The 57,671-nt window shown below is 40.0% G+C and carries 48 protein-coding genes (1 of these 48 only partly in view); 17 read left to right on the top strand and 31 right to left on the bottom strand.

Annotation, left to right across the window (positions count from 1 at the left end):
- The 6 genes from EWM59_RS07445 to EWM59_RS07420 form a co-directional block, all read left to right on the top strand.
- Positions 1-114, top strand: partial view of a DUF1553 domain-containing protein gene (locus tag EWM59_RS07445; RefSeq protein WP_130020320.1) — the end only. It extends 2,628 nt beyond the left edge of the window; 114 of the gene's 2,742 nt are visible here — the last part of the coding sequence; the start codon falls outside the window, past its left edge; the stop codon is at positions 112-114.
- Between the two features lie 215 nt (positions 115-329).
- The gene (locus tag EWM59_RS07440) at positions 330-3,065 is read left to right on the top strand and encodes a DUF1553 domain-containing protein (protein WP_130020319.1); all 2,736 of its coding nucleotides are present in this window, start codon (positions 330-332) and stop codon (positions 3,063-3,065) included.
- Between the two features lie 126 nt (positions 3,066-3,191).
- Positions 3,192-3,890 carry a TapB family protein gene (locus EWM59_RS07435; protein ID WP_130020318.1) on the top strand — a complete coding sequence of 233 codons (699 nt, stop codon included), beginning with the start codon at positions 3,192-3,194 and terminating at the stop codon, positions 3,888-3,890.
- Between the two features lie 322 nt (positions 3,891-4,212).
- Complete coding sequence (locus tag EWM59_RS07430) at positions 4,213-4,746, top strand: gluconate 2-dehydrogenase subunit 3 family protein (RefSeq protein WP_130020317.1); 534 nt, start codon at positions 4,213-4,215, stop codon at positions 4,744-4,746.
- Positions 4,747-4,772: 26 nt separating this feature from the next.
- Positions 4,773-6,488 carry a GMC oxidoreductase gene (locus EWM59_RS07425; RefSeq protein ID WP_130020316.1) on the top strand — a complete coding sequence of 572 codons (1,716 nt, stop codon included), beginning with the start codon at positions 4,773-4,775 and terminating at the stop codon, positions 6,486-6,488.
- 529 nt (positions 6,489-7,017) lie between these two features.
- Positions 7,018-7,497, top strand: a complete 480-nt coding sequence (locus EWM59_RS07420) for a hypothetical protein (RefSeq protein ID WP_130020315.1) — start codon at positions 7,018-7,020, stop codon at positions 7,495-7,497.
- A gap of 249 nt (positions 7,498-7,746) precedes the next feature.
- Here EWM59_RS07420 and EWM59_RS07415 read toward each other — a convergent pair whose 3' ends face one another.
- Complete coding sequence (locus EWM59_RS07415; protein WP_130020314.1) at positions 7,747-9,009, bottom strand: replication-associated recombination protein A; 1,263 nt, start codon at positions 9,007-9,009, stop codon at positions 7,747-7,749.
- Between the two features lie 155 nt (positions 9,010-9,164).
- On the opposite strand from EWM59_RS07415, the gene glgB reads away from it, so the two are divergent.
- On the top strand, positions 9,165-11,135 hold the full coding sequence (glgB, locus tag EWM59_RS07410; RefSeq protein WP_130020313.1) for a 1,4-alpha-glucan branching protein GlgB: 1,971 nt from the start codon (positions 9,165-9,167) through the stop codon (positions 11,133-11,135).
- 236 nt (positions 11,136-11,371) lie between these two features.
- Here the strand turns inward: glgB and EWM59_RS07405 are convergent, their stop codons facing one another.
- The 10 genes from EWM59_RS07405 to cmk form a co-directional block, all read right to left on the bottom strand.
- On the bottom strand, positions 11,372-12,037 hold the full coding sequence (locus EWM59_RS07405; protein ID WP_130020312.1) for an MCP four helix bundle domain-containing protein: 666 nt from the start codon (positions 12,035-12,037) through the stop codon (positions 11,372-11,374).
- Positions 12,038-12,182: 145 nt separating this feature from the next.
- Positions 12,183-12,917: a BlaB/IND/MUS family subclass B1 metallo-beta-lactamase gene (bla, locus tag EWM59_RS07400; protein WP_130020311.1), complete on the bottom strand. Its 735-nt coding sequence runs from the start codon at positions 12,915-12,917 to the stop codon at positions 12,183-12,185.
- Between the two features lie 78 nt (positions 12,918-12,995).
- The gene (locus EWM59_RS07395; RefSeq protein ID WP_130020310.1) at positions 12,996-13,559 is read right to left on the bottom strand and encodes a transposase; all 564 of its coding nucleotides are present in this window, start codon (positions 13,557-13,559) and stop codon (positions 12,996-12,998) included.
- Between the two features lie 183 nt (positions 13,560-13,742).
- Complete coding sequence (locus EWM59_RS07390) at positions 13,743-14,507, bottom strand: response regulator transcription factor (RefSeq protein ID WP_130020309.1); 765 nt, start codon at positions 14,505-14,507, stop codon at positions 13,743-13,745.
- A gap of 10 nt (positions 14,508-14,517) precedes the next feature.
- Positions 14,518-15,603, bottom strand: a complete 1,086-nt coding sequence (locus EWM59_RS07385) for a winged helix DNA-binding domain-containing protein (protein ID WP_130020308.1) — start codon at positions 15,601-15,603, stop codon at positions 14,518-14,520.
- Entirely contained in the window at positions 15,600-16,589 is a 990-nt protein-coding gene (locus EWM59_RS07380; RefSeq protein ID WP_130020307.1) for a phosphotransferase enzyme family protein, read from the bottom strand. The genes EWM59_RS07385 and EWM59_RS07380 overlap by 4 nt, the downstream gene beginning before the upstream one ends.
- A gap of 43 nt (positions 16,590-16,632) precedes the next feature.
- Positions 16,633-17,187: a glycosyl-4,4'-diaponeurosporenoate acyltransferase CrtO family protein gene (locus EWM59_RS07375; RefSeq protein ID WP_130020306.1), complete on the bottom strand. Its 555-nt coding sequence runs from the start codon at positions 17,185-17,187 to the stop codon at positions 16,633-16,635.
- 91 nt (positions 17,188-17,278) lie between these two features.
- Positions 17,279-19,600 carry a BamA/TamA family outer membrane protein gene (locus EWM59_RS07370; RefSeq protein ID WP_229239307.1) on the bottom strand — a complete coding sequence of 774 codons (2,322 nt, stop codon included), beginning with the start codon at positions 19,598-19,600 and terminating at the stop codon, positions 17,279-17,281.
- Between the two features lie 76 nt (positions 19,601-19,676).
- Positions 19,677-20,735, bottom strand: a complete 1,059-nt coding sequence (locus EWM59_RS07365; protein WP_130020305.1) for an NAD(P)/FAD-dependent oxidoreductase — start codon at positions 20,733-20,735, stop codon at positions 19,677-19,679.
- 6 nt (positions 20,736-20,741) lie between these two features.
- The gene (gene cmk / locus EWM59_RS07360) at positions 20,742-21,443 is read right to left on the bottom strand and encodes a (d)CMP kinase (RefSeq protein WP_130020304.1); all 702 of its coding nucleotides are present in this window, start codon (positions 21,441-21,443) and stop codon (positions 20,742-20,744) included.
- Between the two features lie 129 nt (positions 21,444-21,572).
- Here cmk and EWM59_RS07355 point away from each other — a divergent pair, with 129 nt between their 5' ends.
- Both EWM59_RS07355 and EWM59_RS07350 read left to right on the top strand, forming a co-directional pair.
- Complete coding sequence (locus tag EWM59_RS07355; protein WP_130020303.1) at positions 21,573-22,184, top strand: DJ-1/PfpI family protein; 612 nt, start codon at positions 21,573-21,575, stop codon at positions 22,182-22,184.
- A 54-nt stretch (positions 22,185-22,238) separates the two neighbouring features.
- Positions 22,239-22,739 (top strand): GNAT family N-acetyltransferase, encoded by a 501-nt coding sequence (locus EWM59_RS07350; RefSeq protein ID WP_130020302.1) that lies wholly within the window; start codon positions 22,239-22,241, stop codon positions 22,737-22,739.
- Between the two features lie 20 nt (positions 22,740-22,759).
- Here EWM59_RS07350 and miaA read toward each other — a convergent pair whose 3' ends face one another.
- Entirely contained in the window at positions 22,760-23,683 is a 924-nt protein-coding gene (gene miaA, locus EWM59_RS07345) for a tRNA (adenosine(37)-N6)-dimethylallyltransferase MiaA (protein WP_229239306.1), read from the bottom strand.
- A gap of 773 nt (positions 23,684-24,456) precedes the next feature.
- On the opposite strand from miaA, the gene EWM59_RS07340 reads away from it, so the two are divergent.
- A complete protein-coding gene (locus tag EWM59_RS07340; protein ID WP_130020300.1) occupies positions 24,457-25,089 on the top strand; it encodes a DUF4230 domain-containing protein in 633 nt (210 codons plus the stop codon).
- A gap of 119 nt (positions 25,090-25,208) precedes the next feature.
- On the opposite strand, the gene EWM59_RS07335 is transcribed toward EWM59_RS07340, so the two are convergent.
- Positions 25,209-26,420 (bottom strand): acyl-CoA dehydrogenase family protein, encoded by a 1,212-nt coding sequence (locus tag EWM59_RS07335; protein WP_130020299.1) that lies wholly within the window; start codon positions 26,418-26,420, stop codon positions 25,209-25,211.
- Between the two features lie 246 nt (positions 26,421-26,666).
- Between EWM59_RS07335 and EWM59_RS07330 the strand changes: the two genes are divergently transcribed.
- On the top strand, positions 26,667-28,583 hold the full coding sequence (locus EWM59_RS07330) for a sialate O-acetylesterase (RefSeq protein ID WP_130020298.1): 1,917 nt from the start codon (positions 26,667-26,669) through the stop codon (positions 28,581-28,583).
- Positions 28,584-28,585: 2 nt separating this feature from the next.
- Here the strand turns inward: EWM59_RS07330 and lysA are convergent, their stop codons facing one another.
- The 7 genes from lysA to EWM59_RS07295 form a co-directional block, all read right to left on the bottom strand.
- A complete protein-coding gene (lysA, locus tag EWM59_RS07325; protein WP_130020297.1) occupies positions 28,586-29,806 on the bottom strand; it encodes a diaminopimelate decarboxylase in 1,221 nt (406 codons plus the stop codon).
- A gap of 326 nt (positions 29,807-30,132) precedes the next feature.
- On the bottom strand, positions 30,133-30,525 hold the full coding sequence (locus EWM59_RS07320; protein WP_130020296.1) for a DUF3127 domain-containing protein: 393 nt from the start codon (positions 30,523-30,525) through the stop codon (positions 30,133-30,135).
- A gap of 89 nt (positions 30,526-30,614) precedes the next feature.
- The gene (locus EWM59_RS07315) at positions 30,615-31,613 is read right to left on the bottom strand and encodes a DUF4249 domain-containing protein (RefSeq protein WP_130020295.1); all 999 of its coding nucleotides are present in this window, start codon (positions 31,611-31,613) and stop codon (positions 30,615-30,617) included.
- Positions 31,614-31,620: 7 nt separating this feature from the next.
- A complete protein-coding gene (locus EWM59_RS07310; protein WP_130020294.1) occupies positions 31,621-34,008 on the bottom strand; it encodes a TonB-dependent receptor in 2,388 nt (795 codons plus the stop codon).
- A gap of 155 nt (positions 34,009-34,163) precedes the next feature.
- On the bottom strand, positions 34,164-36,311 hold the full coding sequence (locus EWM59_RS07305; protein WP_130020293.1) for a molybdopterin cofactor-binding domain-containing protein: 2,148 nt from the start codon (positions 36,309-36,311) through the stop codon (positions 34,164-34,166).
- Positions 36,312-36,334: 23 nt separating this feature from the next.
- Positions 36,335-36,991 (bottom strand): hypothetical protein, encoded by a 657-nt coding sequence (locus EWM59_RS07300; protein ID WP_130020292.1) that lies wholly within the window; start codon positions 36,989-36,991, stop codon positions 36,335-36,337.
- Between the two features lie 13 nt (positions 36,992-37,004).
- Positions 37,005-37,481 carry a (2Fe-2S)-binding protein gene (locus tag EWM59_RS07295; protein ID WP_130020291.1) on the bottom strand — a complete coding sequence of 159 codons (477 nt, stop codon included), beginning with the start codon at positions 37,479-37,481 and terminating at the stop codon, positions 37,005-37,007.
- Positions 37,482-37,673: 192 nt separating this feature from the next.
- Between EWM59_RS07295 and EWM59_RS07290 the strand changes: the two genes are divergently transcribed.
- Positions 37,674-38,051, top strand: a complete 378-nt coding sequence (locus EWM59_RS07290; protein WP_130020290.1) for a DUF6841 family protein — start codon at positions 37,674-37,676, stop codon at positions 38,049-38,051.
- A 224-nt stretch (positions 38,052-38,275) separates the two neighbouring features.
- Here EWM59_RS07290 and EWM59_RS07285 read toward each other — a convergent pair whose 3' ends face one another.
- Positions 38,276-39,166 carry a diacylglycerol/lipid kinase family protein gene (locus EWM59_RS07285; protein WP_130020289.1) on the bottom strand — a complete coding sequence of 297 codons (891 nt, stop codon included), beginning with the start codon at positions 39,164-39,166 and terminating at the stop codon, positions 38,276-38,278.
- A 78-nt stretch (positions 39,167-39,244) separates the two neighbouring features.
- On the opposite strand from EWM59_RS07285, the gene EWM59_RS07280 reads away from it, so the two are divergent.
- Together EWM59_RS07280 and EWM59_RS07275 are read left to right on the top strand one after the other, a co-directional pair.
- The gene (locus tag EWM59_RS07280) at positions 39,245-40,564 is read left to right on the top strand and encodes an alkaline phosphatase D family protein (RefSeq protein WP_130020288.1); all 1,320 of its coding nucleotides are present in this window, start codon (positions 39,245-39,247) and stop codon (positions 40,562-40,564) included.
- A 178-nt stretch (positions 40,565-40,742) separates the two neighbouring features.
- The gene (locus EWM59_RS07275; RefSeq protein ID WP_130020287.1) at positions 40,743-41,333 is read left to right on the top strand and encodes a redoxin domain-containing protein; all 591 of its coding nucleotides are present in this window, start codon (positions 40,743-40,745) and stop codon (positions 41,331-41,333) included.
- On the opposite strand, the gene EWM59_RS28370 is transcribed toward EWM59_RS07275, so the two are convergent.
- The 5 genes from EWM59_RS28370 to EWM59_RS07255 form a co-directional block, all read right to left on the bottom strand.
- Entirely contained in the window at positions 41,334-41,633 is a 300-nt protein-coding gene (locus EWM59_RS28370) for a monooxygenase (RefSeq protein WP_229239305.1), read from the bottom strand.
- A 35-nt stretch (positions 41,634-41,668) separates the two neighbouring features.
- Complete coding sequence (locus tag EWM59_RS07270) at positions 41,669-42,586, bottom strand: hypothetical protein (RefSeq protein WP_229239304.1); 918 nt, start codon at positions 42,584-42,586, stop codon at positions 41,669-41,671.
- A gap of 106 nt (positions 42,587-42,692) precedes the next feature.
- Positions 42,693-43,409 carry a hypothetical protein gene (locus tag EWM59_RS07265; RefSeq protein ID WP_130020286.1) on the bottom strand — a complete coding sequence of 239 codons (717 nt, stop codon included), beginning with the start codon at positions 43,407-43,409 and terminating at the stop codon, positions 42,693-42,695.
- Positions 43,410-43,494: 85 nt separating this feature from the next.
- Entirely contained in the window at positions 43,495-45,174 is a 1,680-nt protein-coding gene (locus EWM59_RS07260; protein ID WP_130020285.1) for a SusD/RagB family nutrient-binding outer membrane lipoprotein, read from the bottom strand.
- Between the two features lie 29 nt (positions 45,175-45,203).
- A complete protein-coding gene (locus tag EWM59_RS07255) occupies positions 45,204-48,485 on the bottom strand; it encodes a SusC/RagA family TonB-linked outer membrane protein (RefSeq protein ID WP_130020284.1) in 3,282 nt (1,093 codons plus the stop codon).
- Between the two features lie 429 nt (positions 48,486-48,914).
- On the opposite strand from EWM59_RS07255, the gene EWM59_RS07250 reads away from it, so the two are divergent.
- A complete protein-coding gene (locus tag EWM59_RS07250) occupies positions 48,915-50,429 on the top strand; it encodes an McrB family protein (RefSeq protein WP_130020283.1) in 1,515 nt (504 codons plus the stop codon).
- 160 nt (positions 50,430-50,589) lie between these two features.
- Here the strand turns inward: EWM59_RS07250 and EWM59_RS07245 are convergent, their stop codons facing one another.
- Positions 50,590-51,672 (bottom strand): o-succinylbenzoate synthase, encoded by a 1,083-nt coding sequence (locus EWM59_RS07245; protein ID WP_130020378.1) that lies wholly within the window; start codon positions 51,670-51,672, stop codon positions 50,590-50,592.
- 131 nt (positions 51,673-51,803) lie between these two features.
- Here EWM59_RS07245 and lpxK point away from each other — a divergent pair, with 131 nt between their 5' ends.
- Positions 51,804-52,853, top strand: coding sequence for a tetraacyldisaccharide 4'-kinase (gene lpxK, locus EWM59_RS07240; protein WP_130020282.1), 1,050 nt, complete (start codon positions 51,804-51,806; stop codon positions 52,851-52,853).
- On the opposite strand, the gene EWM59_RS07235 is transcribed toward lpxK, so the two are convergent.
- Entirely contained in the window at positions 52,834-53,457 is a 624-nt protein-coding gene (locus tag EWM59_RS07235; protein ID WP_130020281.1) for a hypothetical protein, read from the bottom strand. The two genes, lpxK and EWM59_RS07235, sit on opposite strands and share 20 nt — an antisense overlap.
- A gap of 173 nt (positions 53,458-53,630) precedes the next feature.
- Between EWM59_RS07235 and queG the strand changes: the two genes are divergently transcribed.
- Positions 53,631-54,569 (top strand): tRNA epoxyqueuosine(34) reductase QueG, encoded by a 939-nt coding sequence (gene queG, locus EWM59_RS07230; RefSeq protein ID WP_130020280.1) that lies wholly within the window; start codon positions 53,631-53,633, stop codon positions 54,567-54,569.
- Positions 54,570-54,764: 195 nt separating this feature from the next.
- Here the strand turns inward: queG and EWM59_RS07225 are convergent, their stop codons facing one another.
- The 3 genes from EWM59_RS07225 to EWM59_RS07215 form a co-directional block, all read right to left on the bottom strand.
- Positions 54,765-55,385, bottom strand: a complete 621-nt coding sequence (locus tag EWM59_RS07225; RefSeq protein ID WP_130020279.1) for an ABC transporter ATP-binding protein — start codon at positions 55,383-55,385, stop codon at positions 54,765-54,767.
- Positions 55,375-56,175: an acyl-ACP--UDP-N-acetylglucosamine O-acyltransferase gene (lpxA, locus tag EWM59_RS07220; RefSeq protein ID WP_130020278.1), complete on the bottom strand. Its 801-nt coding sequence runs from the start codon at positions 56,173-56,175 to the stop codon at positions 55,375-55,377. The genes EWM59_RS07225 and lpxA overlap by 11 nt, the downstream gene beginning before the upstream one ends.
- A 78-nt stretch (positions 56,176-56,253) precedes the next feature.
- Complete coding sequence (locus tag EWM59_RS07215) at positions 56,254-57,645, bottom strand: bifunctional UDP-3-O-[3-hydroxymyristoyl] N-acetylglucosamine deacetylase/3-hydroxyacyl-ACP dehydratase (protein ID WP_130020277.1); 1,392 nt, start codon at positions 57,643-57,645, stop codon at positions 56,254-56,256.
- Between the last annotated feature and the right edge of the window lie 26 nt (positions 57,646-57,671).

Below are 57,671 nucleotides of genomic sequence, written 5' to 3'. Positions count from 1 at the left end.
CCGACTGAAGCCTACAAATTCTTTGGCAGGTCAGATGTTTCGCCTAAAATGGCGGCTATGGCTGTTACGGCCAATGCCATGCTGAATTTAGATGAAATTGTAACGAAGGAGTAGGGGGTATTGGCGTACGCACGGCCTTCGACCGGGCGTCGGTCGCTCCGCTCAGGCACCGGGCTTGGCGCTGTTATTAATTAAATTATCATTTTAGTTCTAATAAAACAATGACCTATCGAATCGGCGGCTGAGCGAAGCCGAAGTCCCGATTGGGAAGCGAATTTTCAAACAAAGCAGACCCAATTGTATTCATAAATCATATTGCCTCAGCAATCATGAAATACTCAAAACCCCTTCTCTTCTCCCTGATAGTGATAGCCATTGTGGCTATCATGGCATTCAGTTTTAATCCTTTTTCAAATCAGGTTGATTTTAATACCGAAATCAAACCGATTCTGAACAAGCATTGTGTGTCTTGTCATGGAGGTGTGAAAAAAGCGGCAGAGTTAAGTTTCCTGTTCTCGCAGGAAGCCATCAATACCAAAGGGAAATCGGGAAAAATAGCCATTGTGCCGGGTGATGCCGAACATTCAGAGTTTTACAAACGCCTGATTATCCACGATACCGAAGAGCGGATGCCTAAAGGCAAAGATCCCCTCAACAAAGAAGAAATTGCCCTACTCAAAAAATGGATTGACCAGGGAGCTCCTTGGGGAGACCACTGGGCTTATCAGCAACCAGAAAAGCCAGCTGTACCCTCAGTGGGTGGCTTTTTTGCCCGTTTGGGTTTGATAGAAGATGAAGAAACCCGTTTTGCTAAGAATGAGATTGACAATTTTGTTTTGCATAAACTGAAAGAAGAAGGACTTGAATATTCAAAGCCAGCTGACAAAGGCACCTTACTCCGTCGTGTTTATCTTGATTTGACAGGTTTACCCCCAACAGAAGCACAATTACAAGCCTTTCTGAATGATGCCTCCGAAAATGCGTATGAAAAAGTAGTTGACCAGCTATTAGCTTCATCTGCCTATGGTGAACGTTGGGCAGCTATGTGGTTAGATTTAGCCCGTTATGCCGATACCAAAGGGTATGAAGCGGATATGTACCGCAATATCTGGCGTTACCGTGATTATGTAATCAAAGCTTTTAATGAAGATAAGCCTTTCGATCAATTTACCATAGAGCAATTGGCCGGAGATTTATTGCCCAATCCTACAAATGAGCAATTGATAGCCACAGGTTTCCACCGGAATACGATGAACAACGACGAAGGAGGAACGGTGGACGAAGAGTTCAGGGTAGCAGCTACGCTTGACAGGGTAAACACGACATTTGATGTATGGCAGGGCACTACCATGAGTTGTGTACAGTGTCATACACATCCTTACGACCCATTCAGGCATGAAGAATATTACAAACTGATGGCATTTTTTAACAATGCCCGTGATGAAGATATATATACCGATACACCCTATCTACGATTCTATAAGCCGGAAGATTCAACCAAAATAGAAGAGTTGAAAAGCTGGATTTTGGCTAAAGGTAGAAACGAAAAGGATTTTGAAAAATTTGTCAGGACTTTAGAGCCTAAATTTAATTCGCATGATGTAGAGCCTCTATCGGCAGGTACTTCTTCTTTATTGAGTTCAAGATACATTGGTTTTCAACACGGGGGCTATGGTCGGTTGAAAGACGTAACTCTGACTGATAAAAACCGTTTGATAATCAGCTACGACTGGGGTACAGATAAAGGGATACTGCAAATCAGAGACGGTAAAATAGATGGCAATGTGATTCTGACGATTCCGGCAGCACAAGATACAGTAATGGTTTATACATTACCCAAACTGGAAGGTAAACACGATTTGTATTTTACTTTTACCAATCCTAAAAAACCAAAAGACTGGATACAGATTAAATGGTTTGCATTTCAGAAAACTTTCGGAGAGGGTAAAGACTATGAATCTGTTGAACTGAAATACAAAGAAATACTGAATGCCAATGCAGACTTTACGCCTATCATGAATGATGGTGAGGGAGATTTAGCTCGTAAACAGCATATTTTTGAACGTGGTAACTGGTTGGTGCATGGCAAAGAAGTAAAACCCGGTGTGCCTGAATATTTACCTCCCATCCCAAAAAATTATCCTCAGAACCGATTAGGATTGGCTAAATGGTTGGTAGATGGTAAAAACCCGCTTACAGCACGTGTAGCAGTCAATCGTTTCTGGGAACAGATTTTCGGCATTGGTATTGTAGAAACCCTCGAAGATTTTGGTACACAGGGTTTTAGCCCTGTTAATCCTGCTTTGCTCGATTACTTGGCCTTTACTTTTCAGAACGATATGCAATGGAGTGTAAAAAAACTCCTGAAGCTAATTGTACTATCAGGTACTTACCAGCAATCGTCTGATGTTACGCCTGAACTGGTAGAAAAAGACCCTTATAACCGTTATTTAGCCCGTGGGCCACGTATCCGCCTGTCAGCCGAGCAGGTAAGAGACCAGGCATTATTGGTGAGTGGTTTATTGTCTAAAAAAATGTATGGTAAAAGCGTAATGCCTTATCAGCCTGAAGGCTTATGGTTATCTCCTTGGAGCGGCGAATCGTGGAAACTCTCGCAGGGAGAAGATAAATATCGTCGGGCACTTTATACGTTCTGGAAAAGAACTACCCCTTATCCGTCTATGATGTCGTTTGATGCCCCAAGCCGGGAATTCTGTCAGTTAAGGCGTCAGCGCACCAATACCCCGTTACAGGCTTTAGTAACCCTCAACGACCCGGCCTATGTAGAAGCCGCACAGGAGTTAGCCAGAAATATGCTGAAAAAAGGCAAAACCCCTGAAGAACAGATACAGGCAGGTTTTAATCTGATAATGATGCGGAATATTGATAACCGGAAATTACAGGTATTGACCAAACTCTACCGACAAACCGAACAGGAATATACCAGACACCCCACAGAAGCCTACAAATTCTTTGGTAGGTCAGATGTTTCTCCTAAAATGGCGGCTATGGCTGTTACGGCTAATGCCATGCTGAATTTAGACGAAATTGTAACAAAAGAATAGAAAAATGAATGGTTTTAGTGTTTAGCAGAACGCTTAATAAATTTTTACGTTTAATAGGGTCAATGAAACACTAAAAGCTGATAATATGAGTTTATTAGGGGTATCAATCAAAACTATACCAAGACCATGAAAAAAACGCTCTCGCTTCTGTTTGCATTTGCTATGCTGTTCCACAGCTATTTATTAACTGCACAAGACTGTGGGGGTTATTTTGCTTTCAAAAAAGGAATGAAAGTAGAAATGACCTCTTATGACAAAAAAGATAAACCTACTGTTACGACAAAATATGAGGTAATAGATTATAAACCCATTGATGGGGGTATATCAATGGCATTTGCCCATGAAGCATATGATGCGAAAGGTAAATTGCTATCGAAAAGTGAATCGACAGGCAAATGTGTTGGTGGGGACTATTATACTGATATTCGTAACATTACCAGCGATGCCATGCCAAAATCACCGGACATGAAAGTAACCGTTACAGGCGACCAGATGGTCTATCCGAGAGATTTAAAAGTGGGCGATATCCTGAAAGATGCCAGTATCAATGTGAAAACCGGATTTGAAGGTGGCATGACTCTAATGAATATGAATGCCAATATTACCAACCGCAAGGTAGAAGCCTATGAGACTATAGAAACTCCTGCCGGTAAATTTGAATGTGCCAAAATTACCTATACCATGAATATGAAATTTATGGGCAATCGCACACTGAAATGTGTAGAATACCTGGCAAAAGGGGTAGGAATGGTAAAAACAGAACAATTTGACGAAAAAGGCAACCGCCAGGCTTATATGGTTGTAACGAAGATTGAGGGGCAGTAGGGTATATCTACCAAGTTTCACCGACTGAAGTCGGTGGCTATGAAAACAAAGGTATTATCATCTTACATATGCGGACTTAAGTCCGCATTACATACTATAATTATTCCATTGTTATTTTAGCCGGCGAATTAATTCGCTGATACTTAAGTTATCAAATCATTGGTATTTACTCCGTGAAAAACCTTGCCTAACTACGCTTACATCGAGGTAAATTAAAATATCTCCCGGCATTATTTGTTCTCTACCAGTGATTCCAAAAATGCTTAAACGTTTTTGCCGATAAATCTGTAAATTGCGTAAATTTTTCATCCCTGACACTACAATGCAACGACGAGCGGCCATAAAAACATTTGCCATGAGTATTGGCAGTACACTTGTACTCCCTTCATGGGCTAATGCCTGGAGCAAGGAAACACTCCATCAATCTGATACCCTTCTTTCTACTTCACAAGAAGCCTTACTGGCAGAAATCGTAGAAACCATTATTCCGAAAACAGATACACCCGGTGCCAAAGAACTGAACATAGACAAATTTGTTACGCTTATGGTAGCCGATTGCTATGATGCTAAAGCACAGGACACCTTTGCGAAAGGTCTGATAGCAGCTGATGATATAGCTAAAAAAGAGTATAACAAGGCCTTTGTTGAGGCCGAGCCTGCTCAGAAACTGGCGATATTAAATAAAATGGATAAATCGGGCACGGATACTGAAAAAGGATTTATCAGATTAGTGAAAAACCTGACGATTCAGGGGTATCTTAATTCTGAATATGTGATGACCAACCTGCGGGTCTTTGAATTTATTCCGGGACGTTATCATGGCTGTGTACCTGTCAAAGCTCAGACAGGCAAATAAATACCTAACCAATCAAATGTATAATCATGACCTATTTTAATATAGATGCCATTGCGGCGCAAACTTTCGATGCCATCGTTATCGGTTCAGGTATCAGTGGCGGTTGGGCTGCCAAAGAATTAACAGGCAAAGGGCTTCGTACCCTCGTTTTAGAGCGTGGAAAAGAAGTAAAACACGTAACCGATTACCCGACAACCATGATGCAACCGTGGGAGTTTGAACATCGGGGACAGTTGAAAAAAGAGGTAAAAGACGCCAATCCGATTGTAAGCAAATGCTATGCTTTTTATGAAGGCACACAGCAGTTCTTCGTAAAAGACGCCGAGCATCCTTATGTACAGGAAAAACCCTTCGACTGGATTCGTGGGTATCAGACAGGTGGTAAATCGCTACTCTGGGCAAGACAAACCCAACGCTGGTCGAAATACGATTTTGAAGGCCCCGGTCGTGATGGATTTGCCGTAGAATGGCCGATTGGTTATGAAGATATTGCTCCTTGGTATAGCCATGTAGAGAAATTCGCAGGGATTTCAGGCAATAAAGATGGGCTGGCAAGTTTACCTGACGGTGAATTTTTACCACCTCACGAAATGAACTGCGTAGAGAAATATTTCAGCCAGCAGGTAGCTAAAAACTATAACGACCGTCATATTATTATGGGTCGTTGTGCGCATATTACCCAACCTAAAAAGATACATCTTGACCAGGGAAGAGCGCAATGCCAGCACCGCACTATCTGTGAGCGTGGTTGTCCGTTTGGTGGGTATTTCAGCAGTAATGCTTCTACTTTGCCTTGGGCGGCTAAGACGGGAAAAATGACGTTGCGCCCTGATTCGGTCGTACATTCAATCATTTATGATGAGAAGAAAGGCAAAGCTACAGGGGTAAGAGTGATTGATGCCAATACTAAGCAAATGACTGAGTATTATGCCCGCATTATCTTTGTCAATGCCGCAGCATTGAACTCAAACCTGATTCTGTTAAACTCCATTTCAAGCCGTTTCCCGAATGGTTTGGGGAATGATAATGGTTTATTGGGTAAATATGTAGCTTTTCATAATTATACGGCCACTATCAATGCCGAGTATGAAGGCTATCTGGATAGCACGACCGACGGTCGTCGTCCGAACTCGCCTTATATCCCACGTTTCCGCAATGTATTCAAGCAGGAAACTGATTTCTTGCGTGGGTATGCGTCCGGTTTTCAGGCAGGCAGATATATGCGTGATGATAGAAGCGCGATGGGTGAAGATTTGAAACACGGCTTGTTGAATCCATATCTGAGTAATGTATGGAGCGTAGGCTCTCACATGATGGGAGAAACCATTCCGAAAGAGAGCAACTATGTAAGATTGGATAAATCGAAGCTTGACCCCTGGGGTATTCCGCAATTAAGTATTTCGGTAGATTATGATGATAACGACCGCAAAATGGTGAAAGATTTCTTTGAGCAATTGACTGAAATGTACACTAAAGCAGGTTTCAAAAATATTCGTACCAACGATTCTAACCGTACTCCCGGCTTGGATATTCACGAAATGGGTGGGGTAAGAATGGGTAAAGACCCTAAAAACTCACTACTCAATAAATGGAATGCCCTGCACGAATGCAAAAACGTATTCGTAACCGACGGTGCATGTATGACTTCAACCTCCACCCAAAATCCATCATTGACTTATATGGCATTAACAGCCAGAGCTGCTGATTATGCGGTGAAAGAGTTGAAGAAAGGGAATTTGTAAGGGGGTTTGGTAAACACATAGGAAAGCCTTGTCTGTGGGAATGGACAAGGCTTTTTTATTGATATATAGAGTTCATGTATAAATTTTCTTAAATTTAACTCACCAATTGGTATGGATGCAAGTAAGGGTTAGAATCAATTTATTTAAAAAGAAAAGAAATGAAAGTAACAGGTATATGCAAATTATGTCAAATAAATAAAGAGTTAGAAGAAAGTCATATTATACCAAAATTCGTTTCTCGTTGGATTAAAAAACATCGGCAACTGGCAGGCTTAGAGGATTAGGTAATCCTAATATCCCCCTTCAAGACGGTAAGAAACAATACTTATTATGCGCTGACTGCGAAGATAAATTTAGTAAGTATGAAACATGGTTTGCTAATAAATTTTTTCACCCAAGTATTTCGGGAGTAAAAATAACTTATGAGTATAATGAGATGTTATTTAAATTCGTCGCCTCACTTTTTTGGCGGTCACTTATAGTAAATATAGATAGAAAGGTTTATGATGAGTCTTCATTCAAACAGCAAATGATAAATTGCGAAATCGAATTACGCCAATTTCTGAATAAAGAAATTTTCCCGACTGATTTTAATGAAATTTATATTGGAATGACATCCTTTATAGTCAACGCTCCAAAAGAAATACGTGGAGCGAATTTCTTTTTTACTCGTATGATTGATACTCAAGTATTATTTACCGATAAAGTATCATATTTTTATTGCCTTATTCCTTACTTCATTTTTGTAGGAAATATTGCTGGAATTAATAGTAATAACTTTCCAAACTCTAAAGTAAACCCCATTGGAGGTAAGTTTTTAACAACGCAAATGGCACTTAAAGACCCGAATGTCTCCAGTTTTATTACAAAAAGACTATTAGAAATTGAAAATACTAATATATCTGACGCACAAAATAAAATTATTGAAGATATGATTTTAAGCAATATAAAAAAGTACTCAAACTCCCAATCCTTTATTGCTCATTTTCTCGACAATACATCATTATGATTAAATAACTCTTTCCTATGACTTGTACTTTTCGTTAATTTCGCACTTATATATAAATTACAATTTTAATATCCCATGAAATCAACCCTACTAACAATACTAACCCTCCTCACCCTCTCAACTATCGCCCAACTCCGCAACACCCATTATATCACCAACCAATCCCCATTGTACGCACAACCCTACACAGCCTTGCCTTTGGGGAATATTCAGCCGAAAGGTTGGTTAAGAAAAATGCTGGAAACACACTCAATACCCATACCACTCTGCCCACCAGGCTTGTAATTGTCGGCGGATTTCATTTTCACGGGCATTGTTGCTTGGTTCGTAAAGTTTAGTGCCTTTCAGTTCATCAGGCAGAAAGTTGTGTTTGGTAAAGTTGCCCTCATAGTTGTGGGCATATTTGTAGTTTTTGCCGTAGCCAATCTGTTTCATCAGTTTGGTGGGTGCATTTCGCAAAGATAGAGGTACAGGCAGGTGCGCAGTCTTTTCAGCCAAAGCAATGGCATTATCAATAGCTACATAAGAGGCATTTGATTTGGGCGAAGTTGCCAGATAAATTGCCGTTTGTGAAAGGATAATTCTACTTTCGGGGTAGCCAATGGTTTTGACCGCCTGCATACAGTTATTTGCCATGATTACAGCCGTTGGATTGGCATTACCGATGTCTTCCGAAGCTAAAATCAGCATACGTCGGGCGATAAATTCTACATCTTCTCCGGCTACTAACATGCGTGCCATCCAATACAAAGCCGCATTAGGGTCTGACCCCCGCAGAGACTTTATAAAAGCCGAAATAATATCATAATGCTGCTCTCCCGATTTATCATAACGTGCAATGTTGCGTTGCGCTACTTCTTCTACCAAGTCATCTGTAATCACTATGGGTGAGTCTGGTGGATAAGAAAAAGTAATGATTTCAAGCAGATTCAACAGTTTCCGTCCATCGCCACCAGAAATACGCATTAGTGCCTCATAAGAGGCTACTTTTATCTCTCTTTTTTTTAACTCTACATCTTCTTTAATTGCTCTGTCTGTCAGTTCTTTTAATTCTTTTTCGCCAAAAGATTCTAATACATATACCTGACAGCGGGAAAGTACCGCTCCATTAATTTCAAAAGAAGGATTTTCGGTAGTAGCACCAATCAGCGTAATCTGTCCTTTTTCTACGGCTGCTAATAGCGAATCCTGCTGAGATTTATTGTAGCGATGAATTTCATCAATAAACACAATAGGAGGGAATAAACCTAACGGACGATTGATGACTTCACGTAACTCTTTTACCCCTGAACTCACCGCATTTAGTTGATGAAACTGCCTTTTAGTAGTTTCTGCAATCAATAAAGCCAAGGTGGTTTTACCTGTGCCCGGAGGACCCCACAGAATCATAGAGGGTACCAGATTGGCTTCAATAGCTTTGCGGAGCGGTTTGTTTCTGCCTAAGATATGTTCCTGACCGATATAGTCATCTAATTTTTTCGGACGCAGACGTTCGGCTAATGGTGCAGTCATTTGAATGTTGTTATGAGATTTTATAAATAATCTTAGTAGCGATAGAAATTTAGCAAGAAATATTTTCAATGACAAATATACGGTGCTTCTTGGAATTGTAGAACCACTACTCTATTTTTACCCATTAGAAAACAAAACATTATTAGCTTCGACCTATGGCAAAGAAAACGACTTCTACCAAGAAACAAGAAGAACCTCAGGAAAGCAGTAGCCCCAGTTTCAAAAACGTAGAGCCATTCAGTTTATTTACCGATTTTGATATTAATCTTTTCAAGGCAGGCAAGCATTACCGTTTGTACGAAAAGATGGGCTCGCACGTAGTGGAAAATCAGGGAGTCATAGGTACATATTTTGCCGTATGGGCACCTAATGCCCGATATTTATCGGTTGTGGGTGATTTTAATGGCTGGAATCGGGGTTCTCACCCCTTAAGTTCCCGTTGGGATGGTTCGGGTATCTGGGAAGGCTGGATTCCGAATATAGGCAATGGTGAGGTTTATAAATATTTTATATCATCGAACACAGGCGCTGATTTTGAAAAAGGCGACCCTTATGCCCTGAATTGGGAACACCCACCTAAAACAGCATCAATTATCTGGGATACCTGGTATGAATGGAAAGATAAGGAGTGGATGCAGACACGCCGCCAGAAAAATGCACTAAATGCACCTATTTCAGTCTATGAAATACACTTAGGCTCATGGCAACGTGACCCGGGCGACCCCGAACGCCGATTGACCTATCGTGAAATTGCCAATACACTTGTGCCTTATGTAAAAGAAATGGGCTTTACACACGTAGAGTTTATGCCTGTGATGCAACACCCTTACGAACCGTCGTGGGGTTATCAGATAACAGGCTATTTCTCAACCAGTAGCCGATTTGGTACACCACAGGATTTTATGTATCTGGTAGAGCAACTGCATATCAATGATATTGGCGTATTATTAGACTGGGTACCCTCACACTATCCGAACGATGCGCATGGGATTTATCGTTTTGATGGAACGGCACTTTATGAACACGAAGACCCTCGCCAGGGCTATCACCCTGACTGGAAGAGCTATATCTTCAACTATGGACGTTATGAAGTACGTTCGTTTCTGATAAGCAACGCCCTTTTCTGGTTAGACAGGTTTCATGCCGATGGGCTAAGAGTAGATGCGGTAGCTTCTATGCTCTATCGTGATTATTCACGTAATGCCGGAGAGTGGATACCGAATATTTTTGGTGGCAGAGAAAACCTGGAGGTAATCTCTCTTTTCAAAGAGTTAAACGAAGAAATTTACAGAAGTTTCCCTGATACACAAACCATTGCCGAAGAATCAACGGCATTTCCGGGGGTTTCAAGACCGGTTTATACAGGTGGCTTAGGCTTTGGTATGAAGTGGATGATGGGTTGGATGAATGATACCCTGCGCTATTTTGCCAAAGACCCGATGTATCGTAAATGGCATCAGAACGACATAACATTCAGTCTGGTTTATGGTTTCTCCGAAAACTTTATGTTGCCACTCTCGCACGACGAAGTAGTGTATGGCAAAGGTTCTTTGATTGAAAAAATGCCGGGCGATCAGTGGAGAAAATTTGCAAATCTCCGCTTGTTGTTTACTTATATGTTTACACACCCAGGTACAAAACTCTTGTTTATGGGTGGAGAATTTGCACAATATGCCGAGTGGAATTTTAAGACAAGTTTAGACTGGCATTTATTGGAGCATCAGCCAAACAAAGGTGTAAACGAGTTGATGAAAGATTTGAATAAGATGTATAGAAATGAAGCAGCCTTGTTCGACAAGCAATTCTCACCTGATGGTTTTGAATGGATTGATACCAGCGACCGTGAAAACGCAGTAATTGTATATGCACGTAAGGGCTTTAATGAAAAAGATACAATAGTAGTGGTATTGAACTTTACCCCTATACCTCGCTCACCTTATAGAATCGGCGTACCAGCAGCCGGTACTTATGAAGAAATATTTAACAGCGATGACCAGAAATATTGGGGAACAGGTGTGGTAAATATCAATGTAGATACCAACAAAATTCCTTTGCATGGCAAAGATAATTCTATTGAAATCTCACTGCCGCCTTTGGGGGGAGTGGTGTTCAGATTGAAGCAATAAAATGAAAGAGGCTCTGAGAAATCGGAGCCTCTTTTAATTTTATGAATTCAATACCTCTCGGTGGATGAGCGGAACCGAAGCCACTTGCCGATGTAGAAAGCCCCCTAATTTATCATTTTATCAAGTGCCTCGGGGCTTCGACTGCGCTCAGCCACCGATAATAGGCAAATTCTGATATATTTATTAGCTTGGGGTATTAAATCTATCCCCGATAATGTAAGGCTTTGCATTTTGATTTAATTCAAAGAAGCATCTCGTGGCGTCTTTGGCATCGTTGAATTTGATGTAAAAATCAAGGTAAGAATAATTGTTCCTAAAACAATTAATAAAGTCAGTTCAAAATGGGTATCTGAAGCTGAACCAAGAACAATTTTCTGAGAAGATTTATTGAGTTTGGCACCTTCTGTAATCTGAATATTTGACAGATGATTGAGCGTATTCAGCATGCCATAAAAAGCCTCGTCTAATATAGGTCTGGCATTTGCTGCGTTACTGAAATCAGACTGATGAATATGCTTTTGCTCTAAAGCCAATCCATCAGCTATTTTTTTCTTGAAATTCTTAAATAAGACCTCTTCTGTAGGAGTCAGTCTGGTTTTTTCATACGAGCCAATTAAGGTCTGAATAGCAGTATTATGAGACTTTATTTTATCCTTAATATGGTTGAAATCCTCCTGGGTATTACAATCATCTACCAGTAATTTTTTTCTTGATAAATGATTTGATAATTCATAGATATAACTTTCTGCCATCAGACGATCTTCATAGACTGCCGAGAAGCTATCACCTAACTCATGGAAATGCCTTTTATCGGACACATTCTTGATAAATAAAAAAACGAAAATAACCGTCAACACCATAGCGGCTTTCATTTTCTGCTCGATACTATATGCCCATTTCATGATGAAGTAAAAATTGATTTAATACAAATATAAGTAAAAATACTTATATTTGTATTGACGATTGAAAATAGCTTATTGGTGTAATAACCAATATAAAAAGAACCACCCGGTAGTGCACTCTGATATTATAGTCGGTCTCTTATAGTTATTTTTTTGTACGATTATATTTCTTCACTAATTCGAGGGTGTATTGCATGGTTTTATTGCTTCCCCATGATAAATGTCCTGGAATTACATACTTAGGGGTAGGATATTTTCTTATAGAACGTGCCAATGATTTTTCCCATGCTATCGGATTGGCATCTGATAAATTGCCTACATCAGTCGCTTCAGTACTTTTGATAAAGCAACCTCCATATAATACCTTGTCTTTTTCAAAACATACCATAATGTTATCAGGTGCATGACCCTCACCCGGATAATAGGTCTTAAAATTGTATTCGCCTACTTGAAAGGTAGTATCCTTAGTAAAATGATATTCTGCTTCCTGTTCTTTAAATTTCTTGCAAAGCTCATAGGTATGTACACTCGAATAGGTTTTTATGCCTTTGGCTCTCAGAATATTTAATCCTGCGGTACGGTCGGCATGAAAATGAGTCGAAATACTCATCACTACTTTTTTGTTATGCCTTTTTTCTATGCTGTCTAATAAAGGCAACATCTGATTTTCATCCCAGGGCGTATCAATCATTACTACTCCATCTTTGGTTACTACATACATACTATTGGCAGGATATAACGTGCCTTTGTAGTCATTATAGGTAATATACACATAGAAATTGCCCGTTAAATGTTTAATGTCGAGGCGTTTGGTTTGTGCCAACGATGTGATATTAACTAAGAAAACGCTGAATAAGATTAATAATTTGGTGGTTTTCATTGATGAGGTGGTTTTATGGAATTAATGTTTAATGGATTCTTTAATGACGTGTGGTTAACCGAGTGATTGCATAAGCATCTATGAATATTGAATTTTATTCAACTGAATATTAAATAAGCTGTCTTCTTCCCATTTTGCAGGGTTATTTATGATATAGGTAGCGATAGTTTGATAATCATCTTCTGAATGAATAATATGCTCATGAAAGCGTGATTGCCAATCGAATACAATATTGTTATTTTTAGCATAGGAACTGACAGCACCCTTATAACCTCTGATAATTGATGCCAGATTTTTAGATTGTGGTGAAAAATGGTTTTGTGGTTCAATGACATTACTGTAGGTGGGTTTATTAAATTGATTTCTACTAATCATTATTATACCATGGATATGATTAGGCATTACTACAAATTCACCTAACTCTATATTCATATCAGGCCTTAATTCAGCAGCCTTAAACCATTCTACCCAAGCAATTTTTCTTATTTCACTCGGAATCAAGGCAGATTCATGAATATTACCAAAATGTGCTTCTCTATTTTTAGTACAGATGGTTATAAAATACATACCTGCATGAGCGTAGTTCCATGAATCTAACCGTGCTGATGGAACCCTGTATCTATTGTTAAATAGTTCTTTCATTGAAAAATATTTATTTATTCTAACCATTTTCGTAGAGACGCATTGCATGCGTCTCCTTTGGAATATCCTGACCAATAAATGTTAATTGATGAATCGTTTTTAGCCAATAAATACATTTTCTCTATTCATAGCCCTTTGAAGACGCATGCAATGCGTCTCTACGGAATTTTGTATAATAATATATTATTCCTTCCCAAAATACCCCTCCGGCGTCTCTCCTGTAAAAGCCTTGAAATCATGGATAAAATGGGCCTGGTCGAAATATCCTGCTTCGTAACCTGATTCGGTCAATGATTTTTCAGGTGAATGGCTTTTGAGTAAAGCATTGAATCTGACAATAGAGGCAAACTTTTTAGGGGAGGCACCTACAATTTTTCTGAATCGTTTTTCAAGCGGACTTTTGCTGGTGTATAATTGCTTAGCCAATTCGCTGATTCTGATGTTGCCCTTAGCTAACTGAATCTGCTGAATAGCTGATTGTACCAGTGTGTCAGTCTGAATGGGTTGAAGACGTGCCATCAGGAATTGCTCAATACTATTAATTCGCTCCTGATGCGTTGATGCTTCTGATAATTTTTCTTCAATGGCATTGAGCCATGATTTGTTGACAAAGTTGTCCAGCGAAATGCTTTCACCAAACAATTCATGGATAGGTTCTCTGAAAAAATAAGCGGCTCCGGTTTCATTGAAAAACACCAGAACAGTACCAATATCTTTTGAATTTTTAAATACTCTGAATTTATCCTGCAAACCTGTAATTCCGGCTGTATCCAAGGGCTTCAAAGCCGTGTTTTCAAGAGTAGATAAACGTCCCCGATACTGGAAACCCATTACGAGCGAAGTACCGGGTAAAACCTTGTATTCCGTTTCCTGAGTTGCCTCAGAAATCGCCAATAACCTTAAATAAGGTTTCAGTGCATCATTCGGAATAAAAGTAGTCAGACTCATATTGCAGCAATTATTCTATGTCATCAATGCCTCCGCCAAAGAAAGTTTTAAAGCGGTTAACAGATTTTTCTACAATGGCATTTTCCTGCTCGTTATAGGTATAGAAAGGAGCTACTTCTACAATTACCTCTTTATTTTTAATGGTTCGCTGCCATGCCCCTACAATCGTTCCGTTCACAATTATCATGCGATTAAAAGGAAAAGTCGGCTTTCTGCCTTCCGGATTATTTTTTTCCTTTGGCAAAAAAATAGCATCACGGTGTTTGTAAGCAATGCCATATTCATCATAATCAGGCATTAAAAACGAATGTCTGGGATGTTCTGCTTCTTTCGGGTTTCCAGGTGCATAAATGTATTCCTGCCCGTCAATTTTAGTATGAATAAAATACGGTGGCAGGTTTGCGATACCTGTCCGGGCTTCTTTCATGGTTAACCCCGACCACCATACAAAATCCTGTACAGTAGCAGGCCCCCGGCTTGTAAAATACCTTAACGCCAGTTGGCTAAGCGCTTCTTCCTGACTCAGTGGTTGGGTAGGGGGCACTCGTTCATCAATCAAAGCATAGGTGAATTGTTTTCCTTGTCGTGGGCCACTGCAAATTAGTCCATCTAATTCGGCCTGCATCATAATGCAACTTAACCCAATTGTATCTGTTACAATACCTGCTTCCTGAAAAGCAGCGTTTAGAGTGGCTCGTGTGAGTGATTTGCCGCCTTCGAGGTTTTTGACCATAATATCATTACACTTGTTGAATACCTTACTATCCAAACCATTTTTCCGGTACTGAAAGGCATTGAAAGCGTGTACTCTCGGAGCAGTTAAGGCAAGTAACCATCTGATGTCGGCAGGGGCTACAAAGTGCCAGGTCGGACGCATGACGTGTGTACGCAGAATCCGGCCATCATTAATAGCTTGTTCTACCTCAGCTTCTTTTACACCATTGAGTCTAAGACCGATTGCCCATTTTGACATGGCGTATTCCTGTGCCTGTACTGCTACCAGCCACGAGACTATCTCCTCTGGTTTGGTAAATTGCGTTTCAGTGATTTGCTGGTTATAAAGCCTGTGGGTAATAATTTCGGTGTTGGTCATCATTCGCCTAATTTATTATAGTCAAACCATCTTTTGATACGTAAATTTATGAATCTTTTCAGATAAACTTCATTGATAAATGTATTTGACCAGTTATTAAACCGCTGGCATTGTACACCCAGATAAAACAGATAAACACACTCGCCCGATAAAGGCAAAATGTGCCTTTCCTCATCGCTGATAGGTGTAATTGATTCGTAGCCTTTCAGAAAACTTTCTGCCTTTTGTTTGTATTCGTTTTCATCAGTTTCAGTACCATATATCTGCAAAATGTAATATGCTATATCGTAACATAACCAGCCATTACCGCAGAAATCAAAATCAAACAGGGTAACTTCTTTTTCTTCCGATATATTCAGGTTATCAAACCAGATGTCGAAATGTACTACTCCTATTCTTAGCTTTATTTCATCTACTTGTTTCAATTTGTTTAACAGATGCTTCTGAGCATATCTGATAAACCCTACTTCAGGGGTATCATCAGGCAAAAAGCCAAAGAAGTGCTGAGGTGAATCTAAGAGTACTTTTTCGGGTGTATAAGTAACTCTGTTTAGATAAAGATTGTGAGTTATCTGATGAAACTTTGCCATTATTACACCGATTTTCTCATGTAATTCAGCTGAAAAATTGAGAATCTTTTCACCTTTGGCATACGAAAACATCACGCCAAATCTTTCTCCTTCGGGAGCGTTGAGTGTCTGGATATAATTTCCGTGTGCATCAGCCATAGGATACGAAACCGGAAGTTGATTTTCTTTCAGAAGGTTTAACAACCTGATTTCTTCGGCAATTTCGGGCTCACTACGCCAATTGAGACTATATACTCTGAAAACCGATTTCTTTTCTCCGTCAGTAACAAGATATACATGATTAATGCCTGTTTTCAATAATCGGCAGGTAGTGGCTGAAGTAAGGTTGTATTTAGCCTGTAAAAATAAAGCAAGGTGATTTTCTGAAAGTGTTGACGTAATAACAGGAAAGTGGTTCATGATAGTGGGTTTAGTAAAGTGGTTAATAAAAAGAAGTTCGCAACTAAGTTTCTGCTTGCCTTTTCAATAAATAATTGATTCTGATTCGGTTATATTGTTGAAGAAAAATAGGATAGAGATTATAGATAATATTAGCAATAGCAATGAAAACAGCCCAGCCTATCAACCCAAGCATCAAGGCATAAATGGTAAGACATAGAAAGAATATAAAAATGAGGTAATGGAATTTTTCCTGCATGTAAGACTTTCCAATCAGCTTTTTTATGTCGTGTTTATTGGCAATATATTTATATTGTGGATGTTGCTTTTTGATAAACTGATTTACCCGGTCGCCATCCTGCGTATATTTCTTGATAAACCGGATACCGATTCGGGCATAAACTTTAGAAGATTGACTTAACTGTATTTGATTGAGCCATGAAACAGGTATAAAAATAACTATACAACTGATACCGCCAAATACATATAAGAGTCTGAGCGGCAGATACTGATAACAGAAATAAACCACAGGTACAAACGCCAGAATAGTCCAGAAGAAATTAATCAACTGGTTGTAGAGAACGGCTGTTTGCTGAATTCGCCTGTCTGTGGGGGTCATAAGGTTGTATTAAACAAACGAAAAACCCATTCGGTATGAACGGGTTTTTCTATCTTACTTCGGATGAATTTATCCAAAGACTATCTGTCTTTTAAAAATCGTAACCAAGCGAAATATATAACTTAGGCTTGTTTACTTCTTTGTCTTCAAGGCCCCAGGCATAATCAGCTTTCACAAAATACCCTAAAATAGTGGTTCTCAGGCCGACGCCATACCCAACCAGGAAAGGATTTTTAAAGTTGGTTACAGTTGCTCTGAAAGGGTTATCTCCTCCACCAATCACTTCTGTATTCAAACTGTTCTGACGATTGAATGGCCCTTTATTGCCATACCAGGCTGTACCAATATCACTAAATCCTACAAATTGCATATTACGTAAGAAATTAGACGTAAGCGAGCCTTTAGAGAAATACTGTGCCAATGGCAGCCGTAGTTCGAAATTGGTTAATAAGTGGCTTGTACCATAGAGTTTGGCAAAGTTAAAGCCTCTGAGATTACCGGCATAATCGTAGAAAAGAATATCACGTAAATCACGGGGAACACCCGTGCCTTGTCCGTTGGTTGTCTCTACAGTACGGTTGATTGTGTTTTCAACACCACCAAGGAAAGTTACTTTTGGTGCATTGCCCAAAGAGCGGCTGTAAGATAAACGAGCAGCAAAAATCAGGCTTTTCAGTATTCTTTGATAATGACGGGCATCAACTACCAGACGGCTGAAATTTTCGGTATTTGAAGTCAGGCTATACGAACGTTCTAAACGAAGTTTGGCACGTGTGCCTGTCAGTACTTTGCTGAATAGCGGAGTCGTATTATCGTAAACGATTTCTGCTTTATATCCTAAATAAGTCGAACTTAAATTTTTGCGTCCTAATTCAATCAAATCCACATCGTTTGTGGTCATCAGGAAAGGAGAGATACCTGCACGCAGGTTACGACTGAACGGATAGTTGGCATAGGCAGAAAACTTATTGAAATACAATCTTCTGTCAATGGCAATAATGGCCGTTGGCGGTGTATTGATATTAAGCGGACGGAACAGGTACAAACTACGGTTGTCTAATTCTCCGAATGAAATAGAACGGCGCATGATGCCTAAACCCCAGTCAACCCGTTTGGTATTATTGTTATATTCCATGAAAATGTCATGGTTTCTTAATACCGGAGTGATAAACAACCCTAATTTGATATTGTGGTTTTCTAATAAATCATTCAGTACCAGCGTATTTTTCATCCCCATACGTCTTACAGGGTCCATTAAAAAATCAGATTTCACGTCGTTGGCAATCATGATATTCTCATACGCAAACGGCCCTTTGATTTTTAAGGTTTCTCTGTAACGTCCTAATTTAGGGGTCGTTTTATCTGTATTATCAATCTTGTTTCTGGCAGTTTCGTTTGCCAGAGATTTAATAATATTTTCGGCATCGAACTCGTAATTATCTGTATCAATTTCACCTTTTTCCAGAACCAGTTTTTCTTTAGGTTTTGAAAGCTCTATTTTAGGCGAAACAATGGTTTTTTTCTCAGGCTCGTCATTTTTTTCGTTGACATTTGCATACGCACTACTCATGTAGAACTCTTTCCATTCTTTCATGAACCGATTGTAAGAAATACCTAAAGTGCTTGTGATACTTGATTCTTCTGTACGGATGATACGAGTAAGGTTAAGAATATTGGAGATATTATCTTTGCCATAACGCATAGCAATGTAATTCCAGATAGATTGGCCTACTAACTCAGCATCTTTACCTTCCAGATGAGAAATCTTCTTGTCTTTGTTCTTCATCACGGCCGCACGTAAACGGTCGAGCATGATAGGGTCTTCGTTATTCTCTGAAATATAAGCCGCTATCCCTGCCATGTACCACTCAGGTACAGTCAACAAAAGAGAGCTTTGTAAAACTTCTTTCAGCGAACCTCCGTAAAGCATATCATAGACAAACAAACGGGAAATCTGTCTGATTAATTCTCTTTTGAAAGTTTCCTCATTACCTGTATACGCAATCTGTACCCTTGACTTGGCGAGGTTAAGAATACTGCCATCAAGGTCGATAGGGGCAGTAAGACCAATATTACTCTGGGCTAAGTCTTTTGGCGAATTATACAGAAAAATCTTCATGGTTGTAAAAGGTGTATACCCTAACAACTCGGTGATTCGGTCATACTCGCTTTCTGAGAGTTTGGCAGCACTCTGGGCAATTTTATCACCCCCTCTGTAATAATTAAACTCAAAATTATTACTTCTGATGGTTAGCCATTCAAATCTTTTTTCCTGAATACGGTTTTTACCAAACTCTTCCTGGGTTGATGAAAAATAACTTTGGGCAAAAGCAGTTTGTATTCCTATGAAAATAAGAGCATTAATGGTAAATAAGCGAATAACGCTTCGACGAAAAGTAGAGATTTTTTCCATAGCTCTCTGTATAACCCCGCTCCTTAAATCGGGTCTCAATCTATATTATCCTGGATTATGGGTTTTATGCTTAATCTTATAACGAATATAACGAATAAAACCTTCGAATGTTCGATTCAGGTAGTAAATCTTTATCGTTTTCTAAAAAAAATAATAGCTCACTGGCAAAGTAGGGCGCCAACGATACCCCTTTGGTGCCTAAACCGTTGAAAACAAAGACGTTTGAATAGGCAGGATGGTTGCCTAAGAAGGGGCGACGGTCTTTCGTAGTCGGACGGATACCTGCCTGCTGATGGGTAATGGTATAAGAAGTTTTAAGAAATTTATCAGTTTTTTCTGTAATTGTCTCTTTACTTTCTGGGGTTGTTTGCCAGTCTAAACTATTCCACACATAGGTTGATCCGAATCTGCATTGCTCACTGCCCAACGGAATAATCCATGTGCCCTGATTGACAATCTCTGTGATGGAATAGTCGGGCATTGTGGCAATCAACGTTTCACCTTTTGCCGGATTGAAGGGTAGCCAATTGAAATAAGGATTCTGTGAGGCATAATAACCTTCACAAAAAATGATTTTTGAAGCCTGAAAATTTTTATAGACAACCTGTGTATCTGAAATATCTAAAGCCTTATAATCAAATCTTTCAGCTTTATAAGCCTCCGATTGTATAAACAATTGCCTGAGTGATTCTATCATCAGGGGTACATCTACCCAACCTGCAGAGGTAGTATAAAGCCCACCTAAATGATTTTCTATTTCACTATACCTGTCAGGCTTTACCAAAGAAATGTATTTATCTAAATCAAACTCATCAGTCAGTCGCAAAAAATGCTTCCGTTGCTGTTCATTCGCATAAGGGCGAAAAAGGTTGGTTTCGTGATAGAAATGGCTATGTGTTTCTTTTTCGAGCGAGAGATAAAACGTTTTGAAATAGGGGAAAATAGTATCGGCCAACCAGGTTTTATCAAGGTTTTTCCCGGTAATAGGGTTAAATATCCCTCCGGCAACCGCCGAAGAAGTAGGAATCGATTCATCATTCAGTACCATTACCCGCCTGCCTGCCTTTATAAGCTGATAGCCCAACAAAGACCCTGCAATGCCTTGCCCTACTATGATATAATCGAATGATTGCATGGCAATTTAAGAAGTCGCTTTTTTTACTGCCCTTGCCAACGCCTCCTCAGCCAAACCGCACACTACCTCTACTTGTCCATCAAGCGTCATGAAAGAAGTATCTACTTCAATGGCATCATCCGCTTTTCTTAAAGGGCTTTCTTTGCGGGTAGTATCAATCAAATCCCTTTTTTTGATATTTTCAATAATATCTTCCAAATCTACTAAATCGCCTCTTTCGGCCAGTTCTATTTGGCGGCGATTGGCTCTGATTATAGGGTCGGCGGTCATGAAAATCTTCAATTCAGCATCAGGAAAAACTACCGTGCCTATGTCTCTGCCGTCCATTACCACTCCTTTCTTTTTACCCATCCGGCGTTGTTGGGCTACCATAGCGTGCCTTACAGCGGCAATGGCACTTACCTCACTTACCTGATTGGCAATATATAGTTTTCTGATTTCGTCTTCTACGTTCAAGCCGTTCAAAAAGGTTTCGTTTCTGCCATCGTTCGGATTATGGCGGAACTCGATATGAATATTTTCGAGGGCTTTTTCTATTTCTTTATCGTTGGTGAGTGTTACATGGTGTTCGTGGAAATAGAGGGTTACCGAACGATACATGGCACCTGTATCAATATAACTGTAGCCTAATTTTTTTGCCACTTTTTTGGCTGTTGTACTTTTTCCACAACTCGAATAGCCATCAACGGCAATAGTAATTTTCTGCATTCAATCTGAAAGTTTTTGCAAAGAAAAATCTAATTTGCGAGAGTAACAATTCGAGTTTGCATGATTTACAGATTTTCCCCTTTATTGCCGGAAATATTCAACAAATCAGGCTTTTAATTTTTTTTACTTATGAAATCGGTAGGGATTTTTATTTTTGATGAGGTAGAGGTATTAGACTTTACAGGGCCCTTTGAGATTTTTGGCGTGGCAGGTAAACAAAATGGAGGAGAAGGGTATTTTCAGGTTTTTACAGTAGCCGAAAAACCAAAAATTGCCGCAAGGAATCGTTTACTGGTAGAAGCTAACTATACCTTTGACAACTGCCCGACACCTGATATATTGCTGATTCCAGGCGGTGGCGGATTTAAGCCTGATGGTACTCCCTTTGGCACCAGAAGAGAAATGAATAATCTGAAACTATTGGAATGGGTAAAAAACATGAACGAAAAGGTAGAATTGTTGCTTTCGGTTTGCACAGGCTCATTGATTTTAGCGAAAGCAGGTTTATTAGAAGGATTGTCGGCTACTACGCATTTCAAAGCAGTTGAACAGATGAGAGAAGCTGCTCCTAACACAACTTTATTGCCTGAAGAACGCTGGGTTGATAATGGGCGGATTATTCTTTCGGCAGGGGTATCAGCAGGAATTGATATGTCATTATATGTATTGTCAAAATTATTGGGAAAAGAGGTGTCTAATGAGACTGCTCAATATATTCAATATGATTACTGGAGGATTTAAAGACTTACAACTGCTTAATCTTTCAATCATCAATAAAATCTGCCGATAGTTCTTATGCAACCATACACTTACCGAACTGCCACAATTGCCGATATTGAAAAACTTAGAGTGCTTGGACTAAATTCTTTTGGGCAGTTTCAAAACCAGTTAACTGCTGATAACTGGAAAAAACTGGAGACAATCCTTGATAGCGAAAATACTTACCTTGACTTATTGGGGAAATCAACCTGTTTTATCTGCGAAGATGGGAATGAAATTGTGGGCATGGCCTATTATATTCCGAGCGGAAATCCGACAGCTATTTTTCAGGAAGACTGGTGTTATTTAAGAATGGTTGGCGTTCGTACAGAATATGATGGAAAGGGTATTGGCAGACATCTGATTCTGCTATGTCTCGGCCATGCTAAAAAGACAGGTGAAAAAACGGTTGCGTTGCATACCTCTGAATTTATGGACGCCGCCCGTCATATATATGAACGTATGGGGTTTTACAGGTTAAAGGAAATAGAACCCAGGTTTGAGAAAAAGTACTGGTTATATCTGTTTGAACTATAAATATACTGGCCTAAGTTAGCTTATTTAATACTCATTTCGGCTTGTATATATTTATATACTCCCTCAAAATCATCAGCATTGAACCATTTGAAATCGTCCTGATTTTTGAACCATGTCATTTGCCGTTTGGCATATCTTCTCGAATTACGTTTCAGTAGTTCTACCATCATGGCATAATCATAAGTTCCGTCCAGAAATTCAAAAACTTCTTTATAGCCTACTGTTTGCAATGCATTATGGTTTCTGTAATCGGTTAAGCCTTTTACTTCATCCATCAAACCATTGGCTAACATAATCTCCATCCGTTGGTTAACTCGGCTATATAATTCTTCTCTTGGACGTTCTATACCGATTTTAATGAAATGAAAGCTTCGCTTTACTTTGGTTTTTTTATGAAATTCCGAAAAAGGTTTGCCTGTGCTTAAACAGACTTCTAAAGCCCTTACTACCCGTTGGGAGTTCTGCAAATCGGCTGTGGCAGCATATTCAGGGTCCAGCTTTTTCAGTTCTTCTGCTAATACTTCTACGCCTTCGGTTTCGAGTCTTTGCATCAGGTTTTCTCGTAGTACCAAAGGTGCTTCAGGCATATCGTCTAAACCATCGGTAATGGCTTTTACGAATAAGCCCGAACCTCCGGTCATTATTGCCACCTCTTTCCGTTTGAAAATATCTTCTTCCAATAGTTTTATGACATCTCTTTCAAAATCACCTGCACTGTAATAGGAGTCAATACTGTGTGAATCAATCAGATGGTGCGTAATGCCATCCATTTCTTCTTTGGTCGGTTTTGCTGTACCAATGCTTAGTTCTCTATAAAATTGCCTTGAATCAGCCGAAATAATTTCTGTATTGAGTTGATGGGCTAATCTGATAGCTAAGTCGGTTTTGCCTACGGCTGTAGGCCCAACTAATAAAATTAAGTATTTGTCTAATGTTTGTGTCAAGTTTTTGTGAAATGATTTTTTCGTAGCAAAGGTACTGAAAATCGTAAAACTGATACCTTGATATGTAAAAACTTACCATTAGATGCTTAAAAATATTCTGCTCTTATAGACCCGGGATGTTACTTTTTTGGGCTGCAAAAAAGTAACCAAAAAAGCAGCCCATCATTCAAACTCACGCAATTAAAAATCTGATAGAGTTTTGCCCAAATCAATACTTCTTGCATGATTTTTAATCGCGCTCAAACAGGAATGACGTAATAAGGTTACCATTTTTAGTAGTTATTATATGCCTGAATTTTAACAACTAAAACAGTCTTTATCTAATTTAGAAACGATTTTTATATAAAATGACTACTCAAGTCGTTACATATTTTACAAAAATTTGCAGTTAGCCAATAGGATATTCTTTCAATTAAAAATAACAACTAAAAACGTTAACCTTAAAACATCATTTCCTGTTTGAGTACAGTTAAAAATCAAGATATGGATTATGACAATAGGAGGAGTCTATCAGATTTTTAATTGTACGAGTTTAAATGATGGCTGCTTTTTTGGTTACTTTTTTTCAGCCCAAAAAAGTAACATTCCGGGTCTGTCCAAAACAAAATAGTTTTAAAACTATATATTTTGAGTTTTAATTTGCGCCTTAAGATTCGTCTAACCAAAACAAAATAGTTTTAAAAACGCTAAAGCCATAGCTTAATATATCTATCTTTGATTAAGAAACATTTTTGGGATTGTGCGTCTCAATAAAACTTAATGATTTAAAAAACATGGACTTTTTGTTTTTTGTATCGGCTCTTGGTGTAGGCGGCATTGCTGCCTGGCAGGTTTTTAATTGGGTCTATGGCAAGAAAATTCGTGATAACCGTGAACAACTGCGCAGAGAATCGACGCTACTGCTTGAACGTATTGAGAAGGTCTTCAAGGTAGTAGTAGCAGAGGGATATTTTACCGAGATATATGACCATAGCAGTAAAAAAGATTTCTGGGGGTTATTCAATATCAATAAAAAGGCTTTGGTGATTTCGAGGGCAAAAGTTTCCGTAGGGTTTGATTTCGGGAAAATGAAAGTGCGCAGAGATGAGACCACCCGTAAATTGATAGTAGAAGAGTTTCCAACTGCCGAAGTATTATCTATTGATACTGATTATAAATTCTACGACATAGACCAGGGTTGGCTGAATAAGTTCAGCCATGAAGACTATACCAATATTCTGAACGAAGCCAAGAAGCTGATGCAGGACAAAGCATTGGAAAGTGATTTGCCCAAAGTAGCCAATCGTCAGGTAGGATTGATGATGAACCAGTTAGCGGCCTCTGTCAACTGGGAGATAGATTACAGACAATTAGGAACCAATAATAAAAAGGAGTTATCGGAGTTCAGTGAGATAAATGAATCGTGAATGAGGGAATGGTGAATTAGTGAATTAGTGAATTAGTGAATGCGAACGCCACACGGGAAAATTAGTAAATAATTATTTTGAAATTTATATTCACTAATTCACCATTCACTCATTCGCCATTACTTAAACGCCCCAATCCCGGTGATGGCATTGCCTAAAATCAATAAATGTATATCGTGTGTACCCTCATAGGTAACCACCGATTCGAGGTTCATCTGGTGCCGCATAATCGGATATTCTCCGGTAATACCCATGCCTCCATGTATTTGTCGGGCCTCACGGGCAATTTCCAAGGCCATAGCTACATTATTACGTTTGGCCAGTGAGATTTGTGCGGTGGTAGCCTTCCCCTGATTTTTCAGGTTACCTAAACGCCAGCAAACCAGTTGTGCTTTGGTAATTTCGGTCAGCATTTCGGCCAGTTTCTTTTGCGTAAGCTGGAAAGCCGCAATCGGTTTATCGAATTGTATGCGTTCCATCGCATACCTGCGTGCCGAATCATAACAATCCATTGCCGCCCCTAATGCGCCCCAGGCTATGCCATAGCGGGCATTGTCGAGGCACGACATCGGTGCTTTCAACCCGTCGGCTTCAGGTAAAATATTGGCTTTGGGTACTCTTACATTATCAAAAACCAGTTCGCCCGTAATACTTGCCCTTAAAGACCATTTGCCATGTATTTCGGGAGTACTGAACCCTTCCATTCCACGCTCAACAATGATGCCTTTTATTCGTCCCTGTTCATTTTTTGCCCAAACTACTGCCACATCTGCTTTAGGAGAGTTAGAAATCCACATCTTTGCACCGTTCAGTATCACATGGTCGCCATCTTCTTTAAAATGGGTCGTCATACCACTTGGATTTGAGCCGAAATCCGGTTCTGTCAGTCCGAAACAACCTAAAAATTCGCCGCTGCCCAATTTGGGTAAGAATTTGCGTTTTTGCTCTTCGCTACCGTATTTGTAGATAGGAAACATGACCAGTGAGCCTTGTACCGAAGCTGTTGAACGCATACCCGAATCGCCCCGTTCTACCTCCTGCATCATTAAGCCGTACGAAATATAATCTAAGCCCTGACCGCCATACTCAACCGGAATGGTGGGGCCAAACACCCCTAAATCACCGAATTTCTTTACAATATGTTCAGGAAATACACACCGCTGGGCAGCATCTTCAATGATAGGAGAGATTTCACGCTTCACAAAATCACGAACTGCCGAACGAATCATGAGTTGTTCTTCTGTCAGTAAATCATCTATTTCATAAAAATCAGGCGATTCAAATTCATCTTTTTTACTTGAGCGATGGAAGGTCTGTTCAGAAGCGGTCATTTCAGTACGGTATCAGATTAATGCTTCAAATGTAAGCAATCCTCCATCAAGTAGTCAAATTATTTACTACTTTTTAAAAAAACTGTTTTGCGGTCTGTTTGTATTGAATAAAGAACAAATTGTCAGAACTAAACTTGTTTTATGAAAATTCAGTTCTATTTTTGCTACACGAATAGTACCCAAGACTAAATAGAGTTTACTGCTGTAGCGGGCTTAAATGCTCACTGTACGACCTTACCAAAAAGTATGAAATTTTTGCTTGTGTTACGAATGTCGCTGTACATTCTTTGCCTTCATGTTTATTGCCATGCCCAGGTTAGCTTTACTGATTTACCTGAAGATTTGCAACTCTTTCCACGCGATACGCATAATAAAGCAATAGTTAATTTTGCAGGTGTCATTGAGCCTTCTGATTACAGAAAAATAAGTATCTATGTAAAAAAAGACGATGCGTTCTTTTATCATAAAGCCTCACCCTATCGTACCCATTATTCACAGCCTTTTCCATTTCAGTTTCAGGTAGAAATTTATGCGCAACCCCATGAATATAATTTCAGGGTATATGTGCATAATCCGGCAGGTGATTCAATAGAAGTATGCAGAAGAGACAGAATTTTATGCGGCGATTTCTATGTCTTGTATGGTCAGTCTAATATTATAGCTTCGAGCGGAATAGAAGAACTGTACCTGAATTTTGATGACCGTTTATTCAGAAATTTTGACTACGATAATAATGACCATCAGTTATCGTCTCTGAAATGGTTTTCTGGTGGGCAGCCTTACGGGCATGTAGGTGGTATAGGTATGCACCTGCAAAAACTTATTCTTCAAAAATATGGTATTCCAACCTGTATGATAAACGGGGGCAAAGGCGGGCTGGCCATTCCGCAATTAAACGATAGAATAGAGGGTAACCCGGGAGCTTTCTGGACTATTTACGGACAATTATACAATCGGGTTAAATATGCCAATGCCCTCGGAAAAGTAAAAGGGGTTTTATGGCGACATGGTGAGTCTGAAGCCTGTGGCAACTGGGTAGAGGCAGATAATTATCCGGCTCATTTTGCTTCATTATACAATCATCTTAAAACAGATTTTGGAGGGTGGAATAATTTCTATTTCATACAACTGGCTATACACGGCTGTAATTATTCAGAAAAAGCCGGAGAATTGCGTGGATATATGCGGAAAACCAAATATCTGTTTGAGGGTCTTGAAACCTCAACAGCTTTGGGTATTCCGGTTGTTGATGGTTTTCATCATTCAAAAGAAGGGAATCAACAACTGACCAGCGAAGTTTTCGGAATGATAGAAAGAGATACTTATGGTGCCCCTCACAACATAGAATTGCATCCGCCTGATATTCAGAAAGTCTATTATTCGGCTGCTGAAAAAACACTTACACTCGAATTTGAGCAAGGGCAGCGAATGCATTATCCGGCTGATACCATTGTTGATTCAAGGCTGTGGCAAATGAAAGATTATTTCTTTGTTAATTGTACCACTAATTCTAATAGTTATCTGGTTGAGCAAGGAACGGCACAGGGAAATAAAATTATCTTGAAACTTAAATCAGAAATAACCGGAGGGTTTCTGACATACCTGCCTTCGTATTCAAGACTTGATCCACCCAGGCAGGAGGTTCATCTCACAAATGGCAAAGGTTTAAGAGCAATGGCGTTTTATCAGTTTCCTATTAAAAATAAGTTGATAACCCCAACTATAGATTCCGTGAAATATGTTACTGAAGGACAATTGAAATTATTTTTCAATCATTCTGACACAACTATTATTGAAAGAAGGCAAAGTAATGAAAACGGCTTTTCTGTAATTGCAGAGGTAAGTGGAGGAACCTATACAGATAATCTGATTACAGATAACCTCGAAAAGATACATTATCGTATCAGGAAAGTAAACGCTGTTTCAGAGTCAGATTATAGTCTTGTAGAAGACCTTACTCTGAGCGATTGCAAGAATACCTTACTCAGATTGTCGGGTAATATTCATACAAATGCCACGAAAAAGAGCCGGAAAATTGAATCTACTCAGAAAATACGGGCTTATACCAGATATGTCTTTAAAGATAAAGTAGAATTGAAAGCAGGTTTTGAAACTACCAACAATGCTACTTTTGAAGTGAGTACGTCAGGCTGTAATAATTAAATCTATAATTCAAGCATAACCTGATTTTTCAGAATATCTTCCATCGTTTCACGCTTGCGAATCAGGTGTACCTCCCCATTATAAACCAATGCCTCGGCCGGACGGAAACGTGAGTTGTAGTTAGAAGCCATTGAAAACCCATAGGCTCCGGCATTTTTTATGACTATAATATCTCCTTCGTTTACTACAGGAATTGTGCGGTCCTTGCCAAAAGTGTCTGTTTCGCAGATATACCCTACAATATCATACTTCTCTTTTTCTTCTCCGTCAGGGTTAGAACCATTAACGATTTCATGATAAGCATCATACATCATCGGACGAATCAGGTGATTTAACCCTGAATCAACCCCCACAAAATTTCGTCCCGGATTATGTTTTACTACATTGGCTCTTGCCAAAAGATACCCACACTCACTTACCAGAAATTTACCCGGCTCAAACCATAACTCGACCTCTTTGCCATATTTTTCGCAGAACTCATTAAAGACTTTCACCACCCCTTTACCCAGTTTTTCCATATCGGTAATATGGTCGTCTTCTTTGTAAGCCACTTTAAAACCTGAACCTAAATCTATAAATTCAAGATTCGGGAAGTATTTATAGGCTAACTCAAATAGCTTTTCGGCAGCCTCAATAATCACATGGGCATTCTTGAAATCAGAGCCGGTATGTTGATGCAGACCTACTACCCGAAGGCCGTATTTCTTTACAACTTCGTAGATTTCATCCGCTTGTTCAATCGAAATGCCAAATTTAGAATCTTTATGTCCGGTAGAGATTTTGATAGTACCTCCCTCCATAATATGTGGGTTGATACGCAGACAGATAGGCAATGAACTCCCATAAATCTGCCCGAATTTCTCTAATAAAGGCAACGAGTCAAGATTCATTCGTAAACCCAGGGCTACGGCCTCCTGCACTTCGGAAAAGGCTACGCCACTTGGGGTATATTGTATCTGATGTGGCTCGTATCCGGCCAGAATTGCGAGGTGAGCTTCCTGTGTCGAAACCACGTCAATATCTACACCATTCTTGCGCATGAGTTTCATGATATTGATGTTGGTCAGTGCTTTACAGGCATATTTTAGTTTGAGGTTAGTCCCTTCATAGGCCTTACGCATTTTGCCGATTTGTTCCTCAATTTTATTGCCGTCATACACATACAAGGGTGTTCCAAACTGATTAGCTAAAGACTCAACTGTATAGTTCTGAATAGAAAACATAGCTTTTGCTGTAAAAACAGCTATTTAAGAATGAAAGAATGGGGTGTTTGGAATATATATGCTAATATTCTGAATGGGTTGAATCCCGTAGGGATGATATATAGGTAGAAAATTAAGAAAGGTTGGTCTGTCTAAGTCCCGTAGGGACGATATATTAAATATCACGTCCCTACGGGACTCAAGAGGTTTTTGGGTATTTTTCTACTACCGATATATCATCCCTAACGGGATTTGTTCAATCAAATTAGCAAAGATACTATTTACAAAGAAACACAGAGACTCGTACAATCTCTGTGTTTCTATAAACCTGAGCTCTATTTATCTGCTTAGAATGGCAAATCATCTTTACTGTCTTCTGCCGTAATCAAGAAATCGGGAGCGGCATTTTTATTGGTTGCTGCCGGAGTGCTTGCTGTTTGTTGGGGTGCTGCGTAATAGGGCTCAACAGGCACACTGCCACCTTCTTCTACTTTCCATGCTCTTACATCGGTGTACCAGCGTCCGTTAAATTCACGGCTTTCAATATCAAATGATACAGTTACTTCTTTGCCTACTACCAGCATATTTTCACTAACCTTGTCGCCCCATGCCGATATACACACTTTTTTAGGGTACTGTCCTTCGGTTTCAATAACAAAGTCCTGCTTTTTCCAGACCCCATTTTTCCCCTGTCCTGTTTGTAGAGGCAATAACTGTATGATTCTACCTGTGATTTCCATTTGATTAAAAAATATTAAAGAATAAGACCGCAAAGATACAAAGCAATGTGCAATAAATAAAGCCTGTATTAGTCAAAAAAGCGAGTAGCTTAGTAAACAATAGTCAGGATTGATTTATTGGTGGCTGCAAAACAACCCAAACCATTTTTAATATTGGTAGGTATAGGAACAGGCTCAACAAACGGATTCCCGTCCTGACGGTTATTGATTCTTACGGCACGATGATAATCGTAGTAATTTTTATCAGTATTTAATACTTCTAATCTGATAGTACTTTTTTCTCCGGCAAAGATAGGCCTGTAAACTTTGTCGTTCAGATAGACTACGTTAAAACCCAGAATAATAACACCATTGGGTGAAGAAAATAGAGCACCATCACGGTTTATATCAGTCTGGTATTGTGCTTGTCTGTTTTCTTCATCCCAGAAAGCACTATAAGTTAAGTCTCTCTTTATTTTATCAGGTTCATAATTGGCAGTTGTGGGTTCAAGCAACATTTTTGTAGTAATACTGGCTTTTACAGAATAATAATTGGTTTGGGCAGGTATATCTTTCCAACTGAAATTAATCATAAAAGATAAGTTCTGATTATTGAAAACATTCTGGTTAGCTGTATCCAGTTTATATTCAGTAATAGCTGTGTTTGCTTCAGGTACAGTACAGGTAGCCTCTACATTACCTATCGGAGTCTCTGCCTTTATGGTATAGGTTTCTCCTGCTACAATCGGGAATTGGCGGGCATCCAGTATATAGGTCTGTTCACTTTTAATATAAGGAATCTCTATTGATTGTTGTCTGGTATTAGATAAGACCACAATGGCGTTTTCGATAATACGGTCTGTGAAATAGATGGTATCGGTACCTACGACTGTATAAGATACGCCAGTATTACTCTGAACCCCCAACAGTGGGCGTGAGGTTCCTAATTTTACCATAATGACAGTATCCTGTGGCGAAATATAGGCATGTAAAACTACCTTTTCAGTGCCTTTAGGTAGCCTGCTTTCAGGTACGTTTGTAACCAGACTCTCGCAGGAAATCAAACTTCCTGTAATGGTTATGAATAGTATATGAATAATATATTTCATGTCTGACTCAGAATTTAAAGTTGTAGGAAAAAGCAGGTACAATCGGAAACAATGAATATTTCTTCAACACATTTTTAGTTTCTGTACCGTTATTAGTTGATTCAGAAACGATGTCATAAAAGAACGGATTTCTGCGGTTGTAGGCATTGTACAAGCTAAATTCCCATGTACGCTCATGACGTTTGAGTTTTTTATGAAACTGAATCCCGAAATCTAATCGGTGATAGGCTTCGGCCCTGAATGAGTTCTTTTCTCCATATTCATTGACTCCCTGATTACTCCATTGTATTCTATCAATAATAGCAGGATTCCTTCTCGAACTGTTAAACCTATCCACATAAGCCTGATAGCTTGAAATCGGTAAAGTAAGGGCATTACCTGTGCCATATACCCATGTGCCTGAAAGCGTAATTCTTGGACTTAATTCATAGATGCCTACTACCGAAATATCGTGTCGGCGGTCGTATTTCGGAAAGAATTTCTTACCTGCGTTGAGTTCAGCAAATTGCCATTGTGTCCATGAAAGTGTGTAACCTACCCAACCCGAAAAACGACCTGCCTTCCGTTGCAACAGTACTTCTCCTCCATAAGACCAGCCTTTGCCTGCAGTTACATTGTCTTCCCAGCTTACTTCCTGCGCACCCAGGCCATCTAAATTTAAGAAGGTAGAGCCTTCTTTGTAAGCTAAAATATTGTTCATTGCCTTATAATAGCCTTCTACTGTCAGCGTGAGTTCCCGGTCTGGGAAATCCTGGGCTATACCTGCGGCTATCTGCCTGGAGTTCTGCGGAGCTACACGTCGGGTAGTAGGTACCCATAAGTCAGTAGGTAAGCCAATACCCGTATTAGAGAGCAGGTGTACAAACTGATTCATTTCGGCATATGAAGCTTTGGCAGACAGATTCTCGGCCAGTTTTAAAGCAGCCGAAAAACGAGGTTCCGGGCGTACATAGGTTCGTTTCTGAGCTAAAAAATAGCTTAGTCGTAAACCTATATTCATTTTAAATTTATCGGTTACTTTCCAGGTATCTTCGCCATAAATGCCCGATTCCAATACATCAATCGGATTAGCGGCTTTATCCAGATTGGTCTGATTACTACGCAGTACAATAGCCGAAGGAATAAAACGATGGCGAGTAGCGGCTATGCCCATACGAAGGGAATGCTTGTGGTCGGGGAAATAATCGAAATCACTTTTCAGCCCTATATCGTTAATCCTTGAATTGTATTTCAGGGTATAGTCTTCTGATGATTGCGTTCTGTTGCTATAGAAACTACCAATACCAAACTTGTAACTGCTGACGATAAATGAAGTATTGGCAAAGAGTTTTTGATTGAAGAGGTGATTCCAACGGGCGGTTGCAGTAACATTCCCCCAATTCAGGTTTGATTCATCGCTTGAGTTAGCCTCTTCAGATTCTACATAGAATCGGTCTTGCCCTAAATAACCACTCAGATACACTTTATCTTTCCGGCCAAAATCATAGTTCAATTTTGCATTGAGGTCATAAAAATAATAACCACCACTACTTCTGTCGTCTGAGCTTGATGATGCTTTAATAAACGGTCGGGCAACTATATCGAGATAAGTACGTCGGCCTGAAACAAGAAAAGAAGATTTGCCTTTTTTGATAGGCCCTTCTAAGGTAAGCCTTGAAGAAATAAGTCCGATTCCGCCCTCCCCTTGTAGTTTTTCCTTATTGCCTTCTTTCATGTTCAAATCAATTACCGATGATAACCGACCACCGTATCGGGCAGGAAACCCGCCTTTGGTGAGCTCTACACTCTTGAGTGCATCGCCATTAAAAGTAGAAAAGAAACCAAACAAATGGTTGGCATTATACACAATGGCATCGTCTAAAATTATCAGGTTCTGGTCGGCTCCGCCACCACGTACATAAATACCCGATTGCCCCTCTGAACCTTTCTGTACACCGGGCATCAGTTGCAGTACTTTCAGTACATCTTTTTCACCCAGAAAAGCCGGAATTTTCTTAATCTGGTTTACAGGCAAATCAATGGTACTCATTTGTGCCGATTCACTTACTTTCTCTTCCTGTTTGCGGGCTGATACCACTACTTCCTGTAACTGATTAGCAGGCTCTAAATCAATATTCAGTTCCAGACTTTTTTGCAGACTGATTCGTTTTTCGATACGCTGGTAACCTACAAAAGAGAAAATAAGGGTAACAGAATCCTGTGCCGGAATGGTAAGCGAATAAAACCCATAGGTATTAGAAGTGGTAGCAATAGAAGAATTAGGCAGATACACATTAACCCCGATTAACTGCTCCCGACTGCCTTTCTCGCTGATATAACCGCTTACAGTGAAGCGATTCTGTGCAAAAGTCATACTCGTAAAACAGAGGAAGAAAAAAGTAAATAGTTTATTCATAAAAGCTTTTTTTGCCAGTGTTGACTCTTATGAATAACGGTTATGTGTGCGCATTATTGAACTGTAGAGGAAAATAGTATTTGGTCTTATACTCCCCTTTAAAATATACCACATACATTTTAAAGGGGATTTGTAGTTGAAAGTTTTCATATTTCTTACACCTCAGCCAGATTAAACGGCAATTTACGGATACGTTTGCCTGTTAAATCATAAATGGCATTTGTCAGGGCAGGGGCAAATGGTGGTAAGCCGGGTTCGCCAACACCGCCTGCTTCTTCTTCATTATCCATTATATACACCTCAATCGGCGGAATATCATTGATGCGGGGCATCTGGTAAGTACTGAAATTGTTGTCAACGGCTTTGCCGTCTTTAAAAGTTACCTGATGATTGACCGCAGCACCCAGGCCCATGACAATAGAACCCTCTACCTGTGCCTTAATGGTATCGGGGTTTACATACCAGCCGCAGTCCATTACAGCCCATACATGGTCTATTTTTACTTTACCATCAGTGTTTCTTGAAACTTTTACAATTTGCCCTACGGTGCTTTCAAAACATTCGGTAATGGCTACACCATAGCCTTCATTCTGCTTTCTGTTTTTCCAGCCAGACACTTCTTCCAGTTTATCAATCAGCTTCTGCACACGTTCGTCTTGCATGTGCATTCTTCTGAATTCCAACGGGTCTTTGCCTGCTTCCAATGCTAATTCGTCCATAAAGCTTTCATAGGCAAACCCATTGGTAGAAGCATACACCGAGCGCCACCACATGGTTGGGATAGGTGTCTCAAACGGAACATCGTTGATACTCAGGTTTTTGATGGTATCATAATAGGGTTTCAGAAACCCTTCTGACGAACTACGGTTTGGCTCACCTTTTTTGCCACTCCGCCAGTGGTCATTATTTTGTCCGGCTAATTTCACCTTGAAAGCATCAATTGCTCCATTTTTAATTACTCCCTCACACCGATACATCATTCCCGGACGATATGGCCCCTGCGTGGCATCATCTTCACGACTCCATACAACCTGTACTGGTGCATTAATGGCTTTAGAAATCACTGCTGCTTCGTGCGGATAATCCATAAATGCTTTCCGACCAAAACCTCCGCCTAAAAAGGTCATGTTTACAATCACCTTCTCCCGTGGAAGATTCATCTCTTTACTCACAAAATCCTGAATCCAGTCAGGTGCCTGAATCGGACCCCAGATTTCAACTTTATCGCCCTGGTAATGGGCAATGCAGTTCAGCGGCTCCATACAGGCATGGTACTGATAAGGTGTTTCGTAGATGACATCTAACTTTTTAGCGGCATTCTTGAATATAATAGCAGGGTCGCCTTGTTTCTTGAATACCAGCCCCTCTTTAGTTTTCAAAGATTCACGCATACGCTTGTAGATTTCATCGGTACTCAGATGCTCAAAGCCGCTATCGTCCCAGACAACTTTCAGGGCTTTCTTTCCCTGCATGGCCGCCCAGGTTGAATCTGCTATTACTGCTACACCTTCACGATAGGTGCTGAAAACGCCCATCTTTACCTTAATCACATCTTTTACTCCGCGTATTCTCCGGGCAGCACTATCATCAAAACTCTTTACTTTTCCTCTCAGTCTCGGATTACGCTCAACAGCGGCATAGAGCATATCTGGAATCTCTTTATCCAAGCCAAACACAGCCGTTCCATTGGTTTTTATCCAGGTGTCTAACCGTGGAAGTGGCTTGCCGATAAGTTTATAGTCTGTGCGCTTTTTCAGCAAAATACCTTTGGGCGGTTCCAGTTTAGCTGCTTCTGTTACCAGTTCACCATAATGGAATTTCTTGCCTGATGGTCGGTGATAGACATGACCACCTTCGGCATAGCAGTCAGTTTTTAGCACATTCCATTTATTGGCGGCAGCTTGTATCAGCATTTCACGGGCAGTTGCTCCCAGTTTCAACAGATTTTTATAGGCTGTTCTTACAGTAGAGCTACCTCCGGTTACCTGATTGCCATATTTTTTATTATCTCCTTTGGCAAATACTACATTCACCTCGCTCAGATTTACTTCCAGTTCTTCTGCCAGAATCTGAGGTATAGCCTGATAGGCGCCTTGCCCCATTTCGGCACGATGGCTGAAAATAGTTACTTTGCCGGAAGTATTGATATGTACCCAGGCATTGAGTTCAACGCCAAAGTCGTCGGCATCAATAGCTTTTATAATTTCGGCTTCTCTGGCATCGGCTTTCCAGAAATAGCCTAATGCAAGCATGGTTCCGGTAACGCCGGATACTTTTAAGAAATTTCTCCTTGATAATGACATCTTGGTAAGAGAGTTGAATGGGATTATTGTGGCTTGGGAGCAGGAGCATATCCGCCTTTAGTAAGCCAGGTAATCCATGCTTTTTTAAATTCTTTATGGCTTAAAGGAGGAAGCGTTCTTCCCTCACCCGGATTCCATCCGGCAAGCACTAATGTATCTGAGGCATGCTCAATCAGTTGTTGCAGATTTTTATGTCCGTTCTGATTGGGGTCCATTAGCTGTTTGGCCAGTTCATGCGGCGTTTTTCCCTGAAAAACCATTTTCATATCTGCCGGGGGTAAATGCCATTTAGGATTCCCCGGAGGCGTATGCAATCCCGGCGTATTGGTTTCCTGATGGCAATTGGCGCATTTCATGGCATAAACTCCTGTGCCGTCTGTTCCACGTTTTGGCAGCATGGTATGCAAATGGCTGTCGTCTCCTTGCAGAGGTACATCTCCGGCAGGGTGGCAGTTCATACATCTGGGGCTCATCAGCACTTTATACACACTGGCAAATGCTTTCACAGACTCAATGCTATCTTTATTAATTGTCTGTTTTCCGGCCTTCTTAAAAGGGTCATCTTCTTTGCTTCTGAACGATGAAGCAATTGCTGCTATCATAAACAACATGGCTGATAAAGCAAAGAGTGCCTTTGTGTGGAAATAGCGGGAAGGCTTTATTGCGGCTTTTGTCTTCATAGCTGACTGGGGTTTATCCGTTGGCTGTTTTTTGCTGCATTTCTGCTGCCAGATGAATAGCTTTACGAATACGCAGATAGGTGCCACAACGGCATATATTGCCTGCCATAGCATCATCAATATCTGCATCGCTTGGATTCGGATTATCCCGAAGCAATACCGCCGCCGACATAATTTGTCCTGAATGACAATAACCACATTGAGGCACGTCTATCTGTTGCCAGGCTTGTTGCACGGGGTGATTGTTGTTTTCAGACAGCCCTTCAATGGTAACTATTTTTTTGCCAGCCGCCCGGCTTACTCTGGTTACGCAAGAGCGAACGGCTTCACTGTCCATGTGTACCACACAGGCACCGCATTGTGCTACACCACAACCATACTTGGTGCCTTTGAGGCCGGCCAGGTCTCTGATAGCCCAGAGAAGTGGCATCTGTGGGTCAGCATCCAGCCGATATTCTTTATTGTTGATGTTTAAAGTGAGATTAGCCATAGAATCCTGTCGTAAAGATGGGTGAGAGATAAAGATGCGCTTACCTTTCTATTAATACTAAAAATTTGTGCCAGCCTGTAATAAACGTAGTTATGTGCCATAAGTAGCTATGGAACAGTTTTTTACCATTACTTATTGAGGAAATCTCAATGCAGGAAAAAAAACTTATGCTTATCATAAAATATAACTCCCATGCCAAATAAAACGCAGTATTTCTTTAAAGACTATGCCGCAGCTTTAATGTCTTTCTCGCCCGAAAACATAGCAGACTATTACCGTACGCCTATGGCTGTTTATTCAGACCAGGGTGTGCTGACAGTAACTAAAGGTGAAGAAGTAGTAGATTTCTGGAAACAGGGCTTGAAACAATATTCATCGCAGGATATCAACAAGGCAGAATGTACCATTTTATTGGAAGATAAAGTCTCAGAAACGGTTTATCTATGTAAAGTACAATGGGACAATTATAGTGAATCAGGTAAAAAGGTATCAAGCGAAACAAATTATTATATATTGGCAGCTAAAGACGGAAGATTGGGTATTGTGGGGTTGATTATAACAGGGAAGTAATTCGCATGGCACGCCTATACTCGTCCGAAATAGGGCGTGTCATGCTTATCTTTATATAGAAAATCTTCTATGCTTATGTGTGCCATCGTACGACGACCGCACCCTTTTTAGGATGAGTATAGGCGTGGCATGCTTATCTTTTATAGAAAATCCTCTGTGCTTATGCGTGGCATCGTACGACGACCGCACCCTTTTTTTGGCCGAGAATAGCCGTGCCGCACGGGCTAAACAATCATATTGATTTTATTGCCCAATACTTCGGCTTTTAAGGGCGGTTGCCCTTTTACTTCCCCATCAATTACCAGTGTCATAGGTTCGGCTTCAATGCTGAATTTTTTAGCTTTTTTGTAAATGACCAAAGGTGAATGGATATGCTTGCCTGAGAAAATAAGCGGAAACAGACGGAGCAGATGAAAAAAAGGTACATGCTTGATAACCAGAATATCTAATAACCCATCGTCTAAAGCAGCCAAAGGGGCAATTTTCATGGCTTTGCCTGTGTGTTGGGTATTGCAGGCCAGTACAAAGCAGAAATTGCCTGTAAATATTTCATCGTCTACCACTACTCTGCCTGAAAATGCAGGATTCTTGAAGATGTATACAATAGCGGCAATGCTGTAACGCAAACCACCTAACCAACGCAGTTTTTCGGCTAAAAGATTAATATCTGATACCAGACCCCAGCCAATGATATTAAAACCATAGAGTTTTTTCTCGTTGGCAGAAGCATTCGGAAATTCTACCTCAAAGATGTCTATTTGCTTAGTGTTGTTTTTATGAAATTTCTTTAGGGAGCTTGCCCAGGTCAGATTATCAATATCATGATTCAGGGCTTTGCCACCTCCGCAGGGGAACAGTAAGAGAGGAGGCGTATCAGCTTTTTCGGCAATACCATTGGTAACTTCGTGCATGGTGCCATCGCCACCAAAAATTACAATTTTTTCATATTGATTAAGGTCTTCTTTTTGTAGAAAATCAACAAAATGACCTTTGTATTCACTTACGAGGGTATTAAATTCATAATCTGTGAGCTGTTGTTTCAGGTACTCGCAAGCAGCAAGACTTTTGCCCGAACCCGAGTGAGGATTCACCAGCAAAAGAAGTTTTTTAGGCATTTTACAGAAGTTTAATACAGGGTTTGTAAGGAATAGGTTAAATTTGTCGGGTTATATCGCCATTTACCACCTAATATTATGATAAAAAAATTACATCTGCTAATTGTAGTCTTATTAATCAGCGTTTGCTCGCTTTCGGCACAGATACAGTCGGGCCCTATGTTGGGTTACTCCGAAATGCGTGAAGTAATGCTTTGGGTACAGACCAAAAAAGAAGCCTCAGTTAAATTTGTGTACTGGGATAAAGAAAAACCTGCCGTTAAGTACTCGACAGAAGAGGTAAAAACCACTAAAACCGATGCTTTTGTAGCAAAATTAGTAGCCGACGAAGTGCTGCCGGGTAAAAAGTATGGCTACGAAGTATGGGTCGATAAAAAGAAAGTAGCTATCAGTTACCCATTAGAGTTTCAGACACAGACTCTGTGGCAATGGCGTACCGACCCGCCTGCCTTCAAATTTGCAGTGGGTAGCTGTGCGTATATCAACGAAGAGGGCTTCGACCGTCCGGGTACGCCTTATGGCTCTGAATACGAGATATTTAGGAGCATCTATCAATCAAAGCCTGATTTTATGCTTTGGAGCGGCGATAATATCTATCTGCGGGAGGTTGACTGGAACACGAGAACAGGTATTCTGAAACGCTATACCCATACGCGCTCTTTGCCGGAAATGCAACCATTGTTGGGAAGTATTCATAACTATGCTATTTGGGATGACCATGATTTTGGCCCGAACGATGCCGACAGAGGTTTTGTGAGTAAAAAGCAGACATTAGACGCTTTTAAACTTTTCTGGGGAAACCTGAATTATACTTTCAAAGACGAAGGGGTTACAGGCTCGTTTCAATGGGCTGACTGCCAGTTCTTTCTGATGGACGACCGCTGGTGGAGAACCCCTAATGAACGTACAACGGGTACTCAGGAATACTTTGGACAGAAACAGATTCAATGGCTGATAGATGCACTCAAATTCTCGAATGCGCCATTCAAGTTTGTGATAGTAGGCGGACAGGTAGGGAATCCGGCGAAAATATTTGAAAACTTTGCCAATTATGAAGAAGAGCGCAACCAGTTATTTGACCTGATTACCAAAGAAAAAATTCCGGGAGTTATTTTTATAAGTGGAGACCGCCATTGGACTGCTCTTTGCAAAGTTGAACGTCCGGGAGCTTATCCGCTATATGATTTAACTATTTCTGCCCTTACCTCAGGTCCATCAAAACCTGTAAAAGAAGAAGCAGATACTCCTTACGTTGAAGGAACATCTGTAACTAAACATAATTACGGTTTACTGGAAATATCAGGCCCACGTACCAGCAGAGTCCTGAAAATCAATGTATTAGACAAAGATGGGAAAGAATTGTGGACAAAAGAGATTAAAGCCAGTGAATTGAGGTAGAGTTATATTTAATTACAACTCGTAGGGGTGATATATCAGTAGAAAGACTTTTTGAATCTAAGTTCTATAGGGGCGATATATTAAAAAAATATATTATCCCTACGGGATACAATTCATTTCTCTCAAATATTTTTTACCGATATATTATCCCTATGGGATATAATCTATTGCACAGATTATGTCACAATTACAAATCATAAAGTACGAATACATAGCCAAGAGTACATACAAATCTCTGTTGCTTGTTATATTTTATAGCTTCCTAAACCTCCCTTCATTCGCACAAAAACTAAAAAGCGATACAACCCTGCAATTTAATTTCTCAGACCTTAGCCGGAATAAAGGCTCTGTTATCGTTTTTTTTGATACAGATTGCCCTATCTGCCAGAAATACACCAGATTGCTCAAAGAAATCAATCAGCAATACAGCGCACAAGGCATTAAAGTTTATGTAGTATATCCGCATAACCATGTAGATATAGCAGCCATCAGGGGTTTCAAAACAGAATATCAGTTTGATTTACCCATTTATTTTGACAAAAAGCAAAAACTACTTCACCAACTGAAAGGAAGTGTAACACCCGAAGTATTCTTACTCAATAACCAGGGCAGAACAATTTATCATGGCGCAATTGATAACTGGTTTTATGGTTTGGGCAAAAGCCGGACGAAGGCCACAGAAAACTATCTGCTAAATGCCATTGACGCATTAATAAAAGGCGAAAATATAAAAATCACCTACCATGAACCGATTGGGTGTGCGTTATAACTATTTCTCATCTCCCTCTTTATACTCTAAATAATACAATACCAGGTTCAGCATTTCATCGTTAGTACCCCAGCCATAGGTAATGTCTCTTGGCGGATTAAAAGGGTTTTCAGGATTTTCAGCAGAGTTATCGTAGGTAGCTTCTACAATAAAAGTAGAACCCGCAGGAATTTTGAGTAGTTGCTTAAACTGATAGGTCATTTGCCAGTTAAAATCCCAGTTGTCTATTTTTACCAGATTCACCACGTCTCCGGCAGGAGTAATGGCAAAGGCTCTGAAATTTTTGCCAATGAGGTGCATGTGTGGCAGTACCGATATTAACGAGATTGTTTTCTCTATTTTTTTGAAATATAGAAAACAGGTTTTTCGCCTGCCCTGATAATAAAAGGTTTATTAGATATATCGTTTTCACGCAAGGTGAAATTTTTCACTTCTCTCTCTACTGTATTTTTAGCAAAGTATAGCCTTATTTCAGATTGGTCAGTGCTATTAACAGGCGATGGGGCATAGTGCATATTCAGAATAAAATCTGAGTTTGCATTCAGTTTTACACCTGTACCTTGTGGGAAATAGATACGGTCATTGCCGGGTACCCACCCATACAGAAATTCTTCTTTCAAAGCAGTTTTCTGAAACTCGGCTACTTTCGGGTCGGTTTCTGCCAGGCCATCTATGCCTCTTAGCTGGTTGGTAGTATCTACCATCAGACGGCTGTGATGGACTAATTTTTTATTACCGGGCAAAAACTCAATAGAAGTAATGTACTGGTTTTGGGGTAAATGTGTTGGTAAACTAAAAAAACGAAAGTCTTCACTATTATCGCCTGTAATGCCATAAGGCTTTTGCATTTTCAGTATGAAGTCAGGGGCAATTTCGTTGGTTGAAGTCAGTACTTTATTTTCCTGCGCTGGTTTCCTGGTTCCTTCTTTCAAACCACCCTCAATCCATAGTTGAATGGTGGCTATTTCTCCCACAGTCAGGCTTCTTTCATTGAGATAAGACTGAAATTTTCTGTCAGCCGGAAAAGGGGGCATATACCTTGATTGCGTAACTTTTCCTATGAAACGTGCTCTTTTGCTTACATCTTCATACGTAAGGAGGCTAAACGGTGCCGACTTATTAGGCTTATGACAAGGAGAACAGTTTTTATGGATAATGGGAGCGATGTGGTCGTAGAAATTTATTTCGCTTGCTGACTGAGAAAAAGCGGCAGTATTACACAACAAGAGAAGAAAAAACAAAAGCTGCCGCATAGAAAGCAATAGTTATTGAAAGGAAAATAACCCCATCCTTGCCCACCCTGAGTAAGGGAAGGGAACAGAGGGAATGGGGTATTTCTCCAAATAAACAAACTAAAAATTAACGAACAGTGAAAGTCAACTGACAGTTTGAGTTGGCCTCTGAAACCGGAGTTGGGTCGGCACAGATAGAATCAGGATTCCATGTATTGAAAACCTGTCCGTCACTCGTGGTTAATACCCACGTAACTACAAAGCTGTCAGCCCCTACACTACCATAACCGGTTGTCTCTGCCGGTCTGAACCAGGCGCCCGCCGGACGGGGTCTTGCCGGGTTATTAAACACATTCACTTTATTTACTTTGTCATAAGCAACAGACGCATTTTTGTAGGCATCATATACTTGTTGCGCTGTAATGCTGAAAGTATTCCATTTGCGGTTAGCTGCCGGGGTGGTAATAGTGGTAATGAGTTTTCCTTTACCATTTTCGCTCAGGTCAGCTACTTTAGGGTTGCCATCAGGGTCGTTATAAGACTCCAACATACGTACATAGATTTCTATTTTGTTTACTGTCAGCTTGTTGTCTAACGATACCCAACGGGTTTTCAAATCCACTTTTGCATCATTCTGAGAAGCCTTGGGAAAATTTTTGGCGTTAGCCACTTCATACGGCTGAGGCCTTGCCAGAATATTCCCATTAAAGTTGATGCCATCAAATACAGTAAAGGCATGTACACCCGGGTCCCAGCCCGGAAGTGGGTTCAATGATTCGTCCCGGCAGGCACTAAATGCAAACAACAGAGAAGCAATGATTGAAAGACTTAATATTTTTTTCATTGTTTTTGTCAATTAATTTTTTTGAGATTAATTAAATTCTGCCCCTGGCAGCTAATAAATTCGGTGGAATTGTTTTAACTGATGCTTAAAACTCCCACTTCAATTTAACTTTATCCCAGAATACAGGGTCTCTGTCGAAAATAACATCTGTAAGTTTTGAGCTTGCATTGGTGTTCAGGCTACCCTCCTGCGATGGATAAGGTAAACGCAAGGCAAACTGACGTGCCGGTCTGATAATCGGGTTATTGATGGTTGAAGGATAACCCGTACGACGAAGCGCATTCCATATTTCAATGCCTTGTCCCCAAGAGCTGTACCACATCTGTTTCATTACTACATTCAGTTTTGCACTATTAGAGGGAGCGGCATCAAACAGTTTCAACTGGCTTTCTACATAGGCATCAATATCAGTGCTTGCAGGTGCTTTGGCATTGGCGGCGTCAACACTTAAGCCTAAATCAACCACACGTTTGATATGCTCTCTGATAGCTGCTTCAAATATGCTTCTGGCGTTTCCGTCGCCACCACCATCTAAAATAGATTCAATCTGATAGAATTTAACGTTGTTGCTGGTAAGCAAAGGCCATATACCATTTCCGGCTCCTCTACCACCTGTTAAAGCCCTTGCTGCTACGCTTCTGCCGCCATACAAGCCTCCGGCAGGATACGCACCCGGAGCTGTACGTAAGGCACCATCTTGCGGCACACCTGTATTGTCTCCTCTGTCACGACCGAAGAATCCGGCTACATAATTTGAATCGGCTTTGGTAGGTTTGCCAAATACCTGATTCCATCTTTCCCAGAAAGCTGGCTTCAATACCAGATAAGAGCCACCGTAAGGAATAGTACCTCTGTCAGTTGGGTTCGATGGGTCAAGTATTCTTTCTGTCTGACGGTAGAAATAGAAATCCAGACGAGGGTCTTTATTGAAAATCATTTCAGACATTAACTGATGGCTTGGATAAGAAAAACCATTATCAGCTAAATAAGCCGAACGGAACCACGGATGGCGGCCTTCAGGAGCCGAAGCTGTGCTGAATCTGAAAATAAAATCATCGGCGGGGTCAGTAATGTATCCTCCGGCTGCTAAGGCAGCTTTTAATTCAGTATCTCCGGCCGCACGTCCCTTGCGGGAAGTTAAAAGCAATTTGATTTTAACGGTTTTAGCTAATTTAATCCATCTCGGTATGCTTCCTTTGTAAAGAAAATCGCCACCTTCGGTTGCTACCGAAACAGGGCTTGTTTTTGAAAGGTTAGCAACGGCCTGGTCGCACAATTTAATCAATGACTCATAAATCTCAGAGTCTTTGTCAAATTTAGGCGTAATAATAGCCGTTTCTGCATTGCCTTTCCAGGCTTCCGAGTAAGGCGCATCACCAAACATATCTACAAAGTTTCCCATAGCCAATGCTTTCAGGGTTTGGGCTATCCCTAAATAATGCGGGCTGTTGGCACTTGCATTGATAATGGCCTCAACGTTGTTCATGTCACGGTAAAAATTGTTCCATGTACCATTATACGACTGGTTATTGAGGTCATAATTATCAGCACTGCTCAATAGTCCGGCAAACCCCATAGAGTTTTCAGATAATGAGGTAATGGCATTTACTGCGGCTGATTCTGCCGTTGGTAATAATAGTTTTACAGCCGCAACAGACGGACGGTTCAAATCCTTGTTAATATCCAGATCCGTCATATCACAACTACTTATCAGACTGACAACACTGGTAGTCAGTAATAATTTTGATATATTTTTTAATTTCATTGTTCCTGATGTTTAGGTTGTTCCTGTAATTAGAATGTTACTGCAAGGTTAACTCCATAACGACGGGTAGAAGGAGCAGCACCTAAGTCGAAACCCTGAATGTTTGAGTCGGCAAAGTTTGATAGTACTTCCGGGTCGAAGTTCAGACCTTCAAGCATATTAGGTGCTTTGAACCAAAGGTTTCTTCCTGATGCCGAGATTCTGGCACTACCTAAGAAAGGAATAACTTTCTTTAAAGCAGCTTTAGGAATAACATACCCCAATGAAACCTCACGCAAACGAATAGTGGTAATATCGTAGATATTGGTTTCGTCGGCACCATACGCACCAAAACCGCTTGAGAAGTGATACTGGAAGGCAGTCATCGGAATAGTGTTTCTGATTTGTTTTCCGGTTTCATCTAACAAGGGTTTGTAGGTTTGAGGGTCGCCTAATACACCTGGAATTACACGCATCCCTTCACGGTCTTCAGAGTTTTTCAACTGACCTCTCAATAATAAAGAAGCTGCAGTTGCCGAGAACATACTACCTCCCTGACGGTAATCCATCAGCGCAGTTAAAGTAAAGCCTTTAAAGGTGAAGGTGTTTGTCCAGCCAACCGTAAAGTCAGGGGCAGGATTAGCCAGTATATTAGAGGTAGGGCTAAGAATCGGTAAGCCGTTGATAGGGCTTATTAAAAGTTTGCCGTCGTCACTACGGGCATTTTTTGAGCCGTAAATCATACCATAAGGATTACCGTTACGGTGCATGGTGCCTGTTGATGAAAGACCCGTACCACCTAAAAATAATTCACCACTCGGACCTGCATCAACAATTTCAGAACGCAGGCGGGTAAAGGCTATAAATGAGTTCCAGGTAAAGCCGTTGCTTAGTTTTACAGGTACCAGATTCAGACCGATTTCAATACCATTGTTTTTGATTTTTCCGGCATTGGTTGCTTTGAAATCGAAACCTGTTGAAGTAGGAATACGAGCCGTAACAATCAAATCGGTTGAAGTACGGTCGAAATAAGCGAAGTCAAGACCAATACGGTTTTTAAAGAACTGTAATTCAGTTCCTACTTCTATTTCAGAAGTAAACTCCGGTTTTAGACCTGCATTGTTCAGGGTAGTTGGTAAACTTTCTGACGAAATAGGTGTAGCATTATAGTAAGTTGCCCCTAAGTTATAAGCAGTAAATACCTGATAAGGGTCTGCATCTTTACCTACTTTGGCATAGTTGGCGCGTAGTTTACCAAAGCTCAATATATTGGTTGGTATCTTAAATGCCTCTGTAAATACAAACGAAGCACTTACCGAAGGGTACAGATAACTGTTGTTTTCTTTCGGTAGTGTAGATGAGTGGTCGTTACGGATGGTTGCTGTCAGGAACAGAATATTGTTATAACCTGCGGTATATTCAGCAAAGAAACCATACAACCTTCTTTTTTCACGGTATTCAGAAGCAAACTGTGCATTGGTACCACCTATAACTGGTAAATTAGGGTCAATTACCGTATTACCTGTTACATAGCTGATGTTTTTGGCACGTTGGTTGGCATTATAACCCACCATTAAACGCATATTCAATTTGTCGCCAAAATCTTTGGTGGCTGTTGCTAAAAATGTAAAGTCAATTTCGGTATTGGTAATATCTCTGCGGCTTACATTACCTAAAGGTACACTTGTACCACCCGGACGGAATACGTTGCGGCGAACTTCGCTATAGGTGTTAATACCACCTTTGGCAGTTACATTTAACCAGGGTGTTACATCATAATTCAATGCCATGTTTCCAAATACACGGTTTACAGTACTGGTATAAAGGTTGTATTTAGCTGTCCAGAGAGGGTTATCAAGGGCACGGAAATATACATTTGAACCATCAACCGGATTTTCGAATGGATAACCGTTCAAATCATAGTTACGGGGTTGATAGAACAAACGACCATAAATTGAACCTCCAAAGCCTAATCCACCGTAATCGGCATAATAACCTGCACCTGATTGTGGCGATTGTTGCTCTGTGTTTACGTAGTTTACATTTCCACTCATGGTAATCTTATTGGCAAGAATGGCATTGCCGCCGAAATTCAGGGTAGTACGGCTTGCCGTAGAGTTCGGAATAATACCTTTGTTGGTCATACGAGAAGCACCTGCACTGATAGTGGTTTTATCGCCTGTTGAAGAAATGTTCAGGCTATTCTCAAACACATTACCTGTACGGAAGAAACCACCGATAATATCGTGTGGCTTTAACTCAATACCAACCGGTTTACCATTAGCATCTAATAGCTCAGGAAATACAGAAGTATAACGGGCAGCACCATACGCTACACCCACCAACGGATGCGGTACTTGTCCGGCAGGGTAATTAGAATCAATTACTTTCGAGTAACGCTCAAAACCCAATGCCTGATTGACACGGTCAACTTCAGAAGGGAATACGGTTCCCCAGTTACCGATAAACCCACCATTGTAGGTCTGGTTTGAACCTTGCGTGTAAGTATCCTGATATTCAGGTACGGTAGAAATTTTTTCAGTAGAGTAAGAAGAAGTATAGGTTACTTCCAAGCCTTTTTTGGCGCTTTTGCTACCTGCTTTAGTGGTAATTACTACCACACCATTGGCCGCACGTGAACCATAGAGTGCCGAAGCGGCTGCCCCTTTTAATACGGTTAATGATTCAACGTTGTTAGGGTCGATGTCGTAAGCACGGTTAGAGGTAACTGTATTCTGGTTGAAACCATCAGTGGCATTTACTGAGTTGTCGAACGGAATGCCATCTACTACAAATAAAGGTTGGTTGTTTCCGGCAAATGAGTTATTACCTCTGATAGTAATACGGGTGGCCTGTCCGGGAGCTCCCCCTCCGGCAATAATGTTTACGCCGGGTACTTTGCCGTTTAATGCTCTCAGGGCATCAGGCTCAGAGCGTTGTTGTAAATCTTCGGCTTTAACATTTGATACGGCATACGCTAAAGCACGTTTTTCACGTTGAATACCGATGGCAGTTACCACCACTTCTGATAGTTGTTTGGTATCACCCCCCAATGAAACATTGAGGACAGATTGATTACCCAATTTTTCCTCGTAGGTATTCATCCCAACAAAACTGAATACTAAAGTAACGCCTGACGTAGCTTCAATTGAATAATTGCCATCTACATCTGTTTGGGTACCTTTGGCAGTACCTTTTACTTGAACCGAAACGCCTGGCAGAGAAGAGCCGTCGTCTGAAGATGTCACCTTACCGGTAATCTTTCTTGTTTGTGCCATAGAGGCAATGCAAAGCCAGACCCCCAGTAAACTGAGAAGTAGAGTTTTTTTCATGAACAGTTTAGTTTAGGTTTATTAAATATGATTGCGACAGAAATAACTATTTTTACGAAAAAGTATAAAATAAGTATTCTTTGCTATCATAGACTAAACTTAGATTATTTTTAGAAAAAAAGAAAATAAATGCCAAGAAAATTCTAAAAAACTTTTATAAGTTATTTTTTTTATAATTAGAGTGCAAACTTTTATTATATTTTATTGATTATTAAAAGTGCCAAATAATATTCTGAATTTAGTTGAGTGAATGGAATTTAATGCTTTTTGTATGCCTTTGGTATAGTAGTTTTTACTCATTTTGTTTAAAACATAGTTTCTTTTATAAGTACAACGAGTAGTGAAATATTCTCAAACTATAAAAACTCTTTTTGTTGCGACGAAAAAAAAAAATTACTGATATGACTTCAAAAAATATATAGACAAAAAATGAATACACCAGCCGTAAATAAAGATTCGCTCATAAAAAAATTACAAGAGATTGCCAATAAAGAGGCTTCTTTGAAGTTTTTTGTACTTTTACAAGAATTGATAGAGGTAACAAACGTAGGCATAGACGACCCACGCATTGCATTTTCGATACGGAAAGACAAAGCCATAACTGCCAATATAAATAGTTATGTAGCTTTGGATTTTCGGCGCAAGAAAGGCGTTTGGTTTGATATGATATTCTGTAAACGGCATGAGCAGTTATTCTCAAAACTCAAAACTATTGATATATCTCCCTTAAGTAATCCTGATTATTTTTACGCACATATCCCTTTTGAGCAGAAGCATATAATTGATGATATTAAGATAAGAAGTGCCTGGCAGGAGTGTCTGGAAGAACTGAAAGCTATGGCGGTGTCGAGTGCCAGAAAAGAACGGCATAATCCTTATATTTATCAGATTGCTGAAGACGAAAACCTGCGCAATGAGCTTTTCTGGGAAATGGATAACCCGGATACCCCTTATCTGCCCAGTAATGAAACGCCCGCAACGCTGAATGAAGACGATGTGAGTTATGTATCTCCGTTAGATATTCCGCTTAATGTGGTTTATTACGGCCCTCCGGGTACGGGTAAAACTTTTGAAGCAAGGCGTGTAGCTAAAAATACCAAGGCCGGATTTATTACTTTTCATCAATCTTATAGCTACGAAGAATTTATTGAGGGTTTAAGACCTGTTACCAGAGGCGGACAGGTGCATTATGAAGTGGTAAAGGGGGTATTCTATACGGCTTGTCTGGAAGCACTGAAAAAAGCAGGCTATGGTAGTTTTGCCGGTTGTATAAACGATAAGAAAGAAAACAGGGAACAGAAGTTTAAAAACGCCGAAAGCCATGTACTGATTATTGATGAACTGAACCGGGCTAATCTCTCAAAGGTATTTGGCGAATTAATAACATTAGTAGAGAAAGACAAACGTTTGGGCGCAACTAACGAACTCTCGCTTACGCTGCCTTATTCGCAGGAACGTTTTGGGGTTCCGGCTAATTTGTATATCATTGGTACCATGAATACTACCGACCGCTCTATTGCTTTATTAGACCTTGCCTTGAGACGTAGATTTGAATTTGTGGAGCTGATGCCTAAAGCGTATCTGTTGAAAGAAACAGCCGATATTGATTTGGAAAAACTCTTAACTAAACTGAATCAACGCATAGAGTTTCTATTAGACCGTAATCATATGCTCGGGCATGCCTATTTTATGGAGATAGAATCAGAAGAAGATTTGTATCAGGTGTTTCTGAATAAAATTATTCCACTGTTGCAGGAATATTTTTATAATGACTGGGAGAAAATACGTTTGGTTTTAGGGCAGGAAATTATTTTAAGAGAGACTGTCAGAACCAGAGATATATTTGGTAAAAATTTAGATAGCTACGATGATGAGACCTATCGCTATATCGTAAATCAGGAGTTAAATGCAGAGCTATTGAAGAATATATATATGAATGCCTGAGGGTCGGCGTGGCACCCACGCGGTGGTCGGCTTCCACTCGTCCTCAAACGAGCGTGGCACGCATAATTTGGAGATAATTTATCCATTGGAACGCCTAAGGGTGATACGGTCTTATTCGGACGAGTATAGCCTACGCAGCCCGACCTGCCACCCATAATTTTTACAAAATACCCAAATCCCATGTCTTTTTGGTATCATATCTTAAACTCCCATTCTCAACTGTAAGCGGACTTGGGATATTATTATGATACAATGCCCCGGTGCCCAGGCCTTGCGGAAGTGGGTTTTTATATTCGGCAGTAAACTGGGCAATGGCATTCAGTCCGATATTCGATTCAAGGGCAGAGGTAATCCACCAGCCAATCTGTAGTCTTGTGGCAATTTCAATCCATTCACGGCAATGCTGCAAACCTCCTAACAGGGTTGGTTTCAGAATAATGTATTGTGGTTTTATTTTCTTCAGCAACTGCATTTTTTGTACATAATCGCTTATGCCAATCAATTCTTCATCTAAAGCAATCGGTATAGGGCTATTACCACTCAGGTCGGCCATCGCTTCTATCTGATGCGCTTTGATGGGTTGCTCAATGCTATGAAGCTGATAGGTGCTTAAACTGGCTAATTTCTGCGCTACCTCGCTGGTAGTAAAGGCACCATTGGCATCTACCCGTAAACTTATCTGCTGAGGGCTGAATTTATCTCTGATTGAGGCTAAGATACCTAATTCATCATCAAAATTAATGGCTCCGATTTTTAGTTTCAGTGTATCAAAACCTGCATGTAGTTTCTCCTCTACCTGATTAACCATAAATTCCTTGCTACCCATCCAGATTAAGCCATTGATAGGAATAACTTTACGGCCATCTACAAAATCATTATCGAAAATAACCCTTTTACCGCCATTCATGAAATCAAGCAAGGCTGTTTCAAAACCGAATTTGACAGAGGGGAAAGCATCATCAATCAATTGTGAGAGTATAATATTCAGGTTCCAGGGGAAAACTTCTAAATCGAGGCTATTGAAGGTATCGCACACATTATTCAATACCTGTTCAAAGTCAGGTACGAAATCAATACTCAAACCATGCAGGGGAGCAATTTCACCCAATCCAAAAACCGAGGCATTTTCGGTATCAGATATGCGTAAAATAAAAGTCTCTTTCTCGGTATAAACACCACGAGAAGTCCCCGCCTCAAATTTAAACTTCAATAAGTGTTTGACCCAATTAGCTTTCAGCCCCATCGAAAAAAATGCGTAAGTTTGCAAAAGTACAGAAAGTTTTATTTTTTATGCCACAAATGACCCATTTTGTGTTGTTTTCTTGTGAAAAAGTATAAAAAAGCTAATGAATTGTCACTAATCCGAAATCAATCATGCCATTTTCCATATCCTTGATTTTACAGATACTGTTATTACCGCTTACATTTTTATTGACTTGTGTGGTTTATACAAGAAACTGGCTCTACGATAATGGTATTCTGACAAGTACCCGCCCTGATGTATTTACCATTAATGTGGGCAACCTGAATTTAGGTGGTACCGGCAAAACACCGCATGTAGAGTATCTGGTCAATCTTTTAGCCAGTCAATACAAAACCACTATTTTAAGCAGAGGATACAAACGCCAAACCAAAGGCTTTGTATGGGCAGATGATACGGCTACGGCTCAAACGATAGGTGACGAACCGATGCAGTATTACCTGAAATTTAAAGATAAAATCAAGGTAGTAGTTTGCGAAGATAGAATTGCAGGTGTAAATAAAATTCAAGCTACTTTCCCTGATAACGAATTAATCATTTTAGATGATGCTTTTCAGCACCGTAGAATTGCGCCACACCTTAATATACTTTTATGTGACTATAACCGACCTTTTTATGCAGATTATCTGGCTCCGGTAGGGAAATTAAGAGATATTCGGCGAAGTGCCAACAGAGCTCATGCAGTAATTGTCAGCAAATGTCCGACAGATATTTCAGCAAAAGCCAAAGAAGAGATAAAAGCAGGTATAAGCCGATATACTTTAGCTGATACACCTGTTTGCTTCTCACAGATTCATTATAAAGCCATTAGTTCATACGCTGAAAATAAGGTTTTTAATGTTGAAAACCTTGCCGTAGTAGTAACTGCCATTGCCAGGCCGGAGGTATTTCAGGAATACCTGAAAAAGAAAGGATATAGTATCGGAAAGGTAATTGACTACCCCGACCATTTTGCATTTTCCAGAAATGAAATTGAGCAAATGCTTAATAGGCAAAACCCTTTGCAACAAATTATTACGACTGAAAAAGATATGGTAAAAATCAAGCCCTTGCTGTACGTGCAAGAGCTTGAGAGATTCTTTTATGTTCCGATTGAAGTAATGATTGATGATAAAGCCGATTTCGATAGCTTTATTTTATCGGCTATTTCAAAAAATATCTGAAACCAATTCCTACAGATGGGTTTAAGCTAATATCAGTACCCATGCTAAACGCACTTACATCTCCTGATTTTGTATAGACTGAAGAGATATTCACAAGCGAGGTTACTCCTTCAACCGCCCATTTTTCATTGAGTAAATAGATAATACCCGGCCCTGCGCTCAGATTAAGTATAGTGCTTTTGATAAAGGATCTGGTATCTCGATTGGTTGAAGAAGTATTAAACGAGTATCCTACGTCTCCGCCATATCTGATAGAAACGCCGAATTTTTCGTTAAACATTTTGTAATTACTTAAATAAAAACCAGCAGAAATAGTGTGTAGCGTTGTTTTAATTAGGTCTGAACTAAAGGTTGATCTGACTCCTGCCGTAACGATATTATAGCCTATGGCAACCGTGAAAGAAGAATTATCTTTCGTGAATTTTGTAAAAGAAGGTCTTATACCTATACCAAAATTACTATTCATAACCACATCTTTTACTTTAGATTCAGTAGAATTAAAGTTCAGGTCGCCACCGAGAAAACGGGTTCCTTCAGGAATAACCTGCCCAAAAGTTGTAACAGAAATCAATAAAAGGAGAGAGATACACAGCTTTTTTTTCATGTGAGTAGATTTGTTTTGTTGTGTAAAAATGAAATTTTGCTAAAGATAAAGATGGATTTTGTATGACGAAAATAAATGTTTTGAAACTTCTATTCTACGGTAGTAAGATATGTTAAATTATCCTGAAAATGTTTAAGTAAATCTATCTGGCTATTTAACTATATATTTGTACCATGCTTCAATCGTATGCAGTAAAATATGCTAATCTGATTAAAACCAAAGCCAGAGAATTAGGCTTTGATTATTGTGGTATTTCTAAAGCTGAGTTTTTAGAAGAAGAAGCCCCCCGTTTAGAAGCATGGCTCAGTAAAAATTATCATGGCAAAATGGCCTATATGGCTAATTACTTCGACAAACGCCTTGACCCTCGCCTGTTAGTAGAGGGTGCAAAGTCGGTAATTACTCTTATACTTAATTATTATCCCGAAAAAACTTTACCGCAAGCGCCTGAAAACCTTAAACTGTCTAAATATGCCTATGGTAAAGACTATCATTTTGTGATGAAAGACAAGCTAAAGGATTTGATGGAGGCGATTTCGGAAGAAATAGGAGAGGTGAATGGCAGAGTATTTGTCGATTCGGCTCCGGTGATGGATAAAGCATGGGCAAAAAAAAGTGGCGCAGGTTGGTTAGGCAAACATACCAACCTGATTAACCGTGAAATAGGGAGCTTTTTCTTTATAGGCGAAATCATCTGCGACCTTGAAATACAGCCCGATGGAGCCATAAAAGATTACTGTGGTACCTGCACCCGTTGTATAGATGCTTGCCCTACCGATGCCATTGTTGAACCTTATGTAGTAGACGGCAGTAAATGTATCAGCTATTATACCATTGAACTGAAAGAGGCTATTCCTGACGAAGTAAAAGGCAAAATGGAAAACTGGATTTTTGGCTGTGATATTTGTCAGGACGTATGCCCCTGGAATTCTTTCGCTCGCCCTCATTCTACACCGGAATTTAATCTGAATCCTCAACTGGCTGAATTCACAAAAAAGGATTGGGAGGAAATTACAGAAGAACTCTTCCAGGAAATCTTTCGCAGGTCGGCCGTGAAGCGGACTAAGTTGGAGGGGTTGAAACGGAATATTGATTTTGTGAGGGAAGAGTGAAATTATGAACAAAACCTGAAAATCAATGTAGTAGAGACGCCATGCATGGTGTCTTCAAGAGCCTATGAATGTCATATATTGTCTATCTTAATTCTATTTTCCTGAATAGTATATGCTGGGGTGCATAGACCCTTGAAGACGCATGCAATGCGTCTCTACGAAAAATCGCCCTAATATTTTATTAGATTTCTTACCTCATTTCTTAAAATCCCTCACATCAACTATATTCTTACAGAAAGCGTATTCGTGGGGTTGGTTGGAGCATATAATCAGTAAACGCTCTTGCGTGTGTTGCTCTACCTGATTCAGATACCATTGTGTAGCCTGAGCATCAAGGTTAGAGGTGGGTTCGTCTAAGAGAATAATGGGGCAGTCAGAATAAAAGGCTAAACCTAATTTCAGGCGTTGTTTCATGCCTGACGAAAAGTTTTTGACCGATTTGTTTTTATGAGGAGCCAACTCGATGAGTTCAAGAAGTTGAGTAGGGGAGATGTGATTTTTAAAAGGCTTGAATTGCTGATGAAATTCTACGATTTCAAGCAAGGTAAACTCTTCAATGAGTTCAAGATAAGGCGCAGCAATAACAATTTTCCTGAAAATATCATCAATGCTGATAGGTTGGCCGTTTGAAGTATAAGTAATTTGCCCTTCGGTATGTGGTAAGACACCTGCAATTACTTGTAAAAGAGTGGATTTCCCGCTACCATTAGGCCCAACAAAAGTATAACTTTCTTTGGCTGAGAAAGACAAACTGGTATGGCGAAAAATCCATTCGTTGCGGTATTTCTTACCTATATTAGCGAGCTCAATAGTCACTTTCTGAACCTTTTTTTGCAGGACTTTTGATGATTCCTCTTTCAGAATTAGAGATAAAATTCAGGATTTCGTCACGCTCAGGAGATGCCTGAAATTCTAATTCTACCTGACTGATGGCATCACTGTTATTCAGTCCTTTCAGATAGATATAGCGGTAAATATCCTGTATTTCTGCAATTTTTTCGTCAGAATGACCTCTACGTCTCAGCCCTACCGAGTTGATACCTGCATAAGAAAGTGGCTCACGGGCAGCTTTGATATAAGGAGGAACATCTTTGCGGATTTGTGAACAACCTCCTATATAGGTATGCTTGCCGATTTTAACAAATTGTTGTACGGCTGACATCCCACCGATATTGGCGTAGTCGCCTACGGTAATATGTCCGGCTAATTGCACACAGTTGGCAAGAATCACATGATTACCAACAATACAATCGTGGGCAATATGTGTATAAGCCATAATGAGGCAGTTTGAGCCAATTTCGGTACGGTATTTATCTACTGTTCCACGATTGACAGTTACACATTCCCGGATAGTGGTGTTATCACCAATAATGGTTTTTGTATCTTCACCCTTAAATTTTAAATCCTGTGGAACAGCCGAGATAACCGCCCCGGGAAATATACGGCAGTTTTTTCCGATTCTTGCACCCTCCATGATAATTGCATGAGAGCCTATCCATGTTCCTTCACCAATTTCTACATCTTTATTTATCACAGCAAATGGCTCCACAACAACGTTATGAGCTATTTTGGCGTCTGGATGTATGAATGCTAATGGTTGATTCATAATTGTTTGATTATTGCTTAGTATTGGTAAGCCAAACTACAAGTGATTAGCTTACAGTTTTAGCCGGTGGTTGTAGCTTTATTTTGCTTTTTTCACTAAACGTGCGGTCATGTTTACATCGCACACAAGGTTTTTGCCTACCCAGGCATCACCGTGCATTTTGGCTACACCTAATTTGATCGGAGCCAGTAACGAACATCTGATAATAAGGGTATCGCCAGGCAGCACATTTCTATAGAAACGGCAATTGTCTATACTTACCAGATAGGGCCAGTAGGCTTCAGGATTTCCGGTAGAAGTCAGCACCAACACACCACCATTCTGTGCAATAGCCTCAATTTGTAATACACCGGGCATTACAGGATTATCAGGGAAGTGTCCTGTAAACTGTGGCTCGTTCATTGTGATATTTTTGATACCAATCACGGTTTGTCCGTCCAGATATACAATTTTATCTAATAAAGCAAATGGATAACGATGCGGTAATAATTTAGCTATATCGTTGACATTAAGTACCGGAGGCGTATTTGGGTCATACTGTGGTGCCCCTTTAGCCGAATCAAGCATTTGTTTTTTGATTTTCTTGGCCAGTTCTACATTGGGCTTATGGCCCGGGCGTGCGGCTAAAATATGAGCTTTTAACGGACGACCTACCAACGCTAAATCTCCCATCACGTCTAATAATTTATGACGGGCGGGTTCGTTAGGAAAACGCAATGGGGCATCGTTAAGAATACCTGTTTTGCCTACATGAATTTTAGGCTTGTTTAATAATTGAGAAAGGCTTTCCACTTCTGCCTCTGAAACCTCTTTATCTACAATAACTACGGCATTCCCGATATCGCCACCTTTAATGAGTCCTGCTTTGAAGAGTGCTTCTAACTCATGTAAAAAAACAAAAGTACGGCAAGGAGCAATTTCTTCTTTAAACAACTCAATGGCATGCAACTGTGCATGCTGGCTATGAAGAATAGTTGAGTTATAATCAACCATAGCCGTTACACGATAGTCGTTTAAAGGTAAGGCCGCTAATTCAATACTACGTTCATCATTGCGGTAATGGATAGCTTCAGTTACCTCATAATAATTACGTAAAGAATGTTGTTCTTCAATGCCTGCTTCTTCTAATAATTCAACAAATCTGATGGCACTACCATCTAAAATAGGGATTTCAGGCCCATCTAACTGTATCAGTACATTGTCAATCTGTAAACCAACCAAAGCGGCCAGAATATGTTCGGTGGTGTGTACTCTTGCTCCCTCTTTTTCTAAAACCGTGCCTCTTGAGGTATCTACCACATAATCTACATCGGCTTCTATAATGGGCTTGTTTTCTAAGTCGATTCTTTGAAATTTATAACCGTGGTTGATAGGCGCAGGTTGTATAGTAAGCGTTACATTTTCGCCGGTATGCAATCCTACCCCTGTAATTGAAACTTTCTTTTGAATGGTTTGTTGCTTAACGTTCATAGGCAATTATCTTATTTTTCGGTTTA

Origin of the sequence: Emticicia agri (assembly GCF_004168285.1) — a bacterium.
Classification (GTDB): domain Bacteria; phylum Bacteroidota; class Bacteroidia; order Cytophagales; family Spirosomataceae; genus Emticicia; species Emticicia agri.
The sequence above is the reverse complement of the archived record's forward strand: the minus strand, read 5'-3'. Positions and strand labels throughout refer to the sequence as shown.

Bases quoted from the DNA above. Each gene is read 5' to 3' on its own strand.
- EWM59_RS07355 (WP_130020303.1), top strand. From the start codon at position 21,573: ATGAAATCGGTAGGGATTTTTATTTTTGATGAGGTAGAGGTATTAGAC.
- EWM59_RS07290 (WP_130020290.1), top strand. From the start codon at position 37,674: ATGCCAAATAAAACGCAGTATTTCTTTAAAGACTATGCCGCAGCTTTA.
- lysA (WP_130020297.1), bottom strand. From the start codon at position 29,806: ATGTTTTCTATTCAGAACTATACAGTTGAGTCTTTAGCTAATCAGTTT.
- EWM59_RS07440 (WP_130020319.1), top strand. From the start codon at position 330: ATGAAATACTCAAAACCCCTTCTCTTCTCCCTGATAGTGATAGCCATT.
- lpxA (WP_130020278.1), bottom strand. From the start codon at position 56,175: ATGAATCAACCATTAGCATTCATACATCCAGACGCCAAAATAGCTCAT.
- EWM59_RS07385 (WP_130020308.1), bottom strand. From the start codon at position 15,603: ATGATGACCAACACCGAAATTATTACCCACAGGCTTTATAACCAGCAA.
- cmk (WP_130020304.1), bottom strand. From the start codon at position 21,443: ATGCAGAAAATTACTATTGCCGTTGATGGCTATTCGAGTTGTGGAAAA.
- EWM59_RS07215 (WP_130020277.1), bottom strand. From the start codon at position 57,645: ATGAACGTTAAGCAACAAACCATTCAAAAGAAAGTTTCAATTACAGGG.
- EWM59_RS07255 (WP_130020284.1), bottom strand. From the start codon at position 48,485: ATGAAAAAAACTCTACTTCTCAGTTTACTGGGGGTCTGGCTTTGCATT.
- EWM59_RS07270 (WP_229239304.1), bottom strand. From the start codon at position 42,586: ATGCGGCAGCTTTTGTTTTTTCTTCTCTTGTTGTGTAATACTGCCGCT.
- EWM59_RS07235 (WP_130020281.1), bottom strand. From the start codon at position 53,457: ATGAAAAAAAAGCTGTGTATCTCTCTCCTTTTATTGATTTCTGTTACA.
- EWM59_RS07370 (WP_229239307.1), bottom strand. From the start codon at position 19,600: ATGGAAAAAATCTCTACTTTTCGTCGAAGCGTTATTCGCTTATTTACC.
- EWM59_RS07320 (WP_130020296.1), bottom strand. From the start codon at position 30,525: ATGGAAATCACAGGTAGAATCATACAGTTATTGCCTCTACAAACAGGA.
- EWM59_RS07275 (WP_130020287.1), top strand. From the start codon at position 40,743: ATGTCACAATTACAAATCATAAAGTACGAATACATAGCCAAGAGTACA.
- EWM59_RS07420 (WP_130020315.1), top strand. From the start codon at position 7,018: ATGATAAATTGCGAAATCGAATTACGCCAATTTCTGAATAAAGAAATT.
- EWM59_RS07330 (WP_130020298.1), top strand. From the start codon at position 26,667: ATGAAATTTTTGCTTGTGTTACGAATGTCGCTGTACATTCTTTGCCTT.
- EWM59_RS07375 (WP_130020306.1), bottom strand. From the start codon at position 17,187: ATGACCCCCACAGACAGGCGAATTCAGCAAACAGCCGTTCTCTACAAC.
- EWM59_RS07260 (WP_130020285.1), bottom strand. From the start codon at position 45,174: ATGAAATTAAAAAATATATCAAAATTATTACTGACTACCAGTGTTGTC.
- EWM59_RS07365 (WP_130020305.1), bottom strand. From the start codon at position 20,735: ATGCAATCATTCGATTATATCATAGTAGGGCAAGGCATTGCAGGGTCT.
- EWM59_RS07310 (WP_130020294.1), bottom strand. From the start codon at position 34,008: ATGAATAAACTATTTACTTTTTTCTTCCTCTGTTTTACGAGTATGACT.
- EWM59_RS07395 (WP_130020310.1), bottom strand. From the start codon at position 13,559: ATGAAAGAACTATTTAACAATAGATACAGGGTTCCATCAGCACGGTTA.
- EWM59_RS07315 (WP_130020295.1), bottom strand. From the start codon at position 31,613: ATGAAATATATTATTCATATACTATTCATAACCATTACAGGAAGTTTG.
- queG (WP_130020280.1), top strand. From the start codon at position 53,631: ATGCTTCAATCGTATGCAGTAAAATATGCTAATCTGATTAAAACCAAA.
- EWM59_RS07285 (WP_130020289.1), bottom strand. From the start codon at position 39,166: ATGCCTAAAAAACTTCTTTTGCTGGTGAATCCTCACTCGGGTTCGGGC.
- bla (WP_130020311.1), bottom strand. From the start codon at position 12,917: ATGAAAACCACCAAATTATTAATCTTATTCAGCGTTTTCTTAGTTAAT.
- glgB (WP_130020313.1), top strand. From the start codon at position 9,165: ATGGCAAAGAAAACGACTTCTACCAAGAAACAAGAAGAACCTCAGGAA.
- EWM59_RS07430 (WP_130020317.1), top strand. From the start codon at position 4,213: ATGCAACGACGAGCGGCCATAAAAACATTTGCCATGAGTATTGGCAGT.
- EWM59_RS07305 (WP_130020293.1), bottom strand. From the start codon at position 36,311: ATGTCATTATCAAGGAGAAATTTCTTAAAAGTATCCGGCGTTACCGGA.
- EWM59_RS07415 (WP_130020314.1), bottom strand. From the start codon at position 9,009: ATGACTGCACCATTAGCCGAACGTCTGCGTCCGAAAAAATTAGATGAC.
- lpxK (WP_130020282.1), top strand. From the start codon at position 51,804: ATGCCATTTTCCATATCCTTGATTTTACAGATACTGTTATTACCGCTT.
- EWM59_RS07280 (WP_130020288.1), top strand. From the start codon at position 39,245: ATGATAAAAAAATTACATCTGCTAATTGTAGTCTTATTAATCAGCGTT.
- EWM59_RS07390 (WP_130020309.1), bottom strand. From the start codon at position 14,507: ATGAGTCTGACTACTTTTATTCCGAATGATGCACTGAAACCTTATTTA.
- EWM59_RS07435 (WP_130020318.1), top strand. From the start codon at position 3,192: ATGAAAAAAACGCTCTCGCTTCTGTTTGCATTTGCTATGCTGTTCCAC.
- EWM59_RS07300 (WP_130020292.1), bottom strand. From the start codon at position 36,991: ATGAAGACAAAAGCCGCAATAAAGCCTTCCCGCTATTTCCACACAAAG.
- EWM59_RS07340 (WP_130020300.1), top strand. From the start codon at position 24,457: ATGGACTTTTTGTTTTTTGTATCGGCTCTTGGTGTAGGCGGCATTGCT.
- EWM59_RS28370 (WP_229239305.1), bottom strand. From the start codon at position 41,633: ATGCACCTCATTGGCAAAAATTTCAGAGCCTTTGCCATTACTCCTGCC.
- EWM59_RS07380 (WP_130020307.1), bottom strand. From the start codon at position 16,589: ATGAACCACTTTCCTGTTATTACGTCAACACTTTCAGAAAATCACCTT.
- EWM59_RS07350 (WP_130020302.1), top strand. From the start codon at position 22,239: ATGCAACCATACACTTACCGAACTGCCACAATTGCCGATATTGAAAAA.
- EWM59_RS07245 (WP_130020378.1), bottom strand. From the start codon at position 51,672: ATGGGGCTGAAAGCTAATTGGGTCAAACACTTATTGAAGTTTAAATTT.
- EWM59_RS07425 (WP_130020316.1), top strand. From the start codon at position 4,773: ATGACCTATTTTAATATAGATGCCATTGCGGCGCAAACTTTCGATGCC.
- EWM59_RS07250 (WP_130020283.1), top strand. From the start codon at position 48,915: ATGAATACACCAGCCGTAAATAAAGATTCGCTCATAAAAAAATTACAA.
- EWM59_RS07335 (WP_130020299.1), bottom strand. From the start codon at position 26,420: ATGACCGCTTCTGAACAGACCTTCCATCGCTCAAGTAAAAAAGATGAA.
- EWM59_RS07295 (WP_130020291.1), bottom strand. From the start codon at position 37,481: ATGGCTAATCTCACTTTAAACATCAACAATAAAGAATATCGGCTGGAT.
- EWM59_RS07405 (WP_130020312.1), bottom strand. From the start codon at position 12,037: ATGAAATGGGCATATAGTATCGAGCAGAAAATGAAAGCCGCTATGGTG.
- EWM59_RS07265 (WP_130020286.1), bottom strand. From the start codon at position 43,409: ATGAAAAAAATATTAAGTCTTTCAATCATTGCTTCTCTGTTGTTTGCA.